Here is a 57,671-nt window from a genome sequence, read left to right on the forward strand (position 1 = left end):
AGATTGTACTGATTCAACGGATTTACACGGATAAATTTAAAGAAAAATCAGTGTAAATCTGTTTTATCTGTTCTATCCGTGGGCTAATTTTGTCTTGCGACAAATAGTAGATAATTCCGAAAGAGAATTAAATCACATTTTCAAACCATTTTTTAAATAAGGTTACTTTTTCTTTACTAATAATAATATCGGAGGGTGCAGTAGGAGTTGTTTTTACTTTTATTCGACTATTGATGAATCCCACTAATTCAGAAATACAATTTCTTGAAAGAATATATTGCCGATTGGCTCTTGTAAAATCAACAGGGTCAAGTTGAGTTTCTAAATCATCAAGTTTGAAATCTAAAATAAATTTTCTTCCGTCATAAACTTGTCCGTAAACCAGACCGTTTTCAATATAAAAAAAGGCAAATTCTTCACTTTTAATGGGCAATAATTTATCCCGAAACCTTACCAAAAAACTTTTTCGATAATTTTTTATTGAAAATACCTGCTGTTTAATAAGCAAATTCAACAATTCGTCTTTCATTAATTGTTGATTATTAAACTTTTCGATGGCAAAATTTAACGAGGCTGAATCTATGGGTTTCAGCAAATAATCAATGCTATTATGTTTGAAAGCACGAATGGCAAATTCATCAAAGGCAGTCGTAAAAATAATGGCAGATTTTAACTCAATTTGCTCATAAATTTCAAATGATATTCCATCTGCCAATTGAATGTCAGAAAATATTAAATCAGGATTTTCATGTTCTGAAAACCACACAATTCCTTCCGCTACGCTCTCGATAGTTGTCAGAATTTCATGTTCAATATGTAGCTGATTTAATAAAAACTTTAATTGATTGGCTGCCGCTGGCTCATCTTCAACAATGACTATTTTCATGATATTAAGGGTAAAATCACTGTAAATTCCTCGTTTTGAGAAATATCAATTTCTTCTCCAACCAAGATTTTGAATCTCTCACTGAGGTTTGCTAATCCAATTCCTGTACCACTTGAGTTCAATTTCAAATTAATGGAGTTACTAATTTTGATAATTTTTTCTTCTGGTTCAACCTCAATCTTAATCGTTAGTGGTTTTAACGAAGACACAATGTTATGTTTAATGGCATTTTCGATAAGTAATTGTAATGAATGTGGTGGAATTTTAAATTTATCACTACCCTCAATATGTTTTACAATTTTGAGATTTTCACCAAACCTCATTTGAAGTAAAAAAATGTAATTATCCATCAACGTTAATTCCTCCTTGAGAAAAACCAAAGGCTGTTCTTGCATACTCAGAGAATACCTCAAAACTTGAGACAGTTTTTGTAAGTAAAGTTGACTACGTTCTTTATCTTCATTGATAAGCCAACTGAGTGTGTTTAAAGAATTAAATAAAAAATGTGGATTTAATTGATTTTTGAGTGAGTTGAGTTGATTCAGTAAGTTTTCATGTTTCAACTGCTCATTTTCTAATAAAGCTTCGTTTTTCTTATCGGTTTCAATTAAAAATCTACTGAAAAAATAGGCAATTATCGCAATGAGAAATCCTCGCATCATGATGGTAGGAATCATTTTTGGAGGAAGGCGAACAACGAAAATATTGATAAGCGATAATACAGTTACAAATGCCACAAAGAGCATAAATCCAAATGCAATTTGTTTGGTTTTACTGACTTTATTCTGAATGTTTTTGTAAGTAAAATGAATGGCAAAAATAGAATAAATGAAGCAGGTAACAATCTGAAAACCAATGTCTAATACGGTTGTATATGACTGTTTTAGGAATGGTAAATTAATGATGATTATTGGAAAATTGACGAAAAGAGCTACCAAAAATGATACACCCCAAACAAATTTTCGGATAGTTGGATTTTTTGACATGGGAAAATTGGAGAAAATATTTCAAATGTATTCTTTTTGAAGAATCTATCAATAAAAAATTAAGTGATATGGCAAAAATTGGATGTGAAACGTAGTTTTAGTTTGGGTAAGTGCTAAAGTTAGTGTTGTGTTTTATTTTTTGGAATTATATATTCAGAAAAGCAAAATTTTAAATTTGACATTAATTAACCGCTAACAGGGTGAAAAACCGCCGTTAGGGTTTTCGGACACAACCCTAACGGCGGTTTTTCACCCCGTTAGCGGTTCTGCATTGATAAGTGCATAATTCAGTTATTGAATTAACCAATAGATTTTTATAGAAAATTGCTTTTAGATAAAATACCAATTGAACCTAAATTTAATCGATATGCTTTCCAGATTTTCAACTTATTTTTTCTCGGCGTTTCTTCTTTTTCTTTTAGTTTTTTCAACAAATTCTAAAGCCCAAAACTATCAATTATGGTACGATAAACCTGCTCAGAAATGGACAGATGCCCTTCCAATAGGGAATGGAAGATTGGGAGGAATGATTTTTGGAGGTATTCAAGAAGATAAAATTCAGTTTAATGAAGAAACCCTTTGGACTGGCGAACCCCGAAATTATAACCGTGATGATGCCGCAAAATACCTTCCACAAATTCGGCAATTGCTACAAGAAGGCAAACAAAAAGAAGCAGAAGCATTAGCAGAAAAACACTTTTTGGGACTGAAAAGCAAAGAAGGTGATAGAGAAAAATGGTTGTCTGAAATCCAAGAATTAAAGGGTTTAGGTGGAAATCCCGCTTCAGAAAATTTCAATGATTCTTCATGGAAAACGATGCAAGTGCCAAGTTATGAAGGTTGGGAAGCCGTCGGTTTTGAAGGATTGGATGGAGCTGTATGGTTGAGAACAATTGTTGAAATCCCACAAGAGTTTATGGGAAAATCGGTTGTTTTAGATTTGAATAGAATTCGTGACCAAGACTTTACCTATGTGAATGGTCAATTGGTGGGTTCAACCAATAATCTTGAACCAAGAAAATATATCATTCCTGCAAATGTATTAAAAGTAGGCAAGAATCTGATTGCTATTTTAGTCCTCAATTATGCCGATAAAGGTGGAATTGCAGGGTATAAAGACACAACAAAACCCATTTCAATGTACATTTTAGGCGATGAACAAAAGAAAATTTCGCTCAATGGACTTTGGAAATACAAAATTCAAAATGATGAACCGCCTGCCATTGGCAAATATCAAGCTGATTATCAGCCATTTGGGGATTTATTGTTGAAGTTTAAAAAAATCAATGCGTACACCAATTATAGACGTTCTTTAAATTTAGAAAAGGCAATTTCCGAAACTTCATTTACTGCCTCTGGAATTCAATTTAAAAGAACCTATTTTGCCAGCCAGCCCGACCAAGTTATCACTGTTCACCTATCCGCCGATAAATTGAAAAGTATTGATTTTGAAGCATTACTAAACAGCCCACATAAACATTTTATTACCAAGAAAATTAACGAAAATACCATTTCATTATCCGTAAAAGTAAGAAATGGAGCCTTGAAAGGAGACGCATTTTTACGGATTCAAACCAAAAATGGGAAAGTAAAAATTACTGATGAAAAAATTTCTGTGGAAGGAGCAGACGAAGCTACACTTTATTTAACTGCGGCAACAAATTTTGTCAATTACGATGATGTTTCAGCTAATTCAAGCACTAAATGTCAATTTACGATGGCTAATTTGAAAGGAAAAAAATACTCGCAAATCCTTAAAAATCATCAAGATGAATATCAATCCTATTATGATAAATTTGCCATCGAGTTAGGGAAATCTCCGAACGAAAACTTACCGACGAACCTTCGTTTAGAAAAATTTGGAACAGAAAACGACCCTAATTTAGCGGCACTTTATGTTCAATATAGTAGATATTTATTGATTTCATCCTCTCGTCCCAACACGCAACCTGCTAATTTACAAGGTATTTGGAATGATTTGCTTTCGCCACCTTGGGGAAGTAAATACACCACAAACATCAACGCTCAAATGAATTATTGGGGTGCGGAAGTGCTGAATTTATCCGCTTTGCATCAACCAATGATTAATATGATTAAGGATTTGGCAAAACGTGGAGAAGAAACCGCTCAAAAATATTATCATGCTCGTGGTTGGGTGGTGCATCACAATACTGATATTTGGCGTGGAACTGCTCCGATAAATGCCTCAAATCATGGCATTTGGGTTACGGGCGGTGCTTGGCTAAGTCAACATTTATGGCAACATTATTTATTTACACAAGACAAAAATTTTCTTCAAGAAACTGGCTATCCTTTGATGAAAAATGCTGCTTTGTTTTTTGTGGATTTTTTGGTGAAAGACCCTAAAACGGGCTTTTTAGTAAGTTCTCCTTCCAATTCACCAGAACAAGGTGGTTTGGTGATTGGTCCAACTATGGATCATCAAATTATAAGAGAGTTATTGAAAAGTTGTATTAATGCCAGTGAAATTTTGGGAATTGATAAAGAATTGCGTGATACTTTGGCACAAAAATATGCTCAAATTGCCCCGAACAAAATTGGAAAATATGGACAATTGCAAGAATGGCTTGAAGACAAAGATGACCCCGAAAACAAACATCGTCATGTTTCTCATTTATGGGGCGTCTTTCCAGGAAATGATATTAATTGGACAGATTCAACGATGATGAAAGCTGCCCGACAGTCGTTAATTTATCGAGGAGATGAAGGAACAGGTTGGAGTTTAGCATGGAAAATCAACTTTTGGGCAAGATTTTTGGAAGGTGAACACGCTTTGAAAATGATAAAAATGTTACTTCGTCCTGCGAGTGGGGCAGGAGGCTCATATTTGAATTTATTTGATGCTCATCCACCTTTTCAGATTGATGGAAATTTTGGTGGAGCATCTGGAATAGCCGAAATGTTATTGCAAAGTCAAGGTGAGAATATTGAAATTTTACCAGCACTTCCTGCCGATTGGAAAGACGGTTCGGTCAAAGGAATTCGTGCCAGAGGTGGTTTTACTCTTGATTTTTCTTGGAAAAACGGCAAAGTGAATTACTTGCAAATTGATGGTAAATCAGGGAATAATTGTACGATTCGGTATAATAATCAACTAAAAGAAATTAAGGATTTGAAGGGGAAACAAATAATTCTCGAATAAATTTTAAATAAGGTTCTGTCGAAAATATCATACAAAACGGCAGAACCTTATTTTGTATGATATTTTCTTTTATACTCCAACGGAGTAATCCCTGTTACTTTTTTGAAATGACGATAAAAATTAGAAACATTGTTAAAACCGCAGTCAAAGCAGATAACTTCAGTTGGTAAATGGTCTTTTACCAATGCTCTGCACGCATGACTAATTCTAATTTCAATTAAAAAGTCATAGTAAGTTTTCTTGGTCATCAATTTAAAATACCGACAAAACGACGTTACACTCAAATTGCTAATTGCCGCAATTTCCTCCAAAGTAATATCTTTTTTATAGTTAGACAAAGTATAATTACAAACCTTGTTTAGACGTATCGTATCCGACTCATTTGATTGATAAAAAGTCTGTCCGTTAGCAATATTTTCGTATTCATCACTTTCTGCGAGGGTGTGCAAAATGGATAACATCAACGATAAACGCTCCAAATTTTGTGCCTTTGGGATGGCTGTCAAAAGATGAGTTAATTTCTCTCTCGTATTTCCCGTAATTACCAATCCCGACTTTGCTCTTTCATATAGTTTTGGCAATAAATACGCTTCAGGGAGACTCAAAAGGCTTTTTCCTAAGCAATCGGGCAAAAATTGTATCACGACAGCTTCAACTTTCAAATCTGGGTCATTCTGAAAATACTCCTCTTTACAACGCCAAGTATGTGGCAAATTTTCGCCCACTAATACGATTTCCCCGTGTGAAAAATTGCTAATATTATCACCAATAAATCTCACGCCTTCACCTTTGATGATATAGTGAAGTTCCAGTTCTGGATGATAATGCCAAATTCCTCCAAAATTGGGTCTTACATCATGTCGAATGATAAAAGAACTCTCAAGTTTTACAGGTACTTTTTGAAATAAAGGCTTCATTTTATGCTTGTTTTTTATCAAAAAGACACTATTTGTATATTTCTACTTTCTCTCGAAATCATACAAAATGACCCTGAATTGTCAAAATATTAGCGATAATGATAAAATATAATGATTCTAATTTTAATTATGACAATATCGTACACTAAGTTGATAAAAAAATGCACAAAAAATCCTACTCTAATAGTGAATTTTGTATCGAAAATAGAACTTCTCTTAGAAGATTTAAAAGAATAGTAATATTTGGTGTATTTCAGATAAGGGTTTTCTCCTAAATTATTGAGTCTGTTTTTATTGAAAATTATAATTAAGTACTTGTTTGTCAAATGTTTATGGATTTAATTGTTTGAAGGTTTTAGTTTTTGAAAGGAAGATTTAACTATTTTGAAAAAATACGACTATAAAAATCGTAAAAAGTGCAAAAAACTATCATGTACTCTCCTATAAAAACCAATAAAATATTACCTTAATTACCGATTTTCGTTCAAATGCTAATTGATGCAAAAAGATAATTTACCCATATAAAATAATGAATGAAATTAAAAAAATATTAACCTTCATCATCGCCTTTTGTTGTTTGCAAATCCACGCTCAAGATAAAAGTAAAAATGAGTCGTCTTATCAAAAAGTAGTAACAGAAAGAGCTGCAAAAATTGTCAAAAGTCTTAACATTTCCGATACTTTAAAAGCTATTATCGTCCGAGATATTATTGCGAATCAATACAAAAAGTTAAACGATTTTCATGAAGTTCGTAAGGCAAATTTGAAAACGATTGTGAAGGATAATCCAAAATCAAAAGCCGATTCACTTTCCAAGATTTATACGTCCGATTCTGAAAATCAGTTGAACCAAATACACAAAGACTATTTGAAAAGTTTGAGACATGAATTATCAAAAGAGCAAATAGAAGGAGTGAAAAATGGAATGACATATAGTGTTTTCCCAAATACCTTTCGTGCTTATCAAGAAATGATGCCAGATTTGAGCAAGAAACAGAAGAAGCAACTCTATAATTATTTGTACGAAGCCCGGGAACACGCCATGGATGCCGAGTCGTCAGATAAAAAACACGCTTGGTTTGGTAAATACAAAGGACGAATTAATAATTATTTATCCAAAGAAGGTATCGACATGAAAGTTGTGAGCCTCGCTTGGGAAAAAAAAATAAGAGAGAGAGAAGAAGCGAAAAAGAATGCTACCAAATCAAGTGTTAGTAACTAAGTTTTAAAGAATTTCAACCCATTTAACATTCGGAATTTATAAGTCAAATTAGTACGGAAGTTCCATCAGTGTCCTAAATTTAAACATTTTTCAGATGAATTTATTTTTACAATCTCAATCCGATTTTAGTAAAGCTACAAAACTGACTTGTACTTTATTATTAGTCGCACAATTTATGGGAGGTTCGCCTTTCGTGGATGGTGTCCAAGCCTCAAACGCTCGCCATAGAATTTCCAATATTGCTGTAAAGACTAATCAAACTGTATCTGGGACTGTCAAAGATGCTGGCGGTTTAGCTTTAGCAGGGGTAAGTATTAGAATAAAAGGAACTAAAACTGGAACATCATCAAATGCAAAAGGTGAATTTAAGTTAGACGTAACCAAAGGCGATGAAACGTTGGTTTTTAGCTTGGTTGGTTATTCAACCAAAGAAGTTTCGGTTGGTGACAGAAGTAATATCAATATTGTTTTAGAAGAAAATAATGCAGCATTAGACGAAGTTGTGGTTGTTGGTTATGCTCAGCAAAAGAAAAGTCACTTAACAGGTGCGGTTGTTCAAATTGACATGAAAGCCATTGAGGATATTCCTGTAAATAGTTTGTCTGCTGCTTTGGTATCACAACAACCTGGAGTTGGTGTTTCTGGAGGTACAAGTCGCCCTGGTGAGGCTGCCCAAATCACGATTCGTAACCCAAGTTTATTGTCAAAAGATGGCGGTAGTCTTCGTCCATTGTATGTTATTGATAATGTAATTCGTTCAGAAGAAGATTTTAACACGTTGGATGTGTCGGAAGTTGAAAATATTTCAATTCTAAAAGATGCTGCCGCTGCCATTTATGGAGCAAGAGGTGGTTATGGGGTTGTGGTAGTTACGACCAAAAAAGGTAAAAATGGTGTGCCAAGATTCTCATATAGTACCTCTTATGGAGTTTCGAACGCCAATTTGCCCTCTATGATGAATGGCTATGAGCTGGCAACTTTTGCGAATGATTACAACTTTATGGGCGGTAAAAAAGTAACAGATGTCAATTCTGTTATTTATACACAAGACGAATTAGACCATTTCAAAGCGAATAGTCAGGATTGGTTAAGTTTAGCTTGGAAGCCTTCACACGTAACTCGTCATGCCCTAAATGTAAGTGGTGGTAGCGACCGTGCTACTTATTTTGCGGGTATTACTTACAATGAACAAGATGCCAATTTTGATAATATTTCTTTTAATAAATGGACATTTAGAGCGAGTACGGAGGTAAAAGTTGCGAAAAATGTAAAAGCAAGTTTGGGAGTTGCAGGCGACTTATCACAAAAGAAAATGTACTTTTTGAAACAGGGTGGTGAAAATACGGAAAAAGATTTTTCAAGTTTATTGTACGTTTCTCCCTTCAAACCACTGTATGTTGACGGCTATCCTGTAAATATTTATACAGGAGGTAATTCAAACTCAAATGAAAACTTCCATTTTTTTGAAGCACAAAAATCCAATAATTATACAACTTCAAGAAATAATGGTTTCAACGTTAATGCCAGTTTAGAATATGACTTTCCATTTATTCAAGGATTAAAAGCACGAGCTAATTTCAATAAGAATTTTGAAAATGATTGGGGTAAACAATTTGGTACTTTTTATAATGTTTATACCTTCAATATGTTAGGAACTAATAAGCATATTTATGGTGGTGGTGTAAAAAGTGTAGCCGCTTTGAATAATGGTGACAGAGTCCGTCTAAACCCAACTTATGGAGATTCGTATCAATTGAATGGTTATTTGACTTATGATAAAAACTTTGGAAAGCACTCTATTTCAGCCGTAACATTATTTGAACAATCAGAAGGATATACCGACGGAACTTCAGCAATGATTGAAAGATTGGTTAGTGGAGCTCAAGATAATATTGGTTATGGTTTAGGCGGTACTGCTGCGGGTGCTGGCGTTGGTACGGTTACAGAATCAGAAACAGAATCAGGCAGACTTTCTTTTGCAGGTCGTTTGAATTATAGTTATGCGAATAAATATTTATTAGAATTTTCAATCAGACGTGATGCCTCGACCAACTTTGCTCCAGAAAATAGATGGGGAACTTTCCCTGCATTATCAATGGGTTGGGTTATTTCAGAAGAACCGTTTTTCAAACCTGCCACTCAATGGGTTGATATGTTGAAAGTTAGACTTTCAGGAGGGCTTTCGGGTATGGATAATACAAGACCATATAACTGGTTGAAAAGCTATAACTTAATTCAAACTGGAAATGGCCCTGTATTTGGAGGAAATCTTGACCGTGCAGGTATTATCCGTTTGAAAAATGCAATGGCAAATGAAAGTGTGAAATGGGATGATAACACAAAACTAAATGCAGGTATTGATGCCGCATTTTTAAATAACAGACTTAGTTTAACTTTTGACGCATTCTATGACCACCGTTATAATATGCTTACAAGTATTACGTCATCTGTTCCGTTAACGGTTGGTGCTGCTTTACCTTCTGAAAACTTCGCAACAATCGACGGTTTCGGTACAGAACTTTCTTTAGGTTGGAAAAGCAAAATTTCTACGGATTGGTCTTATAATATCAGAGGGTTTTTCTCTTGGAGCGATAACAAACAAATCACGGTTGATTATGATAAAGGTTTGAAAGGAACACTTTATGACCCAACAGGAAAATCAACCGACCAAGGAGTTCTTGGATTACGTTGTCTTGGAATGTTGAGAACACAAGCTGACGTTGAGGCACTTTTGGCAAAATATCCAAGCTATACAATTTTTGGTACAAAACCAGCTCCAGGAATGCTTTATTATGAAGATTTGTACGGTGCAAAATCAACAACTGCTGACGAAAATGGTAATTTCTCTTATACCGCTCCAGATGGTAAAATTGATGATAGTGACCGTACTTATTTGACAAACAAAAAAGACAACCACTACGGTTTTGGTGTCAATTTTTCAACAACGTATAAACGTTTATCGGTTTCCTTTAATATCGGAGGTTCGTTTGGTGGGCAGGCACTTATTGAATCAAGTGCAAGAGGATGGAGTACCACTTCTTCAACAGCAACGGCTCAAGTGGCAGCAGCAACAAATTTACCTCAATTCTTGACTGACCACTGGACTCCAGAAAATACAGGTGCTACTTATGCAAGTCCTTTCTTTAGGTCGCAAAATCAAGTAGATTCGGATTTTTGGTTTAAAAGTTCATTCCAAATGGCAGTAAGAACCCTTAATGTATCTTATGAATTACCTTCAACGGTTGCACAAAAACTACGTATTGCTGGGGCAAGATTTTATCTAACTTCAACAAACCCGCTGAATTTATATAATCCATACAGTTACAAACAATATGGTGGTTCGTATGATGTTTATCCAGTTTTACGTTCATTCTCATTCGGTTTGAATTTGAATTTATAATTGGAATCGGTGTTTGGGCGTGTGGCTCAATAAAGCACCAAACACGACTACTATTGACTCAATACAAAGAATTTTGGATTCATGTCCAATCAAAATATGAAAGAAATTATGAAAAATAAATATATTTTATCAATGCTATTTTGCTCAGTGCTTGGACTGTCGAGTTGCGTTGATGTTTTAGACAAAACAGATTTAAGTGCTGCTTCTCCAGAAGTGGTTGCGAGTGATTCAGTATTAGCCAACGTAGCTTTGAGTTATATTTATAACCAAAACTTGCCAGATTGGGGAGGAACATCATCAATCAGTAATATTGGAGGTAGTTTATTCTCAGAAGAGTCCTATAATCAGAGTAGTACAGAGAATAGAATTTTAGAGGGAACGCTTTTAATTACAGATATTGGTGACTTCGGAACAGGTTTGAGTGCAACAAATAATTATGGAAAAATAAGAACTATCAATTCTTTTATTTATGATTTGAATGTTGATACTAAAATGGACATTGGAGCAAAAAGAAGATTAGTTTCACAAGCTTTATTTTTTCGTTCATGGAGATATTTTGAATTAGTAAAACTTTATGGTGGTGTTCCAATGGTGACCACTCCGCAATATGCCGTAGGTATTGAAGCTCGTGAAGCCACGTTTGTTGGAAGAAACTCAACTACTGAATGTTACAATCAAATGGTAGCTGACTTGGATACTGCCATCAGATATTTACCAAGCACTTGGGCAACACCTGCTACCAATTGGGGGAGAATTACAAAAGGTGCTGCTGCTGCTTTGAAAGGAAGAATTTTGATGTATGCCGCCAGTCCACAATTTAATCCCAATGATGTAGCAACTAAATGGCAAACGTCTTATGATGCCAACAAGAATGCTTTTGATATTTTGACGGCAAGTGGGTCAAAATTATTTGCTGATTATGGCAAAATGTGGTTTACTGAATCGGGCAATACTGAAGCCGTTTTTGTGACAGGTTATAATACCTCAACAGGTGACCAACAACGAAGAAACAGTGGGTGGGAAGCCAGTAATCGTCCAAGATATTCTACCGTTTCAGGTGGTGGCTCTAATATTCCATCTTGGGATTTAGTGAAAGCCTATCCGATGAAAGATGGTAAAGTCGCAGGAGATGCCAGTAGTAAATATGCTTATACTGACCAAACATTTTATAAAAATCGTGACCCACGTTTTGATAAAACAATTGCTTTCAACGGTTGTAATTGGTTGATGACAAATGTGCCAAACAGTAGATTGTGGACTTATCAAGTGGCTGGAAAAAGTATTGAAAATAACGGTACAAACCCTTCAAATACAGGTTTTTATTGTCGAAAAGCATTACAAACCTCTGATGTTGCCAGTTCAACGCTTGATTTTTCTAATACCATTTATTCAGGAACAGATTGGATGGAAATTCGTTTCGCTGAAGTGTTATTAAATTTAGCAGAAAGTGCAACAGGAATTGGTAAATTAGATGAAGCATATACTCAATTAAAAGCGGTACGTGCCAGAGCAGGAATTGAAGCAGGAACAGATGGTTTATATGGATTAAAAGCAAATATGTCTCGTGCCGAAATGTTCAAAGCCATTTTAGCAGAAAGACAAATTGAGTTTGCATTTGAAGGAAAACGTTTCTGGGATTTACGTCGTTGGAGATTGTTAGAATCAACATTGAATGGTAAAAAAGGCTCGAAAGTGGTTATTTCACTAAAAACAACGGGCGTGCCTGCGGATTTCGCAACAACTCGTGATGCCTTGCCATTAGATGATGTTTACACAAAGTATTTGACCGTAACGGTTACTGAAAACGCTTTGATGACAAGACCTGCAATTAAATTTAATTCAGGATATTATTTCTTCCCGATTCCGACTGGAGCAATTAATAACAACCCAAAAATTGTCCAAAATAACACTTGGGGCGGTTCTTTTGAACCTTTACAATAATTGATTAAGTAAAGTAAAATAATGCCTAAAAGTCGTCTTTATCTGAAGACGACTTTTTATTATACCTTATAATTCTTAAAATTTACAACTATGGCGAAGTTAATATTTCTACCACAATTTATTGATGAAAGAGGAGAACTAACGGTTGTTGAAAACCTATTTCCACAAAACTATAAAAGCGTTTATTTTATTAAAAATGCGGACGGATTTGTGAAAGGAAATGAGCATGAAAAAAAGGCTCATCAAGCACTTATTTGTATCAATGGCAGTGTTGATATTACAGTAAAACAGAAGGAATTGGTAGAATCGTACACCCTAAATTCTTCCAATCAATGTTTACTTCTGAAACCTGAGGAATGGAATTCATTGGATAATTTTAGAAATAATGCCATACTTTTGGTCGCTTCAAACGAAAATTATGATGCAGGCGATTATGTTTGGTGAGGTTATTGGTTCAACTTTCCGAAAGGAATTGTTACTTTCGGAAAGTTCTACCTAAAATAGTTTCTATATTACTCTGCCAACAACTTCACTTCTCCCAATAATCCCGATTTTTCTAATGCTTTTTCTGTTAATCTGAATGGTGCAGTCGTTTTTGTAATACGCTGATTTTCTGGTAATTTATGGTCGCCAATCAGCCTATTCGCCCAAGTATTTGACACTTCGATACGCAATTTATTTTCTCCTTCCCGAATGGCTTTGGTGATTTCTACCCGATACGGAGCTGTCCAAGCTATCCCACAATTAATTCCGTTGACATTTATACTGGCAATGTTAGCAACTTCGCCTAAATCTAACCAATAGCGTTTTTGCGTTTTATTAATTTGAAATGAAATTTGATACGTTGCCGTTCCTGAAAAATAACGAATCAAACTATCTTGATTCACCGACCAATCACTCAATTTATCAAATATTTGTGGCGTTTTGATGCCTCCATTTTTATCGTCAAAAGTAACATTCCAAGCCCCTTGAATAGTTTTTGAAACGGATAAAGAATAGTTTGGCGTTGCGTTTAAGGCTTTTTTGCTGAATATTACGAAAACTGAACCATTGACTTCAAGATTAATTTTTAATTGAGTTCTACCATCTTTAACAGTATTCGAAACGGCTGTTAATTCATCAGAAACGGCATTGTACAAATACACAAATGGCTGATTTACTCTCAAAGAAAATGACAATTGACGAGTTTTTTCTACCTGATTTGAGATAAAATAGAGTTCAAAATCTGCCACTTGTCTATGTGTCCAAGCAATATTTTGGGCATAGATTCCTTTTTCTTCTGTTACAATTAAATCTCTTTGAATGCCTAATTTATCCAAAGAAGTAGCTTCAAAAGGGGTTTTGATGATTTTCCCTTTACCTAATTGCTTATAAATTATCGTTTTTGAATCGTCTTTTTGCGTTAAAAATTTCCCATCCCATAACTCGTTTAAATTCTTCTGAAAGGACTGATTTTCTGATTTACTAATAGCTACCGTTGGTTTTTTACCCACCATTATCGTTGCTCCCGCCTTCACTAATTTCAACATACTTGCCACTGTTTTTGCATCAATGGCTTGGCTATTTGGATTCATTTTTAGGGTTGAAGGAAAAACTAAAATAGGGTAGGCGTTCCCTTCCGAAAATTGAACGCTCCCATGTTTGACCGTTGCCATATTTTGCAAAGCATCGGGGTTAAAAGAGTCGTATTGATAACCTTGTAAGGCATTTACCCACTTTTCGGGGTCAGCCATGTTAGCAGAATGGCTTACACCCGCAGGAATTTGTCGGAGTGGTTCGCCTTCATTAATCAACCTTTTTTGTTCATTTTCAAGCGTTTCTTTGCTGAATAATCCCGTTAAAGTATTCACCAAACGGTCGGGTAAAATCGAACGTCTTGGCACTTCATCACCCGTAAAAATGGCTAAATCTGTCACAGGTTTTCCCATTTGAAGCAAAGTCTGACAACGTTCTGCGTATTCTACCCATGCTTTGGCGGGTTTCCACCAAGTTTGGTCACGCTGAAAATACAAGCCCACACCGTCCAGCGTCATGCCAGGTTGTTGGTTCATCCACGGATTATGCGTAAAAACATGATAAACTAACTTGTTGATTCCCAGTGAATAATTTCTGTCTTGCAAAGTTTTTAGCATAGCAGGATGTTCATTCCACGCCATTCTTACCGTCGTAAATCCTTCCGCTTGAATGATATTTTTTCCGTAAATATGAGCTGCCGAAATGGCATCCATCATATCATTGGGTTTGTCGTGGGTTGGACTATTCAGCCAAAATTCTCCCATCGGAATATCCACCAATTTATAATGTGCCAATCCATCGCTGGTCATGGTTGGGGCAATGCTTTCAGCGGTAAAAATCACGCCTTTTTTATAAGCTAACTCTGCTAAGGTTTTGTAAAATTTATCCACCACCAATTCCGAAATCGTTTGGCGAATATCAAATAAAACTTGTTCAGACGTTTGGGTATTTTCAAGCGGTAAACCCGTCATTACTAATAAATAGGGAAATAAATCGTAGCCTCTTTTTTGCTTAAATTCAGTTAAAAAATTACTCGACCAATTCTGACTCCCACATTCCCAACTGTCCACGTGAAAGACTTTTAAGGCTTTTTTGCTCAATTCTTCGCCCAATTGTCTTTGGGCTTCCCCAAACCAATTCTCAAATTGTAAAGTGATGGCTTCGGGATTAAATTTGTCACATTCCAAGCCCTTTCCACCACCTGCGGTATCGTTTTTATGTCCCGTTGAGGTATGACCCATGCGTATAATTTGCCAATTTCCTGCGGGAACATTCCAGTTCAATTGTCCATTTACATCGACTTTATCGGTTAAATTAATGATATTTTTTAACGGAATGCACAGACTATCAGCTACTTGTGCCGTAGTTGTTTGTTTGCTAATTCGCCAAACTTCGCCTGTTTTTCCTTCGTATTGATGAATTCTTGGCTCGCTTGAAAGTGTTAAACCAATTAATTTTAAGACAGGTTTCCACTTGGCAGCATCCAAATCTTCCGAACCTGCTTCTGAACCCGTTTTATCGTACACAAATCGAAAATATTTTGCCGTTGTTGGGGAAATGGCGTGCGTAACATCGGCATCGGTATCTTGCCAACCGTGTCGTGGAGATTCGAGGCGAGTGATTGTTTTGAAATTTTGTCCGTCGTTACTTGCCTCAATCAATAATCGTTGAGCCTGATAATTATTTCCACCTGTTTTTATCGTGATATTTCTAAGATTAAATGGCTTTTCAAAAGCGTATTGAATCCACCCTTTTTCGTCTAATCTGAAACTTTCTTTATTACCTTCTTTTACTAAAAATTGTGGATTAATGCCTGATTTGTTGGAAGTTATAACTGGAATTGTGTTGGTGGTTGAAGTGTAATTCTGGGGTATTTTATAAGCAAAAATAGCAATGTTTTTATAGTAATTTTCATTGATTTTGGGCAAAGGAATCACGCCCAAAAACCGTTGATTGCCTTGAATTGTTATGGTAGAATGCACCACTTTTTGCATAGACATTTCGGGTTTTATCCAAGGCCCACCCGCCAACGCAAATCCATCGCTGACGTGCATACCCATTTCTAAACCCAAACGTGAGGCTTCCGACATTGAAAATTTAACCATTTCCCACCACTCAGGCGTTAATTGTTCCACCGCAGGACTATAAAGTGGCGGATTGCTCACACCTTTAATTGGCATTAAATAAGCACCACCAATACCTTGTACTTTCATGGCTTCGAGGTCGGCAGTGATGCCTTCTTTTGACACGCCTCCTTGAATCCAATACCAAAATACCCAAGGTTTCGCCGCTTGCTTTTGTTGTGCTGTCGAAGGCAAAATTCGTTCAAGCCCTGATTGCGATTTTGAATAAAATGAAAATAGATAAACGATTGAAAATAAGAATGTTGTAATGATTTTTGACTGAATGTTTTTCATGTTTTGAATTAAACTAAAATTTATCGAAAATTAGAACACAGATAACACAAATGTTCCAACACAGATTTACACAGATGTTAAATATTTATCTGTATAAATCTATGTTGGAATCTGTATCCTAATTTTCGTCTTGCAAGAAATACTGTAAACTTATCAATTATAGCCTACATTCTGGGTAATGGCAGGATTTTGAGCTCGTACAATTTGTGGAATTGGTAACAATAATTTATCGTTGGTAATGGCTTTTCCTTTTGGTGCTAATAATGAAACGGCTCTATTAGTACGTTTCAAGTCAAACCAGCGATGAAATTCTAAAGCTAATTCAACTCTGCGTTCATGTTCAACCGCTAAATCAACCGTTCCATAAGCACTTGGGTAGCCAGCTTCTCCAAATTTTGGTAGCCCTGCACGACTTCTTACTAAGTTTAAATAGCTTGGGTCGCCAGTTGCTTCTGATAACATCAACAAAACATCGGCATAACGCAATACCATAAAATTGTTGTTTGATAATGGATTTCCACTGCCTAAAACTGCCGCTGTATGCGTCCATTTGATAGGATATTTTTGGGCGATAAATGTATTTCCGTTATTATATCCCAAAGCAATTGACAAATCTCTACGGGGGTCTTTGCTTTCGTATTCGTTGTATAAATCATCCGTAACTTGATTCATCCCCGAACCGTAAAAGCCCAAGAAATTATTATTAGGGTAAAATGTTTGGTAATATCTGCTATAAGGTGCTGAGGCAGAGCCACCTAAAAATTGAATCTCAAAAATTGACTCCTTCGTATTTTTCACAGTTGGTCCCCAAAGACTTGCGTAAGTTGGCAAAAGAGCATATTGATTACTATTTACCACTTCCTTCAAAACGGTTGCCGCATTCGCTTTGTCGCCCATTGTTAAATATACTTTTCCCAATAAAGTTTGTGCCGCACCCTTTGAGGCACGTCCAACTTTGGCACTTGCAATGGCTGATGACAAAGGCAATTTATCCACTGCAAACAGTAAATCTTTCTTGATTTGCTCATACACCGCTGCTTGTGGCGAACGCAAGATAGCGTAGGCTTCATCGCCCGTTAGTGGCGTAGTTACCAACGGAATATCGCCCCAAGTTTGTACCATATTGAAATAATATAAGGCTCGTAAAAACTGCATTTGAGCTTTTACTTCGTCTTTGTAGGTTGCATTTAAATTTGCTCCTTCAATTTTATTCAACACAATATTAGCACTGAAAATGGCTTTGTAATAATCTTGCCAAAACTGATAAAGCATCGTGTTGGTGGTCATCAAAGAATAATCTTTAAACTGCCATTTATCCGCTTGAATTCCCGAAATATTGAACATAATTGCGTTGTCGCTCATTTGTTCGTTGACATACGAAATAGGTCCTTCGGGATGATATATCGTATAAAGAGAAGCATAAGCTGAATTTACGGCTAATTCAAAATCATCAACCGTTTTGAAATTATCGGCGGTGGCATTTGAAATGGGTGCTAATTCCAGAAAGGAATCACTGCAACTTGTCGCCGTCAAACATAAGGCGAGCAAGATATATAGTTGTTTTATTTTTTTCATTTTCTTTAATATTTGATTGAGGAACTTCCCGAAACAATATCCATTGTGGGTAAATAACTTTCGGGAAGTGATGTGTGCATTTTATACTTCTCGAAAGTTCCTTCTACTTTCGAGAAGTTCTTTCAGAGAATATCTGCCTAAAAATCGAATTTTGCTCCGATGGTAATAACTCTCGGAATTGGATATGAACCATAATCGACACCCACAAAAGCTCCATTTGGTGCATTTCCAGAAGCATTTAATCCACTTGAGGTATTTCCGTTGGCTTCACCTGAGAAACTCGAAGCATTGTAAGTTGTATTTTCTGGGTCATAATTGGTATAGTTACTCCACAAGAAAACATTCTCAGCATTTACATAAAAACGTGCCGTTTTAATCGGTAAATGTCTCATGATTGAGGTAGGAAGTGCATAAGAAACTCGGATGTTTTTCAGACGAACGAAAGAGGCATCTTCAACCCACAAACTACTAAATTGGTCTTGAAAACCTGTTAAACCCAAGGTTGCTCTAAAATGCTGACCATCACCGGGGTTAGCTTCTGAACGCCAACGATTGGCAACACCTTCGTACATATTACGCCCATTGTTCCAAAAACCTGAGTAACGGAAGTTTTGATTCACAATTTCTCCGCCAAATGTTCCTTGAAACATGAATGACAAGTCAATTCCTTTGTATGAAAAAGTATTGGTTAAACCTGCCGTAAAATCGGGCTGATAATTCCCCAAAGTTGTGCGGTCGTCAACCGTAATTTTGCCATCACCGTTTACATCTCTAATAATTGGGTCGCCCGCTTTTGTTGTACTATAATGCGGATAAGCATCTACTGCTGCTTGATTTTTGAAAACGCCATCTACCACATAACCATAGAAATTAGAAATCGGCTGACCCACTTCGGTTTTTACCGTTACCACAAAATCCGTGTAGGTTATTGGGGCGTTGGTTTTCCCTAATTGCAATACTTTATTACGGTTCATACTAAAATTAAAATCAGTTGACCAATTGAATTTTCCTCTTATGTTTTGGGTATTTAGGTTTAATTCAATCCCTGTATTTTCCATTTTACCAATATTGGTTAATTGCGTAGCAAAACCTGTAATATCTGGCACAGGAACGTTTAACAGCATATCATTAGTCGTTGAATTATAATATTCTGCCGATAAACCAATGCGATTATTGAGTGCTTTTAGGTCAATGCCAACGTTAAATTGCGTAGTACGTTCCCATTTCAAATCGGTATTGGCAATGTTGGCAATCGTTAAACCTGGTGTTAAAGTTCCGCCCGAAACATAATTTGAGGAGTTCAATAAACTCTTTGAACCATAATTTGGAATCTGATTATTACCAGCCATTCCGTAACTCACTCTGAATTTCAAGCTATTTACAGCCTTCACATTTTGCATAAAATTCTCATCCGAAACCATCCAAGCACCCGAAACAGAAGGGAAATATCCCCAACGAGTATTAGCTCCAAAACGAGAACTTCCATCACGACGAATGGCGGCGGTTAAAAAATATTTGTTTTGAAAATTATATTGAGCTCTTCCCAAATACGAAAGCATCGACCATTCAGAAGCATTGGTAAAACCGCTTGAAACTACTCCTGCGTTTAGCGTTTCAACTAAATCATTCGGGAAATTTCCAGATGTTAAAGTGGCAAATTCATTGCGTTGACTTTGTGCTGAATAACCCAACAAAACACTTAAATTATGGTCGCCAAAAGATTTTTCGTAGTTTAACGTATTCTCATTCAGCCAGTTAAACGTATAGCCACTGGTAGAATATCCTTCTGCCGCCAAAATACCCGAATAGCCGTAACCTTGTTTATTTACTCGATATGAGTTGTAGCGAGTATTGTACAAATTGGCATTAATGCTGGTTCGTAATTTCAAGCCATCCATTATTTTATATTCCAAAAATGCCGTTCCCAACGTATTGAAAGTCTTGTTTTCTTTGTGAATGTAACGGGTCAAAGAATACGGATGCCATAAATTTAAGTCGTTGAAAGCCACATATTTATTCCAAACAGAGTTGGGGTCACGGTAGCCGATATTACCATTTTCGTTATAAATTGGAAAAATCGGGTCGCTTTGCAAACCCAAACTTACTACATCACTTTTACCTTGCGTTCCGTCGGTACGGTCAAAAATACTGGTTACGCCTAAGTTTAAACCAATCGTAAATTGCTCGCTTAATTGATGTTTAATGTTAGAACGGATGGATAATCTTTTGTAATAATTTTCGTCCAAAACTGCTTGTTGATTCAAATATGAGGCAGAAAACATAAATTGCGTTTTCTCCGTTCCGCCCGAAGCCGATAGTTGAAAGTTTTGCGACGGAGCAACTCTAAACATGACACTTTGCCAATCAGTACCTTTCCCAAATTGTTGCGGGTTTGTCAGAAAATCATCAGGAATACGATACGTTGAAGTACGAACACTATTGGGGTCAGAAGCCTTGTTTTTTGCTGGGTTCAAATCAACCCAAGCATTATTATGGGCATCCACGTAGTAGTCAATCCACTGTTGAGCATCCATCATTTTTACCCTTCTTTCTACGCTTTGCACGCCCGATTCGTAGCCAATATTGAAGGTTGTTTTCCCAACTTTTCCCAATTTGGTTGTTACTAAAATAACGCCATTTGCTCCACGAGAACCATAAATTGCTGCCGAAGAAGCATCTTTCAACACTTCCACCGATTCAATATCTTGCGGATTTATCATATTAAGGTTAAAGTTTTCGAGTGGCACACCATCCACCACAAAAAGTGGATTTGTTCCTGCCGTAATTGAGCTTACACCCCGAATACGAATGATTGGTGAAACCCCAGGAGCCCCTTGTCCTTGCGAGATATTTACGCCCGCAATTTGTCCTGCCAACGCTTGTGTAACATTACTAAAAGAACGGTCTTGAAACTGCTTGAAATTAACCGACGAAACTGCTCCCGAAATGGCTCTTTTGCTTTGCGTTCCGTAACCAACCACAACAACTTCGTCCAATGATTTTTGGTCAATCATCAGCGAAACAGCAAATGAAGTGCGTTTGCCAACGGTAATTTCTTGTTTTCCATAACCTACATAACTAAAAATTAATACCGCATTTTCGTCAGGAACGGAGAGTTTAAACTGTCCATTTTCGTCTGAACTTGTACCTTTATTCGTGCCTTTTATCGTGATATTTACACCTGCCAAAATATTGCCTTTGTCGTCAGTAATTTTTCCAAAAACGGTTTGTTCATTTACAGCAAGGACAGCAGTTTTTTCCACAATCTGTAAATCGGCATTAGGATTTTTGGGGTTGATGGTGATTCCGTTTTCTTGAAATCGAGCATTGGATTCAGCCCTCTCTTTGCCTGATTTTTCTTCCAAAATCATATAAGAAGTCTTATTGATTTTTTTATAAGTCAGTCCGAACGGTGATAATAAACGTTCTAAATTTTGATTGAGATTTTTCTCAGCCGAATAAACGTTTGTTTTTACAGAAAACCGCTCAACCGACTTCAATTCGTACATTATTTCAATGCCATAATGATTTTTTAATAATTGGATTGCATCCTTTAATTTGATATTTGACTCCGTTTGAGCCTCACTTTGCGGATGAATTTGCTTACTCGAAGCATACGCCTGCGACCAGCAGGGCTGTTTTGCCACAAGCAAAAGCGTAACCATTAAACCCACCTGAGCGGTTTTGTGTATTCGTTTTTTCATAGTATATTTTATTTGAAAGATTGTTTGACGTTTTGGGTGAGGTTGTTAATATTCAGACAAAATGACTTGATTACCCTGTCTGACCACATTGATATTCAATAATTCTGAAATTGTTTTTAGTAATTCATCAACATTTTCTGCTCTGAATGAACCCATTAGCACTCTTTGAGATAATTCATCGCCTTTTATTTCTACGGTCAATCCATAGTTTTCTTCCAAAAGATAGCCTACTTCTTGCAGGGTGGTTTCTTCAAAAACGAAGCGATTGTCTTTCGTTTCAACATTTTGAGGTTTGATAAGGGCGACTTTTTTATGAATATGGTTTTGGTTATCCAAACTGACCAATTCGCCAGGTTTCATAATAAGCTGTTTTTTCGTATTTCCTTCGGTGTATTCTATTCTGACTTTCCCTTTTTTCAAGACCACTTTTGAACCCTGCTGACGAGCGTAAACAGAAAACTCTGTTCCCAAAACAACCACTTCGAAATGATTTTCAGATTTTACGATAAACTGCTGATTATCAAGGGTATGTTTTACAGAAAAACTGGCTTCACCCGTCAAAAAAACTTCTCTATTTTCTGAACCAAATCCCCAACGAGCTAAACGTAAAGTAGAATTTTCATTTAAAACTGCTTTACTGCCATCGGGCAAATTAATTGCCTGACTTTCACCAATTTGAGTTCTATACGTTTGATAATAAAGGTGATTTCTAAAAACAAAAGTTAAGAGTCCCAAACATAAAAAAATAGATGCCGCAACTGCCCATTTGTACCAACGTTGAGAATGGCGGTTCTCGTTGTCACTGTTAAAAGGAGAGGTAAGTATTGCCGTTTCCTGACCAATTTCCATGAAGCCAATAAATTGGTTCAAAGATTCTTCGGTATCAGGTAAATATTGTAAATTATGGTGTTCCCACTGTTCGAGCCATTGGTAATAAAGCTCTTCATTTTTCTCCTCTTTCAGCCAATCATTAATAAGTTGGCGTTGCAAAGGGGAAGTTTTTCGAGCAAAATGGTTGAATAGTAATTCTTTGGTTATATTCGTATTCATTGGAAATCCTTTTTTTGTAAAGTGTTCATCATTAGGTAATTGGATTAATCATTTTATCACTTAATCCATTTTACTCATCATCATAATTAGTACACTTGCCAACCAATGTTGTTGTAAACCTTTGCGTAGAAGTGATAAAGCCTTTCCAATATGAGCTTCGACTGTTTTCTGAGAAAGTTGTAATTCCTCAGCTATTTCGTGGTATTTTTTTCCTTCAAAACGATTCATTAAAAATACCTTTCTGCATTGTGGCGTTAGTGATTCTACTAAATTTTCAACTTGCTGTAAAATTTCTTCAAATTGCGTAATATCATCGGGGCGTTGACCGACTGAAATTTCTTTGGAGTATGCTGCATCAATACCTTCTAACCCTTTAAATTCTGAACGAATATGATTTAATGCCTCATTTCTAACGCAACGAAAGAGGTACATTCGATAGGAAGTTGTAACCGATAAATAAGTTTTATTTTTCCAGAATCGACAAAAAACTTCGCTCACCAAATCTTCCGCAATGGCTTTTGAATAAACAAAACGAACGGCATGACTACACAAAATTTTGTGATAACGACGAAATAATAATTCACAGCCTTTTTGTGGATTTTCCGCAAAAGCATTCCGAATTAATAGCTCTGCATCATAGAAAACCAGTTTTCCATTTTTATTGTCTTCATCATTTTCATTCATCAGCTTGATAAAATCATCGGGCTGATTAATAAATTCTGGTGCGATTGTTGGATTTACGACCATTTTCATAAGCTATGATTTAATCAATTTTTTCTTTGAATTATTCAATTGGTAATAAGAAGACACAATCTGTACAAAATACCCTTAATCGTTTTTGACTTATTTTTCAGTTGTTTTACGATAGTATTGAAACTGTTTACAAAAAATGGATGATTTGATCTTTATCAGCAATAGCCCAAAAACAAGTAAATTACCAAACAAAGGTACTTCTCCTAAAAAGTGCTTTTTTGTATTATTTTTTCTTTGTATTGTACCTTGTTGTCTAAATAAGAAAGGAAGAATTAGACTGTTAAAATGGAGATAAATATTGAATCAGAAAATTATGAAAGGATGAATAGTAATAAAATTTAGGCTAATTGTCTATGAGATAAGATATTACATATATTTTTATAATAGCCAAAATTAAGCAATGGCAAGGCAGGATAGATAAGATTTGAAATGTAAAATTGATTCTTGAAATAGTACAAAGATAAAATCATATAATTTGTAGAGAAAATTGTATATCGTGTAGCATTTTATTCGTAGTAATTTTGAATCAAAATACGAACTTATCAAATCAGTGCATCAACAGATAGGGTAAATTATCATTTCAACTTTTGATTTTATTAATAGAACAATGAAAAAACGTAACTTAATTTTTCTAATCCTTATCAGCTTATTAGGAGGTAAAAATACATCTTTTGCACAGTATCCAGCTATTCCAGATTCTGTACAAAAAGCCAGTGACGCTTTATTAAAAGAAACATGGCGTTTGTCGGATATTGCATGGCAAAAAGCATGGAAAACCATTCAATATGATGCCACTCATGGCAAACCTTACATTCCTTGGGCGGCTCGTCCGATTGACTTACCACAGGCTGAAATTCCTGCTTTTCCAGGAGCAGAAGGCGGTGGAGCGTATTCATTTGGTGGACGTGGTGGAAAAGTATTTGTAGTAACAAATTTGAATGATGACGGCGAAGGTAGTCTTCGTTGGGCGTGCGAACAAGGTGGTGCAAGAGTGGTCGTATTCAACGTTTCGGGCATTATTCGCATCAAAAGACCTTTAATTATTAGAGCTCCGTACATTACGATTGCAGGTCAAACTGCCCCTGGCGATGGCGTTTGTGTGGCGGGCGAATCGGTTTGGATTAATACGCACGATGTTGTCATTCGTTTCATGCGTTTTCGTAGAGGAGAAACCAATGTGGGACGTAGAGACGACTCAATTGGCGGAAATCCAATCGGAAATATTATGATTGACCATGTGTCGGCAAGTTGGGGTTTAGATGAAAATATGTCGATGTATCGCCACATGTATAATGACAGTACAGGCAAAATTGAAGATAAATTACCAACAGTAAATATTACGATTCAAAATTCGATTTTTTCGGAAGCATTAGATACTTGGAATCACGCTTTTGGCAGTACACTTGGAGGAGAAAATTGTACATTTATGCGTAACCTTTGGGCAGATAATGCAGGACGTAATCCTTCTATTGGTTGGTTCGGAATTTTCAATTTTACCAATAACGTAATGTTCAATTGGGTACACCGTTCAATTGATGGGGGTGATTACCGTGCTATGTACAATATTATCAATAATTATTTTAAACCCGGCCCACAAACACCGAAAGATTCACCGATTAGTTATCGTATTTTAAAACCAGAATCAGGACGTAGTAAATTGAAATATCTGACCTATGGTCGTGCTTATGTGTCGGGTAATATTGTGGAAGGAAATGAGCGAGTAACCAAAGATAATTGGAACGGAGGCGTGCAAGTAGAAGACCATGCAAATGCCGATAAATACATTGACTCTATCCGTTGGAAGAAACCTTTGCCGATGCCTACTAATATAACCATTTTACCCACAAAAGTTGCTCATGATTATGTTTTAGCAAATGCAGGGGCAATTTTGCCAAAACGTGATGCTGTGGATACTCGTGTAATTGAACAAGTGAAAACAGGAAAAATCAAGATTTCAAAAGAAGTAACCTTGCCAACTTCGCAATTTAAACACCGTCGTTTGCCGATTGATTCTTATAAAAATGGCATTATTACCGAAATTGCCCAAGTTGGCGGTTATCCTGTTTATCAAGGAATGCCTTACAAAGACAGCGATAATGACGGAATGCCCGATGTTTGGGAAACAAAAAATGGCTTAAATCCCAAAGATGCCAGCGATGCGGTAAAGGATAAAAATAACGACGGTTACACTAATATTGAAGAATATTTGAACAGTGTGGTATCTGTAAAAACGGTGAAACCGTAACACAGACTTCAGTCTGTAAATAATTAGATAATCCTTTAGATTTATTTTTTCTTAGTCTTACGGTTACGATTCAAATACAGACTGAAGTCTGTGTTACCCTCTATGAATAAATTCCTTTATTTAATTACCTTTTTCGTACTTACCTCAACGCATTCTTTTTCACAAAAAAAGAAAGAACAAGCACCCTTATCACCCATTTTTTTGGGCGATAAGGGTAAATTGGCTTATACCCCAGACGCTCAAGGAAATCGAATTCCTGATTTTTCTTATTGTGGGTATATGGCAAGTGAAAAGTCAATTCCAACGATTGAGGCGAAGGTTTTTGTGAAAAGTCACAAAGGAGATGCTACCCAAAGAATCCAGTCAGCGATTGATTTTGTGGCAAATTTACCGTTGGATAATAATGGGTTTCGGGGAGCGGTGCAATTGGATAAAGGGCAATTTGAGGTTAAAGGAAATTTACAAATTAGAACTTCTGGGATTGTATTGAGAGGATTTGGGAAAAATGAAACCATTATTTTGGGTTCAGGAGATTCAAGAGAAACCTTGATAAATATGAAAGGGAAAAATGATAAAACCCTTGAAAATGCTGTAAAAATTACGAATGCTTATGTTCCTGTAAATGCTCAAAAAATAAATGTTGCAGATATTTCGCCTTTTAAAATTGGAGACAAAATCATTATCAAACGCCCCTCTACTAAAGAATGGATTGAGCAACTCAAAACCGACCATTTTGGCGGTGGCGTAACTGCCTTAGGTTGGAAACCCAATCAAAGAGATTTATTTTGGGATAGAACAATTACTGCCATAAATGCCAATGAAATTACGTTGGATGTTCCATTAACAACCGCATTAGACTCTATTTATGGCGGTGGTACGGTTTCAAATTATACTTGGAATGGGCGTATTTCAAATGTTGGGATTGAAAATTTGCAATTAATTTCTTCGTATGATAAAACAAATCTGAAAGACGAAGACCACCGTTGGATGGCAATTTCTTTTGAAAATGTAAGTGATGCTTGGGTCAGACAAACTACTTTCAAGCATTTTGCGGGTTCGGCAGTTAATATTTTAGCTACCGCCAAACGCATTACAGTTGAAGATTGTATCTCGACAGAACCCATTTCTGAGATTGGCGGTCAGCGGAGATACACGTTTTTTACGACAGGACAACAAACGCTTTTTCAACGAATTTATACCGAAAATGGCTACCATGATTTTGCCGTAGGTTATTGTGCTACTGGTCCAAATGCCTTTGTGCAATGCGAGTCAAAAACGCCTTTTAGTTTTAGCGGAACGATTGATAGTTGGGCTTCGGGCGTATTATTTGATATTGTAAATGTAGATGGAAATGCCATCCGTTTTGCCAATCGTGGACAAGACGGACAAGGGGCTGGTTGGTCGGCAGCGAATAGTGTTTTGTGGCAATGTTCGGCTTCGATGGTGGAATGTGCCAAGCCTCCAACGGCTCAAAATTGGGCGTTTGGTACGTGGTCTCAATTTGCAGGAGACGGACATTGGGAGATGTCAAATGAACACATCAAACCTCGCAGTCTGTTTTATGCACAATTGAAAGACCGTTTAGGAAATGAAGTAGAAAATCGCACTTTTTTGATGCCAACCTTAACGGAAGCATCCAGTAGTCCGAAAGTGGAAGTAGCAATGGGATTAACTAAAAACGCTGTAAATCAAGCATTTACTTTGCAGGAATTTATTGTTGGACGAATGTCGTCACAAGTGTTACCATTGTCTGTGTCTCCACAGACGATTGGAGTGTTGCCGTTGTCTGTGTCTCCGCAGACGATTGGAGTGTTGCCATTGTCTGTGTCTCCACAGACGATTGGACGACTGTCGTCTGTGGGGACACAGACAACGGCAATCATGCAAATCAAAAATGGTTGGTTGGTACGTGGCGATGAGATTTTGACAGGTAGAAAACAAGACGTTCCTTGGTGGTCGGGCGTAGCTCGTCCGCATGGATTGGCAACGGCAAAACCGCACATCACTCGCTTTGTACCAGGGCAAACTGGAACAGGTTTAACCGATGATTTAGCGGAATTAACCGATTGGATGAAGCAAAATAACGTTACGGTTTTAGACCACAATTATGGACTTTGGTACGATAGACGAAGAGACGACCACGAGCGAATCCGTAGAATGGATGGCGAGGTTTGGACACCTTTTTATGAATTACCTTTTGCCAGAAGTGGGCAAGAAACCGCTTGGGACGGGTTGAGTAAATACGATTTGACGAAATATAATAAATGGTATTGGAGCAGATTAAAGCAATTTGCCGACTTGGCAGACCAGAAAAATTTGGTACTGATTCATCAAAATTATTTTCAACATAACATCATCGAAGCAGGGGCTCATTATGCTGATTTCCCTTGGCGACCTGCCAATAATATTAACAACACTGGTTTCCCTGAGCCTGTGCCGTATGCGGGCGACAAACGGATTTTTATGGCGGAACAATTTTATGACATTTCGCACCCAATTCGCCGCAAAATTCATCGTGATTATATCAGAAAATGCTTGTCAAATTTCGCTGAAAATTCGGGTGTAATTCAATTGATTGGAGCTGAATATACAGGTCCTTTGCATTTTGTAGAATTTTGGATTGATGTTATTAGAGAATGGGAGAAAGAAACTGGCAAAAAAGTTACCATCGGATTAAGCACTACGAAAGATGTACAAGATGCGATTTTAGCCGACAAAATACGCTCAAAAACCATTGATTTGATAGATATTCGTTATTGGCATAATCAATTTAATGGTACAATTTACGAACCAAAAGGCGGACAAAATCTTGCTCCACGACAACACGCACGCTTATTGAACCCTAAACGCTCGTCGTTTGAACAGATTTATAAAGCAGTACATGAATACCGTCAAAAGTTCCCTGAAAAAGCCGTGATTTATTCGAGTGATAGTTTTGAATCCAATGGTTGGGCGGTTTTTATGGCAGGTGGTTCGTTAGCCAATTTACCCCAAAATTTACCTCCTGATTTTTTGAAAAATACCTCAGAAATGAATGTAATTGAATTAGTAGGTAATCCTAAAAATCAGTGGGCATTAGGGTATTTAGGCAAAAATTACATCATCTATACAGAAACGGCTGAGAGTACGAGTTTAGATTTAACCAATTTCACAGGTGATTTTATCGTAAATTATATCAACCCCAAAGACGGAAAATTATTGGAAAATCCAGCAATAATTCAAGGGGGAAAAGCAGTAGAATTAAACGGTAAAAACGCAATGCCAACGGTAATATGGATTACAAAAAAGTAACACAGACTTTAGTCTGTAAATGAAAATTGGGTACAGACTAAAGTCTGTGTTACTAAAAAACCTTAAAAATGACCAATAAAATAATCACCATTTTCCTCTTTGGGATTCTCATTTTATCACAAAATATTTTTGCCCAACCCTTACCTGATTTACAGGTTTCGCCCAACAAACGTTTTTTACAAACCAAAGACGGCAAACCATTTTTCTGGTTAGGAGATACAGGTTGGCTTTTGTTCTCAAAACTTACCAGAGAAGAAGCTATTCAATATTTAGACGACCGAAAAGCCAAAGGTTTTAATGTAATTCAAGCGATGGGCTTGCATACTTTGGGCGTTGTAAATATGTACGGAGATTCTGCTTTGGTGGGAAAAAATATTGCAAAACCAAAAATTACCAAGGGTGATTCTTTTACTGATGCTACTCAATATGACTTCTGGAATCATGTTGATTTTGTGATAGAACAAGCCGAAAAAAGAGGAATCTATATTGGTTTTGTACCAGTTTGGGGCGGAAACGTAAAAGATGGTCGTGTAACTGAAAATCAAGCTAAAAGCTATGCTGAATTTTTAGCAAAAAGATATGCAAAACGCAGTAATATTATTTGGTTGAACGGTGGCGATATTAAAGGAAGTGAGTCGATAAATATTTGGAATGTTATCGGAAATACGCTTCGTAAAATTGACAAAAAACATTTAATTACCTTTCACCCAAGAGGACGTTCTTCTTCATCTGAATGGTTTCATCAAGAAAAATGGATGGACTTTAATATGGTACAATCGGGTCATAGGACGTATGCACAGGATACTTCGGCAAATGAAAAATTACATTATGGCGAAGACAATTGGAAATATATCAAAACGGATTATGAACTCCGTCCTACATTGCCAACAATTGACGGAGAACCGTCTTATGAAGGTATTCCGCACGGTTTACACGATGTTACACAACCTCGGTGGACGGCTGCTGATGTGCGTCGATATGGCTATTGGTCGGTTTTTGCAGGAGCATTTGGTTATACTTACGGACAAAATTCAGTGATGCAAATGTTTAGAACCCTTACCAATGAAGATACGTCTTTTGGACCATTAGAAATTTGGTCAGAAGGCATAAAAGCAGTAGGTTCTGGACAAATACAATATTTGAAAAAACTATTCTTATCAAAACCTTATTTTGAGCGAATTCCAGACCAAAGTTTAGTCGTGAATCAAGGCGAAAAGTATGATTATATTGTGGCAACTCGTGGTAAAAAATATGCTTTTTTATACACTTATACAGGACGAAATTTTACGGTTAATTTAGGAAAAATAGAAGGTAACTCTTTGAAGGCAACTTGGTATAATCCAAGAAATGGAAAAGGAATGATGATTGGAAGTTTTCCTAACAAGGGAACAAGAGAATTTAATCCACCTGCCGAACCCAAAGATGGAAATGATTGGGTTTTAATTTTATCCTCTGTACAATAAGTAGAACATTACCCATGAAAAAATATCTTTTACTGATTACAATTTTATTAAGTTTTAAAACCTTTGCCCAACCCTCAAAAGTGGTTTCGCAAGAGAAAATGAATGCACTTTATCAGGAAATAAAAACGCCTTATAAATACGGTTTGGTACTCACTCCTTCCGATAATTCTTTAAAGATGGATTGTCCGACGGTTTTCAGAAAAGGCAAAAAATGGTACATGACTTATCTGACTTTTGGGGGAAGAGGTTATGAAACATGGCTTGCCAAAAGTAATGATTTATTAAATTGGAAGTCAATCGGGCGAATTATGTCCTTCACCGATTCCACCGAATGGGACGGTAATCAAAAAGCAGGATATTTGGCTCTACAGGACATTAATTGGGGCGGTTCATACCAACTCAATAAGTATAAAGGCAACTATTGGATGTCCTATTTTGGGGGTAAATCTGCTGGTTATGAGGCTGGCGATTTGTCGATTGGTATTGCTCATACTACTCAAAATCCAAGTAAAGTACACGAATGGGAACGTCTAAAATCGCCCGTTTTGACCTCCCAAGATAAAGATGTGCGTTGGTGGGAAAATCGAAAACTATTTAAAAGTACAGTCATCGAAGACAAAGACCGTTTGACGGGTCATCAGTTTGTGATGTACTATAATGCTAATGGAGATTCGGCGATGAATAACAAAAAAACACGTTGGTTTGAACGCATCGGCATAGCAGTTTCTGACAATATGACTACTTGGCAACGCATGATTACCGACCCAATTGTGCATCATCCCGTTGGCATTACGGGCGACCCAGTGATTCAAAAAATCGGAGATATTTACGTGATGTTTTACTTTGGAGCGTTCTGGAAAGACCGAAAAGGCTCATTTAATCGCTTTGCCGCTTCGTATAATTTAACCGATTGGACAGATTGGAACGGTGATAATTTAGTAGAATCTTCTGAAAATTACGATAATCTATACGCTCATAAATCTTACGTTGTGAAACACAAAGGCGTAGTTTATCATTTTTATTGTGCCGTAAATAAAGACGACCAACGAGGTATTGCCATTGCCACATCCAAAGATTTAGGGAAAAGTAATAAGGCGTTTGTGAAATAACAAACGGAACTATGTAGAATTTGGCGGAATTGTCCTCGACTACCCGCTGACAGGGTTTTCAACCGCTGTCAGGGGTATGTACGAATCCCTGACAGCGGTTGAAAACCCTGTCAGCGGATGTTCGCCAAATATTGAATAGTTACAATAATAAATTGCACTATTTAAATCTATTCATGTTGCAATAGAATGGAACTATAAACTATTTGGCACATGATAAAAAATTAGGACACAGATTTTGACAGATTTTAGTAAATTTTATCTGTGAAAATCTGTGTTGGAACATCTGTGGAATCCGTGTACTAATATTTGTACCAAATTGTTTATAGTTACGAAACAGAATCCTTTCAAAACCTTATTTATCTACGAATCTTTCCTCAAAAAACACCCCAAATTATCTAAGACAACATTGTATAATACATTGAGAAAATGGTACAAACAAAGGTTTGGTCAGTCGGCTATCTTTGTGATTCAATTTATACTTTTTTTGCCATATTTTTCGGTGATATTATTAGATGAAAATTCCTTTTATCAAAACACTCGTTGCTTTTTGTAACGTTTTTTTTGTATTCTGTTTTGTTAGTTTTGGACAAAGTGTTGAAATTTGGGTTTCAACAACAGGTTTGGATACTAACAGCGGTACAAAAGATAAACCGTTGGCAAGCCTCAATATGGCATTGCGAAAGGTCAGGGAGTTGCGTCGTGTGTCGGATGCATCAATTGTACAAGGTGTACATATTTATCTTAAAAATGGTTTTTATCCATTAACAGAAACGGTATTTATCAGACCCGAAGATTCGGGTAATGCTGATAGTCCAACCATTATTTCTTCTGCACCAAATGAACAGGCTATTTTAAGTGGTGGAGTTGCCATAAAATCATGGCGAAAACTTACTGAAAAATTAATTGGATTACCTAAGGAGGCAGTCGGTAAGGTTTGGATTGCCGATGTGCCAAATTGGGATGGAAGACCCCTTGAATTCAGACAGTTATGGGTCAACAGTCGGAAAGGGGTTCGGGCAAAAGATACGCCAAAATCTGCAATGAATAGAATTTTATCGTGGAATAGAAAAGAAGAATATTGTTGGATTCCAACGCCAAAATTTGATGGCATAGCCAAGGAGTCTGAGGTAGAAATGTTCATTCATCAATGGTGGGAAATTGCCAATTTGAGAATAAAAAACATTGATATTCAGGGCGATAGCACAAAATTGACCTTTCATCAACCCGAAAGCCGTATTCAGTCGGAACACCCTTGGCCTGCTCCTTGGATTTCAAAAGAAACAGGAAATTCTGCTTATTATTTAACTAATGCCATTCAATTTTTGAATGAAGCAGGCGAATGGTTTTTGGATAGAAAAGCCAATAAAATTTATTACTTACCTCTACCTCATGAAAATATGCAAGAAGCAACCGCCATTGCTCCTGCATTAGAAACGCTTCTAAAAATCGAAGGGACAATTGACCATCCTGTTTCGTATATTTTCTTCCAAAATTTAGCTTTTCAACACAGCACTTGGTTACGTCCTTCCACACACGGACACGTTCCGCATCAGGCTGGAATGTATATGTTGGATGCTTATAAACTGAAAATTGCAGGTACGCCCGACAAAAAGACCTTAGAAAATCAGGCTTGGGTGGGTCGCCCAGCGGCGGCGGTACAATCGTCTTTTTCCAATCATGTTAATGTTGAAAATTGTAGTTTTGAACATCTTGCTTCCACAGGTTTGGATTTTCATAAAGGTGTTTTTGACAATAAAATCAAGGGAAATTTATTCAAAGATATTGGCGGAACGGGGATTCAAGTAGGCGTTTTTTCGGATGAATCTACCGAAATACATTTGCCTTATAATCCGAGTGATTCGAGAGAAATTACGAATAATGTGGTCATTTCTAATAACCTTATTACCGATGTTAGCAATGAAGATTGGGGCTGTGTGGGTATTGGAGCAGGTTTTGTAAGCGGAATTAACATCGAACATAACGAAATTAATAACGTTTCTTATTCGGGAATTAGCATGGGTTGGGGTTGGACTCGCACGGTAAATGCAATGAAAAATAATCGAATTTTTGCTAATAAAATTCATCACTACGGAAAGCATAATTACGACTGTGCTGGCATTTATACGTTATCGGCTCAGCCGAATACTATCATTGCCGAAAACTACATCGACAGCATTTATAAAGCTCCGTTTGCTCACATTCCAAACCATTGGTTTTATTTATATACCGATGAAGGCTCGTCGTACATGACGATAAAAGACAATTGGACACCTTCTGAAAAATATCTCCAAAATGCCAATGGTCCGGGAAATACTTGGGAAAATAACGGTTCGTTGGTGGTAGATTCTATCAAGCAAAAAGCGGGATTGCAGAAACCATTCCGTCAATTATTACAATCCAACGTTTCGGCAGATAAAAATTGGCTCATCAACAAAGAAAAGCCCGTCGTTATTGAGTTGATTGTAGATGCAAAACAACCTTTCGATTTACAAACATTGAAGGCAATTATGGCAAAAAGTAAGGTCAAGAAAGAAGCCTTATTTCAATGGGAAAATCACTACGTTATTTTCGATAAAGTACAGGATTTGTTTTTGCTTCGGGAACGTTTGAAAACGGCTTTTCCATTGGTAAAAATCAAAACCTATGATGATTATTTCTACGAATTTAATCGAGAAAATTGTGGTGAAAAACCCTCTACAAAAGAGCAAACGCATATTGTATTAACCGCCAATTTAGTGGCTGATACAACGCTTCAACGTGAATATTTAACCTACCATGCCAACCAATTTAAGGATTGGGCAGAGGTTTCCAAAGGCTTTTGCAAAGCAGATTTTCAGCAATTATTGATTTATAAAAATGGTCGCCAATTGATGCTAATTATTAGCATTCCGAAGGGCGAAAGTTTAGATAAACTCAATCCCAAAACCACTGAAAATAATCCACGAGTAAACGATTGGAATACCTTAATGCAAAAATATCAAGAAGGTATTGAAGGCAAAAAAAAAGGCGAAACGTGGGTGTTTTTGAAAGAAATATGAGTTGGATTAACTTCCCGAAAGTTCTAAAACTTTCGGGAAGTTCAACTACAAAAAAGGCGAAACGTGGGTGTTTTTGAAGGAGATATAAACCTAATTAACCAATAAAATTATATGTTAAAAATAGCCATTTTAGGATTAGGCGAAGGCAGAAGTACCATGTCGGCGGCGTTAAATAGTTCCAAACTTGAACTCATAAGTGTGTGTGATTTGAGTGCAGAATTATGCCAAAAACGTGCGAAAGAATTTGATTTTCACCATTATACTACTGAATATCAAGACCTTTTAGACGATTCCAGAATTGATATAATTGCTATTTATACACCTGATAAATTTCATGCTACGCACATAAAACAAGCCTTATTGCATGGAAAACACGTGGTTTGTACCAAACCTTTAATTGATAATTTGGCAGATGCCAAGGAAATAGTTCAGTTGTGCGAGCAAACAGGTAAGAAAGTATTTGTGGGTCAAAGTTCTCGTTTTTTTGAACCTGCCAAAAGGCAACGTGCCGATTTTGAAGGTGGTTTAATTGGCGATTTAATTACGATTGAAGCCCATTATCATGCAGACCATCGTTGGTTTTTGGAAAAAAGTTGGTCTTTGGAAAATGCTTTCAAATGGCTGTATGGCGGTTTGAGCCACCCCGTTGATTTTATTCGTTGGTATATGCCCAATATTCAAGAAGTGATGGGCTACGGAATGTTGAGTGCCAACGGTGTAAAAAATGGCTTGAAAAATCCAGACACAATGCACTTTATTTTTAAGGCTACCGATGGAAAAATTGCACGGGTAAGCGGTTGTTATACAGGGCCTACTCAGCCAACCATGCGAGATAGCGGAATGAGTTGTATTTTGAGAGGAACGGAAGGGGCATCGCAAGCAGATTATCATGAACTCAGATATGCTATTACGGATAAAACGGGCGAAGAACGGGTCATTGCTTTTGGTGACAATTACCTCAAACATTATTTCCGTTTTGAAGGGCAAAGTCATCATGCGGGCGAGTATCAAAATTACCTCGAATACTTCGTTGATTGCATAGAAAACGACAAAACTGCTTATCCAGATATTCAAGAAGGCATCGGAACGGTAGCACTTTTACAAGCAATGGATAAGTCATTACTGACAGGTTTACCTGTGAAAATTGTGGATATTTTAAATGAATATGGACTAAGTTTTCAGCATACAATTTCATGATAAAAAAACTATCATACTTTCTATTAACGCTCCTTTTTTTGTCATTCAAACAAGAGGAAAAAGCCATTAATTTAACACATTTACGTTGTGAATTATTGGTAAATCCTGTTGGAATTGAGGTGATAAATCCACGATTGAGTTGGGAAATAAAAGCGAATTTACGAGGCGTTGAACAAACAGCGTATCAAATAGTAGTGGCTTCAAGTGTTGAAAAATTGGCAAAAAATGACGGTGATTTATGGGATTCTGGAAAAGTTATTTCTTCCGAAACCATTCATAATCGTTATACAGGAAAACCTTTGAAAAGTCGCCAAGCGTGTTTTTGGAAAGTAAAAATCTGGACTAATAAAGGCGAAACTGCTTGGGCTGAAAACGCTTCTTTTTCGATTGGTTTACGCAATTATGTAGATTGGAAAGGTCGTTGGATTGGACTTGACCGCTCTTTTGCATGGGATACAGAAAGTCAGTTTTCGAGACTCTCTGCTCGTTATTTTCGGAAAGAATTTACGGTCAATAAAGAAATCAAACACGCCACTGCTAATATCATTGGTTTGGGAATGTACGAGTTGTATTTCAATGGTCAAAAGGTTGGTAATCAAGTGCTTGCTCCCGTACCAACAGATTATAACAAAGGCGTAAAATACAATAGCTTTGACGTTACTTCGCTACTAAAATCGGGCAATAATGCCATTGGGACGATATTGGGAAACGGGCGTTTTTACACCATGCGACAAGATTATAAACCCTATAAAATCAAGACGTTTGGGTATCCGAAAATGCTTTTCAATTTGGATATTGAATATACTGATGGTACAAAAGCAACCATTGTTAGTGATGATTCGTGGAAAGTAACCGCCGACGGAGCCATTCGCACCAATAACGAATATGACGGAGAAGAATATGATGCCGCCAAAGAGTTAACAGGCTGGAATAAAGCAGGTTATGTAGATACTGATTGGCTAAAAGCCGAATTTGTACAAGAAGCAGGCGGGAATTATGAAGCCCAAATGACCGAAAATATGAAGGTGATGGAAACGTTAAAACCGCTTTCTATCAAAAAAATAAAGGAGAATACCTACATTTTGGACATGGGACAAAACATGGCTGGTTGGGTACGAATGCGAGTGCAAGGCAAGCGTGGCGACAAAGTGAGTTTACGTTTTGGTGAAAATATTCAAGCCAATGGCGAGCTTTATGTACGGAATCTTCGAGATGCAAAATCAACGGATATTTATACGCTGAAAGGCGAAGGAACGGAAATTTGGGAGCCAACTTTTGTGTATCATGGTTTTAGGTATGTTGAAATTTCTAATTTTCCAACCGAACCAACGATTGAAAATTTTGATGGAAGAGTGGTTTATGACGACATGGAAACCGTCGGCAATTTTTCAACTTCCAACAATACGATAAATCAGGTTTTTAAAAATGCGTATTGGGGAATTCGGAGTAATTATAAAGGAATGCCCGTCGATTGTCCGCAAAGAAATGAGCGTCAGCCGTGGCTTGGCGACCGCACAACGGGTGCTTACGGGGAGAGTTTTATTTTTGACAATCATAATCTGTATGCCAAGTGGTTAGATGATATTCAGCAAGCCCAAAAAGCCGATGGAAGTATTCCTGATGTAGCCCCTGCATTTTGGAGATATTATGGCGATAATGTTACTTGGCCAAGCACTTATATTTCGGTGGCGAGTATGCTTTTTAGACAATTTGGCGACCAAGAAGTAATCAAAAAACATTATTCGTCCATGAAAAAATGGATGGATTATATGGCTGAAAAATATACCGAAAATGGCATTGTTACCAAGGATAAATACGGCGATTGGTGTGTGCCGCCCGAGTCGAAAGAGTTGATTCATGCCAAAGACACTACCCGCATTACCGATGGAAAATTAATTGCGGCAGCTACCTACATTCAGTTGTTGGCAACGATGCAGGATTTTGCCCAATTATTAGAAAAAAATGATGATAAAAAAGTATTTGCAAGTCTGTCTTTAACTATGCAAAAAGCCTTTAATCAGCAGTTTTTGAAGCAAGAAAAAACACAATACAGCAACGGCACAGTTACCGCAAATTTATTGCCGATTGTCTATGATATTGTGCCAAAGGAGAACAAAAAAGCCGTTTTCAATACTTTAATTGATAAAATTTTAACCGAAAATAAAGGGCATATTAGCACGGGAGTTATTGGAACACAGTGGTTAATGAGAGGTTTAACCCAAAATGGACGCTCGGATATTGCGTATCAATTAGCCACCAATACCGACTATCCAAGTTGGGGTTATATGGCAGAAAATGGAGCGACTACCATTTGGGAATTATGGAATGGAAATACGGCAAATCCCGAAATGAATTCGGCCAATCATGTGATGCTTTTGGGGGATTTAATTGTTTGGTATTATGAAAATTTAGCAGGCATAAAATCTGAATCTAATGCCTTCAAAACAATTATCATGAAGCCCGAAATTATTGAAAAATTGGAAGGTGTTAAAGCAAGCTATCATAGTATTCGGGGAGAGATTTCGTCGGAATGGAAAAATGAAGCGGGACAATTTTCGTGGAAAATTAGCATCCCACCCAACACAAAAGCCCTTCTTTATTTACCGACAAATTCTATAAAAAATATTAAAGAAAGTAATCAAAAAATAAGTCAAAATAAATCAATCAAATTCTTGAAAATCGAGCAGAACAAAGTGGTTTTAGAAGTGGAATCTGGCAGTTATGAATTTGTAGTGAATCAATTTAAGCATTAAAAGCGGTTATCTGCCTAACCTAACGCTGACAGGGTTCAAAACCCTGTCAGCGTTAAAATTAGAACAATTTAAAACTTTTAAAATAGGCTTTACTTTAAAATAATACATGAAAAATATTTTTAAAATATTACTAATCAGTTTATTAACGATAAATATTTCTATTGCACAAAAATGGAAATCAGGACTTTTATTGGATGAATTCGTGGTTGAAAATCCTCCATTTCCCGAAAGTCACGCAGCAACGATTGCTGAAACACCAAACGGTTTGGTTGCTGCGTGGTTTGGAGGAACAAAAGAACGAAATCCAGATGTATGCATTTGGGTAAGTCGCCAAGAAAATGGCAAATGGTTAGCCCCACAAAATGTAGCCAATGGCGTATTGAACGATACCGTCAGATATGCCTGTTGGAATCCCGTTTTATACCAAATTCCAAACGGAGATTTAATGTTATTTTACAAAATTGGACCCAGTCCCGCAAAATGGAAAGGATGGTTAAAAACCTCTGCGGATGGAGGTAAAACGTGGTCAAATGCGACACAATTACCTGAAGGTTTTCTGGGCCCCATCAAGAATAAACCTGTTTTATTGAGTAATGGAAATCTATTTTGTCCAAGCAGTACCGAAGGAGAAAAAGGGTGGAGAATACATTTTGAGGTAACACCAGATTTTGGAAAAACATGGCGTATGATAGCACCAATTACGGCTGAAAAGGAATTTGGGGCAATTCAACCAAGCATTTTGCAACACGGAAATGGCAAATTACATATTGTAGCAAGAAGTAAAAATAGAGCCATTTTAGAATCATGGTCGTATGATAACGGAGAAACGTGGACACCCTTAGCCAAGACAAATTTGCCCAATAATAATTCGGGAACAGATGCCGTAACGCTCAAAAATGGACTTCATTTATTGGTGTATAATCACGTATTACCTCCCAATAATTTAGCAAAAGGTCCACGAACGCCCTTGAATATTTCGGTTTCAAAAGATGGTAAAAACTGGTCTGCGGCATTAATTATTGAAGATTCACCGATAAGTCAATATTCGTATCCATCCATTATACAGTCGTCGGATGGATTGGTTCATGTGATTTATACTTGGCGAAGACAGAAAATAAAACACGCTGTTATTGACCCTAAGAAGTTCAAAACCAAGAAGATAAAAGAGGGCATTTGGCCATCTGTAAAAGGCTACATTGCCCCAACGGGAGCAGAAATTACAAAAGAAGTATAGTCCCAAGCAAAACCTCACCCCCAGCCCCTCTCCGATGGAGAGGGGAGCATTCGTCCAATTTTCCCTATGAAACTAAACTAAAATACGGTATTACAATCATAATGGAGAAGAGAACATTCGTCCAATTCCCCCCTCTCTTTTGGAGAGGGGCTGGGGGTGAGGTTTTAAATCAAAAATACTATGTCGTCATTACAACACGTAAGCATACATTTTCCGAGTAAATTGGTTTTTGGTAAAGGCATTCTTCAACAATTACCTGATGAAATAATTGCCTTCAAAGCCAAAAGCGTACTGATTGTTACCATTATTCCTTTGTTGGAAAACATTCAGCCACTTATCGAAACCTTAACACAAAAAGGTATTCATGTGTCGATTGATACCAGTATTTTAAATGAGCCGAGTTTCAAAGATTTCTATGAATTGATGGAGCGGGTTACGCCTCAAAATCCTGATGTGGTAATTGGAATTGGGGGTGGAAGTGTGTTAGATGTAGCAAAATTGGTAGCCGCTCAGTTGGAAAACGAGCAAACATTACCCGAATATGTGGGTATTGGCTTGCTGAACGGACGTAAGAAAAAATTGATTTGTGTACCCGCCACCGCTGGAACTGGCAGTGAAGTTTCGCCCAATGCTATTTTGGTGGACAATGCCGATAACCAAAAAAAGGGAATTATTAGCCCATTCTTAGTGCCTGATGTGGTGTATGCCGACCCACTTTTGACTTTGAGCGTACCCTCAGCCATTACTGCCGCAACGGGTTTAGATGCCCTCACGCATTGTTTGGAGGCATATACTAATAAATTTGCCAATATGTTTATTGACATTTATGCGTATGAAGGAATGCGTTTGATTGCCAAAGATATTGTTGCCGCTGTAAAAGATGGTTCAGATGAAAATGCCAGAGTCAACGTAGCGATGGGAAGTTTGTTAGGTGGTTTTTGTTTAGGCCCAGTTAATACCGCAGGCGTTCACGCACTTTCTTATCCTTTAGGCAGTGAATTCCATTTGCCCCATGGTTTGTCGAACGCCCTTTTATTGCCTTATGTGATGGAATATAACATTCCTGCATCGCCCGAAAAATATGCCAAAGTTGCCGTTGCTTTAGGATGCCAAGAAGCGGATACTTTTATGGAAACAGCATATCGAGGTGTTGCCAAAATTAGACAAATTATTAAAGAATGCGGTATTCCTGCTACTTTAAAAGAAGTAGGCATACCCCAAGAAGCCATTTCACAATTGGCAAAAGATGCTTTAAAAATTCAACGGTTACTAAAAAATAATCCACGATTAATTGAAGAACACGATGCCATTGCCATTTTTGAATCAGCGTATTAATGGTAGTAGTGGCGAATAGTATTCGCCATTGTTCTCAATTAAAATTGGCGAATGCTATTCGCCACTACATAATTACCAAAATATTCCTCTTTTTACTTTCAAACAGCTTTAAGGACTTAAAAACCAAGCCACGAATGAGCAAATAATACCACCCGATGAGAATACAAAAAAAATATAGTGGAATTGTAGTACCTGCCGTCACACCGCTTACGGAAGACTACAAATTAGACATAGCAGCAGTAGGAAAAATATTTGATAATTTTTATCAGCACAATGCCCAGCCTTTTGTGTTAGGCACAACTGGCGAAGTTGCTTCTTTGCCTAACGACCTCAAAACGGCATATTTAAAACAAGCAGGACTTTCAAAAAAGCAGGGTACAACATTGTATGCGGGTATTTCTTCTAATTGTTTGCAAGAATCAATCGACTATGCAAAGGAGGCTCACGATTTTGGAATAGATGTCGTTGCAGTAACAATTCCATGCTATTATCCTTTAACAGATGGACAGACGAAAAAGTATTTTGAACAGTTGGCTGATGCCATTCCGTTGCCTTTGATAATTTATAATATTCCTGCTACAACCCATGTTTCGTTGCCGTTGGCGATGATTGATGAATTGAGTTATCATGACAATATTGTAGGTTCAAAAGATTCAGAAAGAAGCGTTGAAAGGTTACATCAATCTTTGAAATTATGGAAAAACCGCTCAGATTTTAGTCATTTTATGGGTTGGGCTGCCAAATCTGCGGAAGCATTATTGTTGGGAAGTGACGGAATTATTCCGAGTACGGGCAATTATATGCCAAGTATTTATCAAGAAATGCAAAAGGCAGTTTGGAACGAAAATGTCGAAAAAGCCTACGAAATGCAAGAGCGTTCTGATTTTTACGGAAATCTTTATCAAGGCGGACGGACATTGGGCGAATCGCTTTGGGCATTGAAAGTTTTGATGAATGAAGGTGGGCTTTGTAAACCAATAGTCATGCCACCGCTACAAGCACAGTCGGAGGAAGAAGTCTTGAAATTAGTAGAATCATTAAATCTGTGTGATGTTGGTAATACGGTTTTTCAGACGGTTTAGTAATGATTAATGATGTTACGCAATATTTAAGGTTGAGCTTCTCCGAAGCTAAATACACCATTTTTATATTTTCTCCAAAGGTTATACTTCTCCGAAGTAATTATCGTACACCACTTCGGAGAAGTATAACCTTTGGAGAAAGAAAAATGCGAGTTAAAATAGCTTCGGAGAAGCTCAACCTTAATGCTATGTGTAACCTCATTCTCCAAAATAAAAACCTTAGAATCTAAACTTATTACAATCTTACTAAATCATTGTTGAATAAAAATAAAATCATCATGTCATTATTACCAATTATAGGAATTACGATGGGCGACCCTGCAAGTATCGGCCCTGAAATAGCAATAAAAGCACTTTTACATCAAGATATATATAAAAATTGTCGCCCTTTAATTGTTGGAAGTGCGGATGTTTTCAAACAAATTCAGCAAAAATTACAGCTTAATGCTCAGATAAATGCGATTGAAACCGTTGAAGAAGCAAAATTTGAATATGGCGTAATTGATGTCTATGATTTGAAAAATGTCGAGGCGGATAAATTAGTCTTTGGTGAAATATCTGCCATGTGCGGAGAAGCTGCTTTTCAATCCGTTAAAACGGTGATTGATTTAGCCTTAGCCAAAGAAATTGATGCTACCGTAACGGGACCAATCAATAAAAAATCCATCAACGAAGCGGGTTATCATTTTGCGGGACATACCGAAATTTACGCCCATTTTACCAATACCAAAAAATATGCAATGCTTTTGGTAGAAGACAAAATGAAGGTAATTCACGTTTCTACGCACGTTTCATTGCGTCAAGCCTGTGATTTAGTGAAAAAAGAACGCATTTTGCAAGTCGTGGAATTGTTACATAACGGCATGATTTCGTTGGGAGAAACCAATCTGAAAATCGGCATTGCAGGACTAAATCCGCACGCAGGAGATTCTGGATTATTTGGAACGGAAGAAGCCGAAGAGATTTTACCAGCCGTTGAAGAAGCCTTAAAATTGGGCTACGACGTAGAAGGTCCCGTGCCACCTGATACGATGTTTGCCAAAGCTGCAACGGGGTATTATGGGGGTGTGGTGGCAATGTATCACGACCAAGGACATATTCCTTTTAAACTAACTGGTTTTCAATGGAATACCGAAAAAAACCAAATGGATAGCGTCAAAGGCGTAAATATTACGATGGGATTGCCCATAATTCGTACCTCTGTTGACCATGGAACAGCTTTTGAAATTGCAGGAAAAGGGATTGCCAGTGAAGATGCAATGGTTTTAGCCATTGAGTCGGCAGTGCAATTGAGTAAATACCGTAAAAGTGTGGCTGTTTAGATGAAATCGCCGATAATTGTTATTGCAGATGACTTCACGGGTGCGGCAGAAATTGCAGGAATTGGCTTGCGATATCAGTTAAGGGTTGAAATTATGACCAACCTCGAAACCGACTCACAAGCTGATTTATGGGTGATTGCTGCTAATACTCGTTCACTTACTGAAATTGAGGCCAAAAAAATCATTTCGGAACTTTCGGAACAATTATTAGCCTTAAAACCTACCTTAATTTATAAGAAAATAGACTCAGTTTTAAGGGGACATATTTTAGTAGAAATAACGGAAATATTACAAAAAACAAATCATCATCAAGTCTTAATTGTTCCCACAAATCCATCATTGGGCAGAACAATTATCAATGGTAATTATTTTGTAAAGGGTGTACTAATTTCGGAAACATCTTTCGCTCATGACCCCGAATTTGCTATCAAAAGTTCTCATGTATTAGCAATGATTAAGGCTGAAAATACCACCGTTCAAGTATTGAACACAAAGGATATTTTACCTAAAGAAGGTATTTTTATTGCCGAAGCAAATACAAAAGAAGATATTGAATATTGGGTGTTTCAAGCGAATCAAAATACATTATTAGTAGGAGCGGCTGATTTTTTCAATGCTATTTTGGCAAAATATTGTCAAAATAATTCTGATAAAAAACAGGTTTTAGTACATGATAATTCTAAATTTAAAAATGCTAAAACGTTGTATGTCAGCGGAACAACTTTTGGTAAAAGCGTACAAGCTATTGCTCTAAAATCTCAACTTGATGGCTCGGTTAGTTATTTGCCAGAAGCATTTTTTAGTGATAAAAACGAAGCAAAAATTATCCAAGCATGGGCAAACGAAATTCTTTGTTTATTACAAAATCATCCTTCTGTAATTGTTGCCATTGGTGATTTATCAGACTATGACGTTTTACCAACGCAATTAGCAAAATGGATGGGTTTAGTAGTAAAAAAAGTGCTTGAAAATAGCGAAATCCAAGAGCTTTTAATTGAAGGAGGAGCTACCGCTGCTGCTATTTTACAAACATTATCCTTCACTCGTTTTATGCCTACCAACGAATTTTCACAAGGGGTAATTCGGATGAAATGTCAAGGTGAAACACAAACTTATCTAACCATAAAACCAGGTAGTTATGAATGGTCAAAAGAAATTTGGGAATTCTAACGTATCAGATAATGCTTTAACTATATGAATCACAATACTTTACACGTCATAGACTATGGCATTATATTATTTTTTTTAGGCTTAACCCTTTATTTAGGATTTCGTTTTGCGAATAAACAAAAGACGACTCAAACCTATTTTTTAGCCAAAGGTAAAGTGCCTTCATGGGCAATTGGAATGTCATTATTGGCAACGCTCATCAGCAGTGTTACTTTTTTAGGTTATCCAGGTGAAGGATATTCTTCCAACTGGATTTTGTTGGTTCAAGGCTTAATGGTTCCTGTGGTTTTGCTATTCACGATATGGTTTATTGTACCCATTTTTCGCAAAGTAATTGGACTCAGTACCTACGAATATTTTGAGAAACGCTTCGGTAGTTTTGCCCGATATTACAGTTCATCATCGTTCATTTTACGCCAATTTTCTTCTATCGGCACGGTACTTTTTTTGATGGCAGTGGCTCTGAGCAATCTAACGGGTGGAAATCCCGCTTTGATTATGTTTGTAATTGGCGGCATTATCATTTTGGTAAACCTAAAAGGTGGAATTGAAGCGGTAATTTGGTTAGATGTTTTTCAAGGATTCATGCTTTTAGTAAGCGGTGTCGTGTGTTTAGGTTTATTAATTTACGGCATAAAAGGTGGTTTTTCCGAAGCTTGGGTAGTCGCTTCTGCTAATAATCATACGGGTTTTGGACCTTACGAAATAGATTTTTCTAAACTAACGTTTGTTGTAATGGCAATTAATGGCGGTTTTTATGCCATTCAAAAATACGGAACTGACCAAACGGTGGTGCAACGATATTTAACTGCCGATACCGATAAATCTGCCATTCGTGCGTCGCTGATGGGTATTTTTCTGACTGTTCCCGTTTGGACGATGTTTATGTTTATTGGTACATTACTTTTTGTTTTTTACAAACAAAACCCTTTACCAACCACTGTTCATGCCGATGCCGTTTTTCCCTATTTTATGATGACACAATTACCCACAGGCATCGTTGGATTTATCCTTTCAGCGTTAATTTCAGCGGCAATTTGTAGCCTCAGTGCCGATTTGAACGCCTTAGCAGCCGTTGGCGTAGAGGATTATTACAAGAAAATGCAACCCAATAAATCGGATGCGGAATATTTGAAAATGAGTAAATTAATCGTGGTATTTTCTGGTTTTCTGTCCTTATTGATTGGTTTTTTCTATTTGCAAGCTGGAAGTGAAGGCGTTTTAGGAATTGTTTTCACGATGTATGCTATTTTTTCGGGGGGAATTGTGGGGATTTTTTTATTAGGATTATTCAGCGACCGAGCCAACACGCAAGGCGTTAATATCGGGATTGCGGTGTGTATTTTATTCACGGCTTATGCGTTTTTGACATCTACGCAAATTGGTTTGGGTAACGACAAACATTTATTGTTGGATTTAGGCAAATTTAATTTTCCACATCATAAACTCATGTTGGGGGTGTACAGTCATATTGTGGTAATGGTGGTTGGATATTTTGCCAGTTTATTCTTCCCAAAACCCAAAATTGACCAAAATTTATTGTTTAGTAATTGGTGGAAAGAGAGGAAATAGTAACACAGATTTTAATCTGTAATTCCATAAAATAATCATGAAAAAAATAATCATTCTTTACTGTATTTTACTGAGTTTTGCTTCGCTCGCTCAAACATCAGATGACGCTTTCAGAAGACCGTTGAAAGACGTAATTTCTGACATAGAAACTCGTTTTCAAGTAAAAATTCGCTATCCCGAAATCTTGGTAAAAGACAAATTTATCACGTATGCTAATTGGCGTTTTAGACCCGATTTGGAGAAAACAATGACTAATATTTTTGCTTCTCAGGACATTACTTTTACCAAAGAAGCTGACCGAAAATATAAACTCCAAGCCTATCAATATCACCTAAAAACGCCCGAAGAAGGTAAGTTACAATTAGAATATTTAGCTACACTTTATCAGGATACAGCTACTTGGAATCCTCGAAAAAAGGCTCTTAAAAGTTGTATGTTGAGTGCATTAGGGTTATTTCCTTTACCCGAAAGACCTAAATCTGAACCTATTATTACCAACAAACGCACCTTTGACGGCTATACCATTGAAAACATAGCGATTGAAACAATGCCTGGAATTTACGCTTGTGGTTCATTGTATAAACCATTGAATATTAAAGGATTAATGCCAATTATGCTAAATCCAGATGGGCATTTTGGCGACGGAAGGTATCGAGCAGATTGTCAATTGCGTTGTGCCATGCAAGCAAAAATGGGAGTAATGGCATTTAGTTATGATTTATTTGCGTGGGGAGAATCAGCTTTGCAATTTAAACCCGAAGAACACCGTACAAGTTTTGCTCAAAAGATTCAAATACTTAATGGAATCCGTATTTTAGACTGGTTACTTTCTCAAAAAAATGCTGACCCAAAACGAGTTGGAATTACAGGTGGTTCGGGCGGTGGAAGTCAGACGATGTTGATGGCTGCCATTGACGACCGTATAAAGTTGTCCGTTCCCGTAGTCATGTTTTCGTCCTATCACAGTGGCGGTTGTCCTTGCGAAAGTGGGAAAGGTGTACACCTCTGTGGTGAAGGTACAAACAACGTAGAAATTGCGGCAATGACAGCTCCAAATCCACAATTAATTTTATCAGATGGGCAAGATTGGACACAGCACGTACCCGAAACAGAATTTCCATTTTTGCAAAATATTTACGGATTTTACAGGCAATCATCACAGGTTGAAAATGTTCATTTTGCCAAAGAAGGACACGATTATGGTATTAGTAAAAGGTTGGCTTTGTATCCGTTTTTGGCAAAACATTTCAATTTAGATTTGAAAAAAGTACAAGATAAAATGGGCAAAATTGACGAATCAACTTGTACGATTGAGAAATTTTCAGCGATGTATGTTTTTGGTGAAAAAGGAGAAAATTTACCTGTTAATGTTGTCAAAGTAATTCCGAATTGAAAGTAGCACAGACTTCAGTCTGTAAATTTTACGAACAGACTGAAGTCTGTGTTACTCAAGAACCTATGAAAAAGATACTTGTATTTCTTTGCTTGATTATTTCTTTTGGAGATTTATACGCTCAAAATAATCAACGTTACAAAATTGCGGTCATAGATTTAATGTTGCTAAAACGACAAAAATTAGGAGCAATTGCACTTGCCAAACAAATTGGGGCAGATGGTTTAGAACTCGATATGGGCGGATTAGGCAAAAGACCAACTTTTGACAATCAATTAGCCGTCGATTCTATCCGAAAACAATTTATTGACAAAGCCAAAGAACAAAATATCGAATTTTGTTCCTTAGCCATGACAGGCTATTATGCCCAGTCTTTTTGTGGAAGAGATGAATATTTAAAATCAATTGAAGATTGTATAAAAACGATGCAATTGATGAATGTAAAAGTAGCGTTTTTGCCTTTGGGTGTTCAGTGCGACATCAAAAAAAATCCTGCCGTGCGTGATTCTGTGATTAGTCGTTTAAAAATGGCGGGAAAATTAGCAGAAAAAGCAGGCATAATTATCGGTATCGAAACGTCTTTGAGTGCCAAAGAAGAGATTCAATTATTGAAAGAAATCAACTCTTCGGCTATCAAGATATATTTCAATTTCTCCACGCCTTTAAAAGAAGGAAGAGATTTATACCAAGAAATTAAGATACTCGGCAAAGACCGTATTTGCATGATGCACTGCACCAATAAAGATGGTGTTTGGCTCGAAAACGACCCAGAAATCGACCTCAAAAAAGTAAAAAAGACCTTGGACAAAATGAAATGGAGTGGTTGGTTGGTGATAGAACGGTCAAGAGATGCCACAAAACCACGAGACGTAAAAGGGAATTACGGAGCCAATACGGCGTATTTGAAAAGTATTTTTCAGTAGAAAAAACCTCACCCCCAACCCCTCTCCGCAAGAGAGGGGAGATTACTCCGAGGGAAAAGCCCCCTCTTTTTTGGAGAGGGGGTTGGGGGTGAGGTTTAAATCCCCATATTAGTTTCTAATCTCAAACAAGATGATTCAATCCTGTCTCCAAATGAACAAATCATTAAAAATAATATTCTTTTGTTTGATTTTTACGCCATTAATCGCTCAGAAATCAACCAAAAATTTGCCCAAAATTACCATTTATACGAATGGAAAATCAAGTGTGCGTCAAGCCTTTGGGATTGACAAACTGACTGAATCTTTACGCTCAGTTGGCTATCAAGTAAACACCGATAAAAGCGAAAATTTCCAAGTCAAAAATGAAGCTATTTTTATTGGAAAATCAAGTGATTCTTGGGTAGAAAACCTTTCAAAAAAACATCTTTTGGATAAAGTTTCGTTGGATAAAAAAGAAAGTTATTCGATTCAAAAACAACGTAAAAAACCGTGTCTAATTACTGGAAAAGATGATTCTGGAATATTATATGCCTGCATGGATTTGGCGAATCGAATCAAAGAAAACGGAAAAATGCCTTCACAAATTACCGTGACAGAAATCCCTGAAATGGTGTTGCGTGGCACTTGCGTTGGGTTACAAAAACCAGCCCTTTTACCCAATCGTGAGGTGTACGAATATCCCTATACGCCTGAGTCTTTTCCTTGGTTTTACAATAAAAAATTATGGACAAAATACTTAGATATGATGGTCGAAAATCGGTACAATTCGCTCTATCTTTGGAATGGACATCCCTTTGCTTCCTTAGTGAAATTAAAAGATTATCCGTATGCGGTTGAAGTGGATGATGAAACCTTCAAAAAGAACGAAGAAATGTATCGTTTTTTAACCGAAGAAGCCGATAAACGAGGTATTTGGGTGATTCAAATGTTCTACAATATTATCGTGTCAAAACCATTTGCCGAACATCATAATATTAAAACCCAAGACCGAAACCGTCCGATAACTCCCCTAATTTCAGATTATACTCGTAAATCAATTACCGCTTTTGTCGAGAAATATCCTAACGTTGGTTTATTAATTACGCTCGGTGAGGCGATGGAAGGAGCGGGGCAAGATGATGTAGATTGGTTTACAAAAACGATTATTCCAGGAGTTCAAGATGGTTTGAAAGCCATCGGTAGCACCACCGAACCGCCTATTGTGTTGAGGGCTCACGACTCCGACGCTCCCCGAGTGATGAAGGATGCCTTGCCTTTGTACAAAAATCTTTATACGATGGCAAAATACAATGGAGAAGCCATAACTACTTATACACCAAGGGGTTCGTGGGCAGAATTGCACCGAAAATTAAGTAGAATTGGAACGGTTCACGTTGAAAATGTGCATCTTTTATCTAATTTAGAACCCTTCCGATATAGTTCTCCCGACTTTATTCAAAAGTCTGTGCAAGCGATGCACAACATTTATGAAGCCAACGCATTGCATCTTTATCCACAGGCTTCGTATTGGGATTGGCCTTATACAGCCGACAAAACGCCCCAACGAATTTTGCAACTTGACCGTGATGAAATGTGGTACAAAACGTGGGCGAGATATGCGTGGAAGGCAAATCGTGAACGAAAGGGAGAGGAAATTTATTGGCAAGAACACATCGGTAAAAAATTCGGTTTAACCTCAAATCAAGCCAAAGCAGTCTTGCAAGCATACCAAGAAACGGGCGAAATTGCCCCAAAACTACTTCGTAGATACGGCATTACGGACGGCAACCGACAAACGCTAACCTTGGGAATGTTGATGACGCAATTAATTAACCCAAATCGGTACGGGCTTTTGAATTTATTGTATGATTCAGAAGCACCCGAAGGCGAGAAAATTATTGATTATGCCGAGAAGGAGTGGAAAGGTGAAAAACACCTTGGCGAAACACCCGTACAAATTGCCAATGAGGTCGTTACGCACGCTCAGAAGGCATTTGAGGCAATAAATTCAGTTTCAAATCAGGTAAATAATAACAACGAGGAGTTCAAAAGATTGCAAAATGATGTGCATTGTTACCGTGCCATGGCAAATTTTTATGCAGAAAAAGCAATGGCTTCGTTGGATGTTTTGCGGTATAAATACAGCAACGATATTCGTGATTTGGACAAGGCTTTACCCCATTTAGAGCAAAGTGTGCAGCATTATACCACCTTGACAAATCTTACAAAAGACACTTATTTGTATGCCAATAGTATGCAAACCAAGCAACGCAAAATACCAATGCGTGGCGTGGATGCGACTTTTATTCATTGGCAAGAAATGTTGCCCGTTTTCCAAAAAGAATTAGATAGATTTCGTTTTTCGATTGATTCTTTAAAACATACTAATGTGACAAAAAAAGCAGAAATTCAATATTTAAAACCTGCCGAAATCACCCTTTTATCGACCATTGAAGGAGAATATCCATTAGAAAAAGGGCAAGTTTTATTTTCAGATACTACGCTTACAATCAGTGAAATAGCACCAGAATTAAAGTTATTGAAAGGTATTCGTTTGGCAAAAAACAAACAGCAATCAGAAGGTACAAGTATTACTTTTTCGACAAAATTGCCTGTGAAAGTTTTGGTCGGATATTTCAATGAAACGTTGCCCATGTATAGCACAAAAAAGAATCCATTTTTGCAAAAACCACAGCTTGAAATTGATGCAAGTGCCAATAATTTTGGACAAACTGAAGCAAAAATTTCCAATGCTCTTTTAGCGGATAATTGGGGGGCGGTCAATGTTCATACTTATACGTTTGAAGCAGGAAAAAATACGCTGACTTTGGCAAAAGGGGTAGCCTTAATTTTGGGTTTTGTGGAAGGAAAACAGGATTTAAAAGTATTTGACGCAGGTTTGGCAGGGAATAAAAAAAATATTGATTGGTTGTTTGAGTAAATATCATCCTAAATATGATTAGAAAATGAGTTATTCTTAATAATAAGTATCCCATAAAAATTTTCGGACTTATATACTTATTAATGCAAAACCTCACCCCCGACCTCTCTCCGATGGAGAGGGGAGAAAAAAGTGGAAGAATGCTCCCCTCTCCATCGGAGAGGGGCTGGGGGTGAGGTTTTTAGGACTTGCATTAATAAGTATACAGTTCCGAAAATTTTAAAAACAATTAAGGTTGAGCTTCTCCGAAGCTGTATTGAACACACTGTAACTTGCTACAAATGTCGTACTTCTCCGAAGTAATATTAAGATTAATTACTTCGGAGAAGTATAACATTTGTAGTAAAAAATGAGAAATTCCAACGGCTTCGGAGAAGCTTAACCTTAAATTTCACTAAATATTAGCTGAAAATGAAAATTTTAAAAAAACGCAATTACATACTATTTTTAATTTGCTTTTTGCCATTCAATACAGTTTTTAGTCAGAAAAATACCGTTTTGAATAATGAGAAATTAGCAAAATATGTACAACAATTCAACGCACTTGATAGCGAAGAAGCCGTTGTTAATTATGTTGCGAATAAAGAATCTCTTCATTGGTTATCCGAAAATATTCCGCTTTTTGAATGTCCCGATTCGACTATTCAAACGGTGTATTATTATCGTTGGTGGGCTTTGCGGAAGCATTTAAAACAAACTTCTGACGGGTTTATTTTTACCGAATTTATCACTAATGTCAAACACGCAGGCAAGCATAATGCCATCAGCAGTGCTTTGGGGCATCATATTTATGAAACTCGTTGGCTACACAATCAACAATATGCCGACGATTATATTAACTTTTGGTTACACATCGACCCCAAACATTCGGTGCAACGTTTTCATGCTTTTAGTAGTTGGATTGATGATGCCGTTTACAACCGTTATTTGGTAAATTTGGATAAATCGTTCCTCGAAAAAAATCTTATTACCCTTTCTAACGACTACAAACTTTGGGAAACCGAAAGGCAATTATCCAACGGAATGTTCTATCAATTTGATGTGAAAGATGCGATGGAAGAATCTATTTCGGGTGGACGAAAAGCAAAGAATATTCGCCCGACCATCAATAGTTATATGTACGGAAATGCCCTTGCTTTAACGAAAATGGCAGCGATTTTACACAACGATAGCTTACAAAATAAGTATAGACAAAAGGCGGATTTCTTGAAAAAAGCAGTCTTAGATTCACTTTGGGATGAGAACAATTCTTTCTTTAAAGTTAGATTAGAAAAAGAATCTAAATTGTGTGATGCTCGGGAAGAATTAGGTTTTATTCCTTGGTATTTTAATTTGCCCAACGACCAAAAGAACTATGCAAATCAATGGAGTCAGCTATTGGATACCACTGGTTTTAAGGCAAAATGGGGCATTACAACCGCTGAACGTCGTCATTCATTATTTAGAACGCATGGTTCTGGTCATGGTTGCGAGTGGGACGGAGCCGTTTGGCCTTTTGCTACTACGCAGACCATAAAAGGTTTATCAAATTTATTGACCAATTATAAGCATCACGGACGAATTACGAAACAGGTTTTTTATGATGAATTGCAAAAATATGCCAACTCGCATCAAATGAATGGAAAATTGTATTTGGGTGAATATCAGGATGAAAAGAATGGCGAATGGCTAAAAGGGGACAATCCGAGGAGTAAATTTTACAACCATTCGAGTTTTGCGGATTTGGTAATTAATGATTTAGTCGGCTTTAAACCTCGTGAAGATAATATCGTAGAAATTAACCCAATTATTACCGCCCAACAATGGGATTGGTTTTGTTTAGACAAGGTACAATATCACGGAAAAAATTTCACAATTCTGTGGGATAAAACAGGTGAAAAATATAGAAAAGGAAAGGGTTTTCGAGTATTTATTGAGGGAATCGAAATTAATCACACTCGAAAATTGAAGAAGATTTTAGTGAAGATTTAGGTTATTGAGGAATTGGTTATTAGAAAATGGGTAGATTGATTTTCTAATAACCAACTAATTTTATTAAATGTACAGACTGAAGTCTGTGTTACTCAACCACCTCAAATAAATACTGTCCTGACCCAATATTTAATATGGCTTTATCTTCTTGAAAATCTAAATTTTTAACGATTTTGCCATTTACTGAAATTTTCGATTTAGCAGTCGCAGGTAGATAAATTGTTGCTGTTGTATTTACTGGAATTTCTATTTTTAGCGTAAAATGTTCGCCTTTTTTCGTCCAATCACTCATGATTTTTCCGTAGGGAGATTGATAATTTGCTTTGGCAAAAGTTACATCACCAACCACTTGCGGTTTAATGATAATTTTCTTGAAAGCCGTTGCACTTTCATCTTGTTTGATACCTGCTAAACCGCTATAAAACCACTCCATGAGGTGTCCGAGCATAAAATGATTGTTTGAAACGGTTGGTAAAGCCTGCCAAGATTCCGTTAAAGCAGTTGCTCCTTGAGCCAATTGATAGCCATAACCTGCCACATCTGAACGGTTATTCATCTCAAAAATGACTTCCGATTTTCCTTCATCTTCCAATACTCGCAATAAATAACGATACCCAATATCGCCCGCCGTCAAGCTATTATTTCGCTTCCGAATGTCTTTAACGATATTTTCAACGACGGCTTTTTTATCGGCAGGCTCAACCAATTTCATGTAAACAGCCATTGCATTGGCAGTCTGACTACCCGAAGCGTATTGCTTCGTTTCTGGATTGAAAAAGGTTTCGTTAAAGGATTTTTTTACGTCTAATGCCAATTTTTCGTATTGGATTGCATCGTATTTTTTGTGTAAAACGGTCGCAATTTGTTGCATTACTTGTAAGTCGTAATAATAAATTGCCGTGCCTGTTACGCCCATCGGAGTCAATTGTGAAACCCCAGGTTTATTAGGGCCGAGGTCGTACCAATCGCCCAAACCCTGAGATAAAATATGGTTTTTGGCTTTTCCTGCTAAGTATTCCAAATACTTTTTCATCATCGGATAGGCATCTGCTAAGGTTTGCGTTTCGCCGTACCAATGATACAAATACCAAGGCACAATAATGCTGCTGCTTCCCCATTCGGGCGAATCTCGAAACATTCCATTGCCATAATCAAACTTTACATATTCGGGGGAAATTTCGGGAACTAAACCGTCCGATAATTGAGAATAATTCATGTCGGTAACTGATTTTTTGAATAGATTTGGAACGTCATAGCCAAACCGAACCGATGCCCCAACCAAGTGCAATTCTTCTAACCAACCCAATTTTTCACGGTGCGGACAATCGGTAAAAACGGATGCCATATTGCTTTTTATCGCCCAATCAATCAGCGTATTTGTCTTGTTAAAAAGTTCATTTGAACAGGTAAAATTCCCAATCGTTTCGGCTGAATTCCGAGTGTGTAATCCTTTGATTGACAATAAATTAGCTTTGTTTTTAAGATTTGATTCATCATTAAAAATTGCTCCCTTAACCTGCAAATATCGAAATCCGTAATAAGTGAATCGGGGAGTCCAATTTTCGATGCCTTTTCCCTTTAAGATATAAGTAAAATAAAAAGGACTTCCCGAAGCTTTTTGATTGATTGAACCATCAGCATTCAATAATTCGGCAGGATAAATACGAACAGTATCGCCTTGATTACCTTTGACCGACAGCGAAATAATGCCTGAAAAATTTTGTCCTAAATCAAAAACTAAATCGCCCGATGAAAGCGTATTTTGCTTTTTAGGATTAAACGTTTCCATGACTTTTAGCGGAGCCGCCATTTGAGAATTTAAGCTTGGAATTCCATCAACTTCAAGGGCATTTTTCCATAAATTATCCTTGAAATCAGGCGTATCCCAACCTGTTTCTTCCAAATTGGCGTTATAATCTTCGCCGCCATAAATACTTGAAAAAGTTATAGGACTTGGGGCAGTTTTCCACGAAGTATCACTCAAAATATCTTCCGAAGAACCGTCTTTATACTGAATTTTCAAACGACAAATCATTTTTGGATAACCAAATTGTACTTTCAATTTACGGTATCTCCCTTTGACGGATGGCACATAATAAAAGCCATTTCCAAGCATAACGCCCAAGGTATTTTTGCCTTTTTTTAGGTCTTTTGTCAAATCAAAACTTACGTAAAGTGCTTGTTTATCGTACTTTGTCCAACCCGCATCCAAAAAATGGTCGCCTACTTTTTTACCATTCAAACTCATTTCAAAATGTCCCAAACCACAGATAAACATGGTTGCTTTTTCAATCGTTTTTTGCGTTGAAAAATCTTTACGAAATATAGGTAAGGTATTATTATACAGTCGTTTATCTTTAATGTTATCACTTGGCAAAACATTACTCAAAGAGTCTTCCAATTTTTCGTAAGCAATCCAAGAAGCACCTTTCCAATCCTCTTTTTTTAGCAATCCCATTTGCCACTGGTTGACCTCACTCCAAGCAGACTCATACTTTTGATTATCCCAAATTTTCACTTTCCAGTAATAGGTTTTTGTTGCTTCTAAAACTTTTCCATGATAAGCAATTTGGATACTTTCATCTGAATTTATTTTGCCCGAATTCCAATAATTACCTTGATTTTTTTGTAATAATTCGGGCGAATCAGACACCAAAATTTGATAAGAAGTTTGTGAAATATTCCGTTGATTACTAAAAATATGCCAACTTAATCGTGGGCTTTTACTTTCTATTCCGAGTGGATTTTGTAGATATTCGCAACGCAAATGATTAACGATTAACGCCTGAGAAAACGAGTCAAATGCAGTGAATAAGTAAAGAAAAATGAGGAGTTTTAGTTTCATGGGAAGAGTATTTTATTTTCAGAATTTACTTCTTTTACTTGTCTTTTTCGCCAATAATTGGCTAAAATACTGCCACTAATATTCATCCAAGGACTAAATACTGCTGCCGCTAACCCAACAGTTCCTAATTTGCCCATGCTACCTGCCAAGCCACTTGCCATACCGCCATTTTGCAAACCTACTTCAAAAGCAATCGTTCGGCTACTGTTTTTATCCATTCCGAACAAACGGCTTAACCAATAGCCAAAGAAATAACCTGCGGCATTATGGATAACCGATGCCAGAAACAAAAGAAAGCCAACTTTCATGAGATTTTCTCTTCCAGCAGCGGTGGTAACGGTAGTAAAATAAATGATGCCAAACATGGAAATATAGGGCATGATTTTATCAATAATTGGAAAGTTTTTATAGAGCCAATGGTACACAAAACCTGCCACTATTGCCCCTGCAATAAATCCGCTCAGGATAAAACTTTGTCTCAGTTCTACCTTTTGAATAATATTAGAAAAAAACACCACAAACCCTATCCAGAGAGCAGAAATGATAACTGCTTTTAATGCTTTTTCATACTGTGATGGCGTAGTATTTTTAAGAAAATCATGGAATAATGCTGCTCCAATTGGCACTAAGACAATTTTAATAATTTCCATCATCATATCTAAAAAATTGATATTGATAAGTGTTCCTGCCAAGGTTTTCATGAGCAAAGGCGTTAAAAAAGGAGCAACCAATGTTGCCATAGCCGTAACAATTACACTTAACACCAAATTGGCTTTTGCTAAATAAACCATTACATTACTTGCCAAACCACTGCTACAACTACCAATCAAGATAATTCCTGCGGCAATTTCTGGCTCGAAATGAAATATTTTAGTGAGTAAAAAACCCATCAGAGGCATTACGCTAAAATGACAAAATAAACCTACCAAAACCCCTTTGCCAGTGGTTGCCAAACCTTTGAAATCATGGAGACTCATGTGCGTACCCATGCCCAACATTACGACTTGAATGATAACTAAAATCAGGGTTTTGTCTCTAAGATTTATGCCTCCCCACGTGGTAAAAGCTTGTGGAAATAGCATTCCTGCCACCACTGCCGTGATTATCCAAGTGGTATATTGATAGCCTTTTAGCGACTCAATGGCTGCAATACCAAAAGCCAATGTGAATGCAGTACTCAACCCACCAAAACGATACAGTAAACTATTGTTTTGTATTACACCAATGAGCGTTACGATTAGTGCCAATACGCACAATAGGAGGCTTATTTGTTGAAGTT

32 protein-coding genes (1 of these 32 running past the window's edge) are annotated in these 57,671 nt (G+C 37.0%); 22 read left to right on the plus strand and 10 right to left on the minus strand.

Annotation, left to right across the window (positions count from 1 at the left end):
* Window positions 1-127 precede the first annotated feature (127 nt).
* Both VB796_RS15085 and VB796_RS15090 read right to left on the minus strand, forming a co-directional pair.
* A complete protein-coding gene (locus tag VB796_RS15085; RefSeq protein WP_323347393.1) occupies window positions 128-886 on the minus strand; it encodes a LytTR family DNA-binding domain-containing protein in 759 nt (252 codons plus the stop codon).
* On the minus strand, window positions 883-1,872 hold the full coding sequence (locus VB796_RS15090; protein ID WP_323347394.1) for a sensor histidine kinase: 990 nt from the start codon (window positions 1,870-1,872) through the stop codon (window positions 883-885). Before VB796_RS15090 ends, VB796_RS15085 begins: the two co-directional genes overlap by 4 nt.
* A gap of 367 nt (window positions 1,873-2,239) precedes the next feature.
* On the opposite strand from VB796_RS15090, the gene VB796_RS15095 reads away from it, so the two are divergent.
* On the plus strand, window positions 2,240-5,035 hold the full coding sequence (locus tag VB796_RS15095) for a glycoside hydrolase family 95 protein (RefSeq protein WP_323347395.1): 2,796 nt from the start codon (window positions 2,240-2,242) through the stop codon (window positions 5,033-5,035).
* A 47-nt stretch (window positions 5,036-5,082) separates the two neighbouring features.
* Here the strand turns inward: VB796_RS15095 and VB796_RS15100 are convergent, their stop codons facing one another.
* The gene (locus VB796_RS15100; protein ID WP_323347396.1) at window positions 5,083-5,952 is read right to left on the minus strand and encodes an AraC family transcriptional regulator; all 870 of its coding nucleotides are present in this window, start codon (window positions 5,950-5,952) and stop codon (window positions 5,083-5,085) included.
* Between the two features lie 529 nt (window positions 5,953-6,481).
* On the opposite strand from VB796_RS15100, the gene VB796_RS15105 reads away from it, so the two are divergent.
* From VB796_RS15105 to VB796_RS15120, 4 genes are all read left to right on the plus strand, one after another.
* Window positions 6,482-7,174 (plus strand): DUF3826 domain-containing protein, encoded by a 693-nt coding sequence (locus VB796_RS15105; RefSeq protein ID WP_323347397.1) that lies wholly within the window; start codon window positions 6,482-6,484, stop codon window positions 7,172-7,174.
* A gap of 94 nt (window positions 7,175-7,268) precedes the next feature.
* The gene (locus VB796_RS15110; protein ID WP_323347398.1) at window positions 7,269-10,574 is read left to right on the plus strand and encodes a TonB-dependent receptor; all 3,306 of its coding nucleotides are present in this window, start codon (window positions 7,269-7,271) and stop codon (window positions 10,572-10,574) included.
* A gap of 96 nt (window positions 10,575-10,670) precedes the next feature.
* Window positions 10,671-12,515: a RagB/SusD family nutrient uptake outer membrane protein gene (locus VB796_RS15115; protein WP_323347399.1), complete on the plus strand. Its 1,845-nt coding sequence runs from the start codon at window positions 10,671-10,673 to the stop codon at window positions 12,513-12,515.
* A gap of 90 nt (window positions 12,516-12,605) precedes the next feature.
* Window positions 12,606-12,959 carry an FdtA/QdtA family cupin domain-containing protein gene (locus VB796_RS15120; protein WP_323347400.1) on the plus strand — a complete coding sequence of 118 codons (354 nt, stop codon included), beginning with the start codon at window positions 12,606-12,608 and terminating at the stop codon, window positions 12,957-12,959.
* A gap of 68 nt (window positions 12,960-13,027) precedes the next feature.
* On the opposite strand, the gene VB796_RS15125 is transcribed toward VB796_RS15120, so the two are convergent.
* The 5 genes from VB796_RS15125 to VB796_RS15145 all read right to left on the minus strand — a co-directional run bounded on the left by VB796_RS15125 (window position 13,028) and on the right by VB796_RS15145 (window position 23,529).
* The gene (locus VB796_RS15125) at window positions 13,028-16,447 is read right to left on the minus strand and encodes a glycosyl hydrolase (protein ID WP_323347401.1); all 3,420 of its coding nucleotides are present in this window, start codon (window positions 16,445-16,447) and stop codon (window positions 13,028-13,030) included.
* A gap of 153 nt (window positions 16,448-16,600) precedes the next feature.
* On the minus strand, window positions 16,601-18,022 hold the full coding sequence (locus VB796_RS15130) for a RagB/SusD family nutrient uptake outer membrane protein (RefSeq protein ID WP_323347402.1): 1,422 nt from the start codon (window positions 18,020-18,022) through the stop codon (window positions 16,601-16,603).
* A 137-nt stretch (window positions 18,023-18,159) separates the two neighbouring features.
* Window positions 18,160-21,726 (minus strand): TonB-dependent receptor, encoded by a 3,567-nt coding sequence (locus tag VB796_RS15135; protein ID WP_323347403.1) that lies wholly within the window; start codon window positions 21,724-21,726, stop codon window positions 18,160-18,162.
* Between the two features lie 45 nt (window positions 21,727-21,771).
* On the minus strand, window positions 21,772-22,776 hold the full coding sequence (locus VB796_RS15140; RefSeq protein WP_323347404.1) for a FecR family protein: 1,005 nt from the start codon (window positions 22,774-22,776) through the stop codon (window positions 21,772-21,774).
* Window positions 22,777-22,836: 60 nt separating this feature from the next.
* Complete coding sequence (locus VB796_RS15145) at window positions 22,837-23,529, minus strand: RNA polymerase sigma-70 factor (RefSeq protein ID WP_323347405.1); 693 nt, start codon at window positions 23,527-23,529, stop codon at window positions 22,837-22,839.
* Between the two features lie 607 nt (window positions 23,530-24,136).
* Between VB796_RS15145 and VB796_RS15150 the strand changes: the two genes are divergently transcribed.
* The 17 genes from VB796_RS15150 to VB796_RS15230 all read left to right on the plus strand — a co-directional run bounded on the left by VB796_RS15150 (window position 24,137) and on the right by VB796_RS15230 (window position 53,547).
* Window positions 24,137-25,774: a polysaccharide lyase gene (locus VB796_RS15150; protein ID WP_323347406.1), complete on the plus strand. Its 1,638-nt coding sequence runs from the start codon at window positions 24,137-24,139 to the stop codon at window positions 25,772-25,774.
* 102 nt (window positions 25,775-25,876) lie between these two features.
* Window positions 25,877-29,065, plus strand: coding sequence for a DUF6298 domain-containing protein (locus tag VB796_RS15155; protein ID WP_323347407.1), 3,189 nt, complete (start codon window positions 25,877-25,879; stop codon window positions 29,063-29,065).
* A 68-nt stretch (window positions 29,066-29,133) separates the two neighbouring features.
* Window positions 29,134-30,528, plus strand: coding sequence for a glycoside hydrolase family 140 protein (locus VB796_RS15160; protein WP_323347408.1), 1,395 nt, complete (start codon window positions 29,134-29,136; stop codon window positions 30,526-30,528).
* Between the two features lie 14 nt (window positions 30,529-30,542).
* Window positions 30,543-31,637, plus strand: a complete 1,095-nt coding sequence (locus tag VB796_RS15165; RefSeq protein WP_323347409.1) for a glycosylase — start codon at window positions 30,543-30,545, stop codon at window positions 31,635-31,637.
* A gap of 512 nt (window positions 31,638-32,149) precedes the next feature.
* A complete protein-coding gene (locus tag VB796_RS15170) occupies window positions 32,150-34,675 on the plus strand; it encodes a right-handed parallel beta-helix repeat-containing protein (protein ID WP_323347410.1) in 2,526 nt (841 codons plus the stop codon).
* A 111-nt stretch (window positions 34,676-34,786) separates the two neighbouring features.
* Window positions 34,787-35,872, plus strand: a complete 1,086-nt coding sequence (locus VB796_RS15175; RefSeq protein WP_323347411.1) for a Gfo/Idh/MocA family oxidoreductase — start codon at window positions 34,787-34,789, stop codon at window positions 35,870-35,872.
* Window positions 35,869-38,625 carry an alpha-L-rhamnosidase gene (locus VB796_RS15180; RefSeq protein ID WP_323347412.1) on the plus strand — a complete coding sequence of 919 codons (2,757 nt, stop codon included), beginning with the start codon at window positions 35,869-35,871 and terminating at the stop codon, window positions 38,623-38,625. The genes VB796_RS15175 and VB796_RS15180 overlap by 4 nt, the downstream gene beginning before the upstream one ends.
* A 106-nt stretch (window positions 38,626-38,731) precedes the next feature.
* Window positions 38,732-39,859, plus strand: coding sequence for a sialidase family protein (locus VB796_RS15185; protein ID WP_323347413.1), 1,128 nt, complete (start codon window positions 38,732-38,734; stop codon window positions 39,857-39,859).
* Window positions 39,860-40,039: 180 nt separating this feature from the next.
* Window positions 40,040-41,194, plus strand: a complete 1,155-nt coding sequence (locus tag VB796_RS15190) for an iron-containing alcohol dehydrogenase (RefSeq protein ID WP_323347414.1) — start codon at window positions 40,040-40,042, stop codon at window positions 41,192-41,194.
* Window positions 41,195-41,349: 155 nt separating this feature from the next.
* A complete protein-coding gene (locus VB796_RS15195) occupies window positions 41,350-42,276 on the plus strand; it encodes a dihydrodipicolinate synthase family protein (protein WP_323347415.1) in 927 nt (308 codons plus the stop codon).
* A 278-nt stretch (window positions 42,277-42,554) separates the two neighbouring features.
* Window positions 42,555-43,598, plus strand: a complete 1,044-nt coding sequence (gene pdxA, locus VB796_RS15200; protein WP_323347416.1) for a 4-hydroxythreonine-4-phosphate dehydrogenase PdxA — start codon at window positions 42,555-42,557, stop codon at window positions 43,596-43,598.
* Window positions 43,599-44,768 (plus strand): four-carbon acid sugar kinase family protein, encoded by a 1,170-nt coding sequence (locus VB796_RS15205; protein WP_323347417.1) that lies wholly within the window; start codon window positions 43,599-43,601, stop codon window positions 44,766-44,768.
* A 24-nt stretch (window positions 44,769-44,792) separates the two neighbouring features.
* Complete coding sequence (locus tag VB796_RS15210) at window positions 44,793-46,340, plus strand: sodium:solute symporter (RefSeq protein WP_323347418.1); 1,548 nt, start codon at window positions 44,793-44,795, stop codon at window positions 46,338-46,340.
* 37 nt (window positions 46,341-46,377) lie between these two features.
* Window positions 46,378-47,733: an acetylxylan esterase gene (locus VB796_RS15215; RefSeq protein WP_323347419.1), complete on the plus strand. Its 1,356-nt coding sequence runs from the start codon at window positions 46,378-46,380 to the stop codon at window positions 47,731-47,733.
* Between the two features lie 65 nt (window positions 47,734-47,798).
* Window positions 47,799-48,656, plus strand: coding sequence for a sugar phosphate isomerase/epimerase family protein (locus tag VB796_RS15220; protein WP_323347420.1), 858 nt, complete (start codon window positions 47,799-47,801; stop codon window positions 48,654-48,656).
* A gap of 151 nt (window positions 48,657-48,807) precedes the next feature.
* Window positions 48,808-51,576, plus strand: coding sequence for a hypothetical protein (locus VB796_RS15225; RefSeq protein ID WP_323347421.1), 2,769 nt, complete (start codon window positions 48,808-48,810; stop codon window positions 51,574-51,576).
* 411 nt (window positions 51,577-51,987) lie between these two features.
* Window positions 51,988-53,547: an MGH1-like glycoside hydrolase domain-containing protein gene (locus VB796_RS15230; RefSeq protein WP_323347422.1), complete on the plus strand. Its 1,560-nt coding sequence runs from the start codon at window positions 51,988-51,990 to the stop codon at window positions 53,545-53,547.
* An 88-nt stretch (window positions 53,548-53,635) separates the two neighbouring features.
* Here VB796_RS15230 and VB796_RS15235 read toward each other — a convergent pair whose 3' ends face one another.
* Complete coding sequence (locus tag VB796_RS15235; protein WP_323347423.1) at window positions 53,636-56,392, minus strand: family 78 glycoside hydrolase catalytic domain; 2,757 nt, start codon at window positions 56,390-56,392, stop codon at window positions 53,636-53,638.
* Window positions 56,389-57,671, minus strand: partial view of a bile acid:sodium symporter family protein gene (locus VB796_RS15240; protein ID WP_323347424.1) — the 3' portion only. Its footprint extends 7 nt past the window's final position; 1,283 of the gene's 1,290 nt are visible here — the last part of the coding sequence; its start codon lies beyond the right edge, outside the window — the gene reads right to left on this strand; its stop codon occupies window positions 56,389-56,391. The genes VB796_RS15235 and VB796_RS15240 overlap by 4 nt, the downstream gene beginning before the upstream one ends.

Origin of the sequence: Arcicella sp. LKC2W (assembly GCF_034931005.1) — a bacterium.
GTDB lineage: Bacteria > Bacteroidota > Bacteroidia > Cytophagales > Spirosomataceae > Arcicella.

Excerpts from the sequence above, each read along its gene's own strand:
- VB796_RS15165 (WP_323347409.1), top strand. The coding sequence starts at position 30,543 with ATGAAAAAATATCTTTTACTGATTACAATTTTATTAAGTTTTAAAACC.
- VB796_RS15175 (WP_323347411.1), top strand. The coding sequence starts at position 34,787 with ATGTTAAAAATAGCCATTTTAGGATTAGGCGAAGGCAGAAGTACCATG.
- VB796_RS15085 (WP_323347393.1), bottom strand. The coding sequence starts at position 886 with ATGAAAATAGTCATTGTTGAAGATGAGCCAGCGGCAGCCAATCAATTA.
- VB796_RS15115 (WP_323347399.1), top strand. The coding sequence starts at position 10,671 with ATGAAAGAAATTATGAAAAATAAATATATTTTATCAATGCTATTTTGC.
- VB796_RS15140 (WP_323347404.1), bottom strand. The coding sequence starts at position 22,776 with ATGAATACGAATATAACCAAAGAATTACTATTCAACCATTTTGCTCGA.
- VB796_RS15155 (WP_323347407.1), top strand. The coding sequence starts at position 25,877 with ATGAATAAATTCCTTTATTTAATTACCTTTTTCGTACTTACCTCAACG.
- VB796_RS15235 (WP_323347423.1), bottom strand. The coding sequence starts at position 56,392 with ATGAAACTAAAACTCCTCATTTTTCTTTACTTATTCACTGCATTTGAC.
- VB796_RS15230 (WP_323347422.1), top strand. The coding sequence starts at position 51,988 with ATGAAAATTTTAAAAAAACGCAATTACATACTATTTTTAATTTGCTTT.
- VB796_RS15215 (WP_323347419.1), top strand. The coding sequence starts at position 46,378 with ATGAAAAAAATAATCATTCTTTACTGTATTTTACTGAGTTTTGCTTCG.
- VB796_RS15110 (WP_323347398.1), top strand. The coding sequence starts at position 7,269 with ATGAATTTATTTTTACAATCTCAATCCGATTTTAGTAAAGCTACAAAA.
- VB796_RS15100 (WP_323347396.1), bottom strand. The coding sequence starts at position 5,952 with ATGAAGCCTTTATTTCAAAAAGTACCTGTAAAACTTGAGAGTTCTTTT.
- VB796_RS15105 (WP_323347397.1), top strand. The coding sequence starts at position 6,482 with ATGAATGAAATTAAAAAAATATTAACCTTCATCATCGCCTTTTGTTGT.
- VB796_RS15220 (WP_323347420.1), top strand. The coding sequence starts at position 47,799 with ATGAAAAAGATACTTGTATTTCTTTGCTTGATTATTTCTTTTGGAGAT.
- VB796_RS15125 (WP_323347401.1), bottom strand. The coding sequence starts at position 16,447 with ATGAAAAACATTCAGTCAAAAATCATTACAACATTCTTATTTTCAATC.
- VB796_RS15160 (WP_323347408.1), top strand. The coding sequence starts at position 29,134 with ATGACCAATAAAATAATCACCATTTTCCTCTTTGGGATTCTCATTTTA.
- VB796_RS15195 (WP_323347415.1), top strand. The coding sequence starts at position 41,350 with ATGAGAATACAAAAAAAATATAGTGGAATTGTAGTACCTGCCGTCACA.
- VB796_RS15090 (WP_323347394.1), bottom strand. The coding sequence starts at position 1,872 with ATGTCAAAAAATCCAACTATCCGAAAATTTGTTTGGGGTGTATCATTT.
- VB796_RS15170 (WP_323347410.1), top strand. The coding sequence starts at position 32,150 with ATGAAAATTCCTTTTATCAAAACACTCGTTGCTTTTTGTAACGTTTTT.
- VB796_RS15150 (WP_323347406.1), top strand. The coding sequence starts at position 24,137 with ATGAAAAAACGTAACTTAATTTTTCTAATCCTTATCAGCTTATTAGGA.
- pdxA (WP_323347416.1), top strand. The coding sequence starts at position 42,555 with ATGTCATTATTACCAATTATAGGAATTACGATGGGCGACCCTGCAAGT.
- VB796_RS15095 (WP_323347395.1), top strand. The coding sequence starts at position 2,240 with ATGCTTTCCAGATTTTCAACTTATTTTTTCTCGGCGTTTCTTCTTTTT.
- VB796_RS15135 (WP_323347403.1), bottom strand. The coding sequence starts at position 21,726 with ATGAAAAAACGAATACACAAAACCGCTCAGGTGGGTTTAATGGTTACG.
- VB796_RS15210 (WP_323347418.1), top strand. The coding sequence starts at position 44,793 with ATGAATCACAATACTTTACACGTCATAGACTATGGCATTATATTATTT.
- VB796_RS15190 (WP_323347414.1), top strand. The coding sequence starts at position 40,040 with ATGTCGTCATTACAACACGTAAGCATACATTTTCCGAGTAAATTGGTT.
- VB796_RS15180 (WP_323347412.1), top strand. The coding sequence starts at position 35,869 with ATGATAAAAAAACTATCATACTTTCTATTAACGCTCCTTTTTTTGTCA.
- VB796_RS15205 (WP_323347417.1), top strand. The coding sequence starts at position 43,599 with ATGAAATCGCCGATAATTGTTATTGCAGATGACTTCACGGGTGCGGCA.
- VB796_RS15145 (WP_323347405.1), bottom strand. The coding sequence starts at position 23,529 with ATGAAAATGGTCGTAAATCCAACAATCGCACCAGAATTTATTAATCAG.
- VB796_RS15130 (WP_323347402.1), bottom strand. The coding sequence starts at position 18,022 with ATGAAAAAAATAAAACAACTATATATCTTGCTCGCCTTATGTTTGACG.
- VB796_RS15120 (WP_323347400.1), top strand. The coding sequence starts at position 12,606 with ATGGCGAAGTTAATATTTCTACCACAATTTATTGATGAAAGAGGAGAA.
- VB796_RS15185 (WP_323347413.1), top strand. The coding sequence starts at position 38,732 with ATGAAAAATATTTTTAAAATATTACTAATCAGTTTATTAACGATAAAT.
- VB796_RS15225 (WP_323347421.1), top strand. The coding sequence starts at position 48,808 with ATGAACAAATCATTAAAAATAATATTCTTTTGTTTGATTTTTACGCCA.